This window comes from Pseudomonas sp. Irchel 3H3 (assembly GCF_900187635.1).
In the GTDB taxonomy this organism is placed as follows: Bacteria; Pseudomonadota; Gammaproteobacteria; order Pseudomonadales; family Pseudomonadaceae; genus Aquipseudomonas.
On record NZ_FYEC01000030.1, the window covers coordinates 1 to 57,033 of the forward strand.

The window sequence follows — 57,033 nt, forward strand, 5'->3', positions numbered from 1 at the left end:
CGTGAACGGCCAACCGGCCTGACGACAACCCTGGGCTCCCACACGGCTGAAAGGCCGTTTCACTAATCAGGATCGTTGGGCATCGATTCTCATCGAGGCGCGGGGTAGCAGCCCCACTCAGACGCCGAATAGATGAAAGCAAGCCAAACACGACATCAAAAACAGTATTGCAGAAAAGGGGGTAACCATAGATGTGGGAGCGAGTCGGGCGGCGCTCCGTCTGCTAGCGATGAGCGCATGGCGCTCGCCTTTATACCGCCTCTTTAGTCGGCTCCTTGATCTTGTACCAGGCCACATACAGCGCCGGCAGGAACAGCAGCGTGAGCAGGGTGGCGACGATGATCCCGCCGATCATGGCGTAGGCCATCGGTCCCCAGAACACTTCCCGGGCAATCGGGATCATGCCCAGGCTCGCGGCGGCCGCCGTCAGCAGGATCGGTCGGCGGCGGTGCTCGGTGGCTTGCACCACTGCATCCCAGGGGGAACAACCGTCGCGCTCGAACGAGTCGATCTGGGTCACCAGGATCACCGAGTTACGAATGATGATGCCGATCAGCGCCAGGATCCCCAGGATCGCCACAAAGCCCATGGGCGTACCCGTCGGGATCAGCGCCAACACCACCCCTATCAGGCCCAGCGGCGCGACGCTCGCCACCAGGAACAACTTCTGCACACTGTGCAACTGGATCATCAGGAACGTCGCCATCAGGAACAGCATCAGTGGCACAACCTTGGCAATCGGCCCCTGGGCCTTGCCGCTCTCCTCCACCGTACCGCCCGTGGCAACCTTGTAGCCTACCGGCAACGCTGCGGCGAACTTCTCGATGTCCGGCTTCAGCAGCTTGACCAGATCCGTTGGCTGGATCTCATCGCGCACCGCCGCCTTGATGGTGATGGTCGGCTTGCGATCGCGACGCCACACCAAAGGTTGCTCGAGTTCGTAGCGCACGGTGGCAAAGGCCAGCAGCGGGATCGAGGTTCCGCTCGGGGTGAGTATCTGCAGGTTCTGCAGAGTCTTCGGCGAGCCCCGCTCGGCATCCACGGCGCGACCGACGACGTTGATCAGGTAGATGTCATCGTCGACCTGGGTCACCGTCGAGCCACTGACAATGCTGTTCATCAGGCTCGCCACGTCCTCGGACGACAGCCCGAGTTGCCGCGCCTTGTCCTGGGCAATGTCGATGCGCAGGACCTTGCCCGGCTCGTTCCAGTCGAAAATGATCTCGCCGATATGCGGGCTCTTGTCCAGCTCGCTGGCCAGGTCAATCGCGTGTTTGCGCACCTGATCGATGTCCTTGCCGCTGACCCGGTACTGGATCGGCCTGCCCACGGGCGGGCCCATCTCCAGCGCCTGCACATAACTGCCGACACCCACGAAGTCCTCGCGCAGACGCTCACGCAGGCGCTGGCTGAGGGCCGTGCGCGCTTCGAAGTCCTTGCTGACAATCACTAACTGGGCGTAGTACGGGTTCTGCAGTTGCTGGTCCAGTGGCAGGTAGAAACGAATCGCGCCCTGGCCGATGTAAGTGCTCCAGCGCACGATGTCAGGGTCGCCCTTGAGGGTGGCTTCGAGACGGTCGACCACCTTGCGGGTTTCATCCAGCGAGGCGTTCTGTGGCAGGTTGAGGTCGACCAGGATCTCTGGGCGATCCGATGACGGGAAGAACTGGTTCTGCACAAAACGCATGGAGAACACCGCCAGCACGAAGCACAGCACCGTGATGCCGATGGCCCACCAGCGATTGCGCATGCACCACAGCAGGCCACCGTTGAAGGCCCGGCCAACACGCCCAGGCTCGGTGGAATGCGGCTTCACCTTGCTGCTGAGGATGTGCACGCCAATCACCGGGGCAAACAGCACCGCGACAATCCAGGAGACGAGCATCGCCACCGCGATCACGGCGAACAGGGTGAAGGTGTATTCCCCGGCCGAGCTGCCGTTCAGGCCGATCGGCACAAAACCGGCGACGGTCACCAAGGTCCCGGTGAGCATCGGGAACGCGGTCGAGGTATAGGCGAACGTGGCCGCCTGCTCCTTGGTCTCGCCCATTTCCAGGCGCGTGACCATCATCTCCACCGTGATCATTGCATCGTCCACCAGCAGGCCCAGGGCGATGATCAACGCGCCGAGGGAGATCCGCTGCATGGTGATGCCGCTGTACTCCATGAACACAAAGACCATCGCCAGCACCAACGGAATCGAGCAGGCCACCACCAGCCCCGCGCGCACTCCCAGGCTGATGAAGCTGACCACCAGGACGATGATCACTGCCTCGAACAGCGCACTGGTAAAGCCACCGACGGCCTCCTCTACCACTTCGGCCTGATCGGAAACCTTGTGCACGCCGATGCCCACGGGCAGGTCGGCGGTGAGTTCGTCCATGCGCTGGTGCAGTGCCTTGCCGAACTCCTGAATGTTGCCACCCTTCTGCATCGCCACGGCCAGGCCAATGGCGGGCTGGCCGTTGAAACGGAACATCGGCGCGGCCGGGTCGACGTAGCCACGGGTAATCTCGGCGATGTCGGCCAGGCGGTAGAAACGATCGTTGAGACGCAGGTTGACCGTCGCCAGGTCTTTCTCCGAGGCGAACTGCCCCGAGGTCCGCACGGATATTCGCTCCGGTCCTGCCTCGATCACCCCGGCCGGAGTCACCGCGTTCTGGGTCTGCAGGCTCTGCACCACTTGCGCCTGGTCGATGCCCAACGCCGCCAGTTTGCGGGTGGAGAAATTCAGGTAGATGACTTCGTCCTGCTGGCCGACCATCTCGATCTTGCCCAGCCCCGGCACATCACGAATCTCCGCGCGGGCCTGCTCGACGTAGTCGCGCAACTGGCGCATCGACAGGCCATCGGCGGTGAAGGCGAACACCGAGCCGAACACATCACCGAACTCATCGTTGAACGAGGGGCCCTGGATGCCCCGCGGGAAGCTGCCGTGGATATCGCCGATTTTCTTCCGTACCTGGTACCAGATTTCCGGAATGTCCTTGGCGCTGGTGGTGTCGTGCAGGTACACATAGACCGTGGACTCACCCGGACGGGTGTAGCTTTTCACGTAGTCGAGCGAGTCGAGCTCTTCGAGTTTTTTCTCGATGCGATCAGTCACCTGCTTGAGGGTTTCCTCCTGGGTCGCACCCGGCCAGCGGGTCTGGATGACCATGGTCTTGATGGTGAACGAGGGATCTTCCTCGCGGCCCAGGTTGAGGTAGGAAAACACCCCCATCAATAAGGCGACGAACATCAGGTACCAGACAAACGACTGATGCTTGAGGGCCCATTCGGATAAGTTGAAACTCCCTTTCATCGCGGGCTTTCCTCATCGATTCTGACTTTTTGCCCCGGTTTGAGGCTGTTCACACCGGCACTGACCACACGCTCGCCATTCTTCACCCCGCCTCCCAGGATCACACTGTCGGCACCACGGCTGAGCAGGCTGACGTCCCGTGGGGAAACGGTCTGGTTCTGCGGGTCGATCACCCAGATCCGCGATTTGCCGTCGACGTCCTGCACGGCGGTGAGTGGCAACTCGATGCGCGGCTTGATGGCCGAGCTGAGGGTGACACTGATGGCCGTGCCCAGGCGCAAGCCCACTGGCGTCTCGGCCAGGGTCAGGCGCGCGCGGCGGGTGCGGGTCGCGCTTTGTGCCTGGGGTTCGATTTCGCGAATGATCGCCGTGGTATGGGTCGACGGATCCAGTTGCGCCGCCACCACAAACACCACATCGGCAGGCAACTGCTCGGCAAGGTCTGCAGGCAGGTCGATCACCGCTTCCTTGATATCCGGCCGGGCCAGCGTCACCACCTGCTGGCCGGCGGTCACGACCTGTCCAGCCTCGGCGTTCCAGGCCGTGACGACTGCGGCATGGTCGGTGCGCAACTCGGTGTAGGCCAACTGGTCCTGGGACTGCCTGACGGCGGCCCGAGCCTGGTCGAGTGACGCCTGGGTGGTTTTCAAGTCGGTCTGGGCCAAGTCCAGTTGGGCTTGCGCCCCCACGCCACGGTTGAACAGCTCCTGCTGGCGCCGTGCATTGGCCTGGGCGTTGATCAATTGCGCCTCGATCTTCGCCAGGTCGCCCTGGCTGGCGCGCAACTGGTTCTGTTGATCGGTGGGGTCGAGGGTCGCGAGCAAGGCGCCCTTCGCCACTTCGCTGCCGACATCGACGTTGCGGCTGGCAATGCGCCCTGGTACCCGGAACCCGGTATTGCTTTCATACCGCGCCTGGATACTCCCGGCAAAACGCCCGAGGTTTTCCTGGTCATAGGCGCGCACTTCGATCGACAGCACCGGGCGCACCGGCTCAGGCGGCGGCTCTTTATCGGAACAGGCGGCCAGCAGCAGGCCGGCCCCCAGCAACATCACCAGGCGCTTCATGGCTGGACTCCTGGCAATTGCGGTGCGCTTGCAGAGGGGGTAACGATTTCCACCCGCACATCGGGGTGCAACAACTGGCCGCCGGCGGTGACGACTTTCTCGCCGTCGCTCAGGCCGTCGCTGATGATCACCTTGCCGGAAAGGTAGCGACCGACCGTGACGGTCTTGAGCTGGGCCTTGCCCTGGCTGTCGACCAACCATACGGCCGGATCGCTGAGGTTCTTGGTCAATGCCGACCACGGCAGTTCGACCGCCGACTTGCCCGGCACATTGGCCGTGGCACTGACCACCGAGCCCAGGCGCATGCCTTCGGGCAACTCACTGAGGGTGACCTTGACCTGCACCGTACCGGTTTGCGCCGACACCGCCGGGGTGATTTCGCGCACCGTACCGGTGGTCTTGATCTTCGGATTGTCGAGCAGGCTGACCTCCACCGTTTTGTCTTCCGGCGGTTCAGTCAGCAGCGATTCGTAGATGTTGAACACCGCATCCCGCTCGCCGTCGCGGGCCAGGCTGAAAATCGGCACCGTGGCCTGCACCACCTGGCCGACTTCGGCCTGGCGTGCGGTGATGATCCCCGGTGCGTCGGCAATCAGCGCGGTGTAGCTCAGTTGCTCACGGGCGTTGGCCAACTGCGCCTGCGCCGCGGCCAATGCGCTCTGGCTGCTGCGCAGCGCGGCCTGGGCCGAATCATATTCACTTTGGCTGGTGTAGGCCTTGGGCAGGAGTTTTTGCTGGCGCACAAATGCCGCAGCGGTCTGCTTGACCCGCGCCTGTTCGGCGACCACCTGGGCCTGGGCCGAGTCGACATTGGTCTGCAGGTCCTTGGGGTCGAGCCGGGCGAGCACCTGCTTGGCCGTCACCCGGTCACCGACATCCACCGTGCGCTGGATGATCTTGCCCCCAACCCGAAATGACAGATCGGTCTGGACCCGTGCCTGCACGTCCCCGGTCAGGGTCACGGAAGCGGCGTAATCTGCCAGCTTGACCTCTTGCACGAACACCCTGGGGCGTTCCTTCTCGACCGCTGGCTTGTCGCCGCAGGCGGTCAGTAGCCCAAACACACTCAGGCCAACAATAATTTTCAATCCAGGACCAGCCATGCAGGCTCCTTTGCGTGTTGCGGGCGAATGTGCGGCGTACGACTCAAGAGCTTAGATCAGGGTGGCAACGACGCATCCAGTGGCGCAAATCAATTTGCGCCGCTTCCATGGACAGCTTGAAATCGGCGGGATTCAATCCGCTGCGCCACAGCGTGGGGCGCTAAATGGCTAATATCCTGACACACTGTGTGGATGGTTTCGTGTCGGATCTGTCACAACCCGGACAAGTCCTCGCTACAAAGGAGTTTGCGGATGCTCAAGACCCTCGCCGTGGCCAATTACCGCTCGATCAACAAACTGGTGATCCCGCTGGCACGGCTGAATCTGATTACCGGTCCCAATGGCAGCGGCAAATCCAACCTTTACCGCGCCCTGCGCCTGCTGGCCGAGACCGCCCAGGGTGGCGTGGTCAACGCTCTGGCGCGCGAAGGCGGGCTGGATTCAACCTTCTGGGCCGGCCCGGAGAACATCAGCCGGCGCATGCGCAACGGGGAAGTGCCGATCCAGGCGTCGCAACGCCAAGGACCTATGCGCCTGCGCCTGGGTTTCAGCGGTACCGACTTCAGTTATGCGATCGCCCTGGGGCTGCCCATGCCGCTGCCAGATGAGGTGTCGTATTTTTCCCTGGACCCGGAAATCAAGCGCGAGTGCATTTGGGCTGGTGCCCTGTATCGCCCTGCCAGCCTGCTGGTCAATCGCGCCGGCCCGATGATCCGCGCCCGCGAAGGGTCCACCTGGGAGGTGCTGGCCCAGCACACGCCGACCTTCGACAGCTTGTTCGACCAGGTCGGCAACCTGCGCTCCTCTCCCGAGGTGTTGCTGCTGCGCGAACAGATTCGCGGCTGGCGTTTTTATGATCACTTTCGCACGGACGCCGAAGCACCCGCGCGCCAGGTGCAGTTGGGAACACGCACTCCGGTGCTGCATCACGATGGCCGAGACCTGGCGGCAGCCCTGCAGACCATCCGCGAAATCGGCGATCCGCAGGCCCTGCAAACCGCCATCGGCGACGCCTTCCCGGGTGCGCGCCTGAACATCGCCCCGGTGCAGGGCGGGCGGTTTGCCATCGAGTTCTATCAGGAAGGTTTGTTGCGCCCGCTGTCCGCCGCCGAATTGTCGGACGGCACCTTGCGCTACCTGCTGCTGATCGCGGCGCTGCTGACGCCACGACCACCGACGCTGATGGTGCTCAACGAGCCGGAAACCAGCTTGCACCCGGACCTGCTGCCGGCACTTGCGCGGTTGATCATCCGCGCCTCACATGCGAGCCAGCTGTGGGTGGTGTCCCACGCCAGCCGCTTAATTGCTGCGCTGCAACAAGACCCTGAGTGCAACGCCATTGTGCTTGAGAAAAATTTCGGCCAGAGCGAAATGGTCGGCCAGGGCATGCTCGATGAACCGGCGTGGAACTGGCCGGATTGAGCCACTCGAAAAACCGCTTCGCTGACCCACCAGCGAAGCGCTCCCAAGGATCACTGCAGCGCTGAAGAATTCAGCCCTGCCACTTGCCGCCTTCGACAATCACGCTTTCAGGCTTGGTGTCGTCGCTGAGCTCTTTGCGCACATATTGGTCATAGAGCTTGAGCAGGTACTTTTCTTCACCCAGCTTCGCCAGCTCGGCATTGACCCAGTCACGCAGCTCGATGTTGCCCTTCTTCACAGCCGGGGCAATCGGTGCTTCGGCCCCCAGGGTTTCGTCGAGTACGCGGTAGCCCGGGTTCTGCTTGGCCCAGCTGAACAGCACCAGATTGTCCTGGGCATAAGCGTCGCCACGACCGTTGGCCAGGGCTTGCAGTGACTCGGAGTTTTTCTCGAACTTGAGCAGTTTCCAGTCCGGGTGGTTCTTGGTCAGCCAGATATCGGCGGTGGTGCCGGTGGTGACGATGGTCGTGCGGCTGGCCAGGTCTTGCAGGCTCTTCACGTCACTGGCCTGGGGCATCAGCGCCTGCACCGCCACCTTGAGGTTCGGGTTGGTGAACTCAACCGCTTCCTTGCGCTCGGGGGTCACGGTCATGTTGGCCAGGATCAGGTCGACCTTGTCGCTTTGCAGAAACGGGATCCGGCTGGCCGGCTCCACGGCGACAAACTCGACCTTGTTCTCGTCGCCCAGCAGGTCCTTGGCGAATTGCCGGCCGATGTCGGTATCAAACCCGACGTAGCGCCCCGCCTCATCGACAAAACCGAACGGTGGCTTGTCGGTGAAGACGCCGACAATCAGCTTGTCCCGTGCCTTGATTTTTTCCAGGTAGCTGGCCGGCGCGGTGCTTTCACTGGCGACTTTGGGCTTGGGCGGCTCTTCAGTCTTGTTGCAGCCGGCCAGCAGCGCAAGGCCGAACAAGGGGAGTAGCAGCAGGGAAGACTTGGCAGTTTTCATGAGGGTAACGGTTCCTTTTTTTGCGAATGAGCCGCAGCTGCCTGTTTCGGCAGAGCTTCGACGTAGGAGAACTTCTCCAGGAACTGCTGCGCGCGTGCGGTTTGCGGGTTCGTAAAGAAAATCTCGGGTGGGTTCTGTTCCAGGATGCGTCCGGCATCCATGAACACGATGCGGTCGGCCACCGCGCGGGCGAAGGCCATTTCGTGAGTCACGATCAGCAGCGTCATGCCCTCGCGCGCCAGGCCCTGGATCACTTCCAGCACCTCCTTGACCATCTCCGGGTCAAGGGCTGCGGTCACTTCATCGAACAGCATCACCTGAGGGTTCATGCACAGTGAGCGAATAATCGCGATGCGTTGCTGCTGGCCACCGGAGAGCTGACGGGCGAAGGCGTCGCGCTTGTCTGCCAGGCCTACCCGTTCGAGCAGGGCCAAGGCTTGTTCACGGGCTTCACGGGGGTCGCGCTTCTGCACCTTGAGCGGGCCGAGCAGCAGGTTGTCCAGCACGCTCATGTGCGGGAACAGGTGGTAGCTCTGGAACACCATGCCGATCTGCTGACGCACCTGGCGCCAGTCGGTGTTGCTGTCCAATAACTGGCGCCCGGCAAACAGCAACTCTCCGCTATGAGCGACTTCCAGGCCATTGAGGCAACGCAGCAAGGTACTTTTGCCGCAGCCGCTGGGACCAAGGATGACAATCACTTCACCGGCCTCGACACTCAGGTCGATGCCCTTGAGCACCTGCTGCTCAGCGAAGAATTTGTTGAAACCCTTGAACTCGATCAATGCGCTCATGCTTGCGTCCAACGCCGCTCCAGCACACGCGAGGCGGCCGAGAGCGGGTAGCAGATAAAAAAGAAAAACAGGAACAACGCGCCGTAGATCAGCACCGACTCGTAGGTGCGTTCGATGATCTGCTGCCCGACCTTGATCACATCCACCACGCCGATCAGCACCGCCAGCGAACTGGTCTTGATGATTCGCGTGTAGACGTTGATGGTCGGTGGCGTCATGCGCTTGAGCGCCTGGGGCAACAGCACATAACCGAACAGTTGCGGGCCGGACAGGCCAATCGACAAGCCCGCCTCACGCTGCCCACGTGGCAAGGAATGCAACGCCCCGCGCACCACTTCGCCGACTTCGCTGGCGCCCCACAACGACAGCACCAACACCGCGCACCAGAAGCTGGGCAGGCTCAGGCCAAAAAAGATCGGCAGGCCAAAAAACAGCAGGTACAGCCAGACCAGCACCGGGATCGCCCGGAACAGCTCCAGGTACACCCGCAAGACCACCTTCAGCCATTGCACATGGAGGTTGCACAGCACGCCGTAGAGCACTCCGCCCAAGGTGCTGATGGCGATGCTCAGGAAAGAGATCGACAGGGTTTGCGCAGCGCCCCTGGCCAGTTGCGGCAGAGACACCCAGAGCAACTCAAGACCCGAACTGGCCATGCTGGAGCCTCCTTTCCAGGCGGCTGAGCAGCAGCGACAGCGGCAAGAACAACAGCACGCAGATCAGCGTGAGCACGGCGAGCATTTCGTAGGTTTTGTAATACAGCGCGATGTAGCTCTTGGTGGTGTAGAGAATTTCCGGCACCGCCACCGCGGAGACCACCGTGGTCTCCTTGAGCAGGAAGATGAAGTTGGCAAACAGCGACGGCAGGCTGAGCAGCCCCGCTTGCGGCAGGATCACGTAGCGCAGCAATTGCCCGTTGGACAGGCCGATCGAGCGACCCGATTCCAGTTGCGCCGCCGGCACCGCCTCGACCCCGGCCCGCAGGACTTCCGTCAGGTACGCGCCACCGAGGAAGGTCATGGTGATGATCGCTGCCGCAAAGCCGGAGACCTTCACCCCCAGCGCGGGCAGGGCGAAGTAGACGAAGAACAGTTGGATCAGCAGCGGGGTATTGCGCGCCAGCTCGACGTACACCGCCACCAGGCGCTGCAAGTAGGGGGTACGCAGCACCAGCACGGTGGCGTTGAGCACGGCCACCAGCAACGAGGTGCCGATAGCGATCAAGCCCACCTGCAGGGTCACGCCTACGGCGCGCAGGAATGCCGGCAGGGTGCCAAGGATAAACGCGTAGTCAAAAGTCATGGGGAATCCTGGACGTCGCTGGGTAAACGACGGTGGTGCAGTCCATAAGGCTGTGGATAACAGCTCGGCAGGCACTGACTTTAAAGGCATAAAAAGAAAGATTTAAATACCGTTAAAGCATATTGATATCACGCAAAAACCTATGCCCCGGATTGGCGTAGGTGGCCAGGATCAATCCCCCGGGCATAAAAAAACGCCGACGCTGCAGCAGCCGTCGGCGTTCAAACCTTGAAGGGGTTTATCGCGTGATCAGAACGCCGGCAGGACCGCGCCGCTGTACTTCTTGGCAATGAATTCCTTCACCTCTGGGCTGGTCAAGGCCTTGGCCAGTTTCTGGATCGCGACGCTATCCTTGTTGTCTGGACGAGCCACCAGGAAGTTCACGTAAGGCGAATCCGCGCCTTCGATCACCAGTGCGTCTTTAGCTGGGTTGAGGCCAGCTTCCAGCGCGTAGTTGGTGTTGATCATGTCCAGGTCGACCTGATCCAGCACACGCGGGAGCATGGCCGATTCCAGTTCCTTGAACTTGAAGTTGTGCGGGTTCTTGGCAATGTCTTTTGGCGTAGCCAGGGCGTTTTTCGGATCTTTCAATTCGATCAGGCCGGCTTTCTGCAGCAGGATCAAAGCGCGACCGCTGTTGCTGCCCTCGTTCGGGATGGCGATGGTTGCGCCATCCTTGAGCTCAGCCAGGGTTTTGACTTTCTTCGAGTAACCGCCGAAAGGTTCGACGTGCACACCGATCACAGTCACCAGGTTCGTGCCTTTGCCTTCATTGAAGCTTTGCAGGTACGGCAGGGTCTGGAAGTAGTTGGCGTCCAGACGCTTCTGATCGACCTGTACGTTCGGTTGCACGTAATCGGTGAAGACTTTGATTTCCAGGTCCACGCCTTCTTTGGCGAGAGTTGGCTTGATCAACTCGAGAATCTCTGCGTGCGGTACCGGAGTGGCCGCGACCACCAGTTTCTCGCCGGCCTGGGCCAGGCCAGCCGTCAGGGCAGCCGCGAGTGCGGTAAACAACAGAACCTTTTTCATGCAGTGTCCTTATTTGTCGTTGTCGACAACGGCTTAAAAGTGAGGTGCCAGTGAAGTGCTATCGCTGGCGTGAGGCGGACAATACCCGGATTTTTTATGCCGTAAAAATACTTTTTATCGAAGTCTATATTCGATAAACGAATAACAAACTCGCAACCGTCATGCACCGCGAATTACACGTGCGCCAACAGCTGCTTCAGCCTGTCCAGGGGTTCACGGTTACCACTGCGGACCCATTGCTCCACCCAGCGCTCAATCAACTGCAACGGCTGCTCGGTGGCTGGCAGGTTCAAATGCTCCGGCGCAATCTCGTCACCGCTGCTGACCAGCAACGCAAAATGAATGACGTTCTCCAGCTCACGGGTGTTGCCCGGCCAACTGTGTTGCTCCAGCACCTGCTGCGCCGCGTCGCTGATAAAGGGCACCGGCAAGCCCAGGCGCTGGCTGTAGATGCCGAGGAAGTATTCGGCCAGCGATTGAATGTCACCCACCCGCTCGCGCAGCGCCGGCAATTGCAACTGGCCTTCGCTGAGGTAGTGGTAGAGCCGCTCGTGGAATTTGCCGGCCGCCACGGCCTGCGCCAGGTCGATGCTGGTGGCGGCCACCAGGCGCACATCGACCGGGCTCGGCTGCTGGGCGCCGACCCGGGTGACTTCGTGATTCTCCAGGGCCGCCAGCAACTTGATCTGGATCGGCAGCGGCAAGTCGCCGATCTCATCCAGGTACAGGGTCCCGCCGTTGGCCGAACCAAACCAGCCGGCACGGCTGCTGGCCGAGCCACTGAAACTGCCGCCGGCATAACCGAACAGCTCGGCATCGGCATAGGTCGGGCTGATGGCGCCGCAATTGACCGAGACGAACAAGCCACCGCGATCACTGGCCCGGTGAATGTGGCGTGCCAGCAATTCTTTACCACTGCCGGTTTCGCCGTGAATCAACACCGAAATCGCCCGCGGTGCCAGTTGCTCCAGCTCCTGGCGCAAGGTGCGCGAACGTGGGTCGACGAACACCAGCGCCTTGGCACGAATGCTCAGCGGACTTTTTTCTGCGTCGGGAAAGGTCAGCAATGGCTGACCGAAGGTTTCATGCAAACTCATGGCAGGCTCCCGCCCAAAACCGCCGGCGGACGGGGGCGTTTAATTGAAATGGACGATCAGGCGCGGCGCAGGGCGTGGTGTTCCATGCGGTTCTGCAGGCGATACAGGTAAGCGAACCCCTGTTCCCAACGATGGTGGCCGGACTTCACGTTGATGTGTCCAGCACCTGCCAGGACGCCTGCCTCGGCGCCCCAGTTGCGCGCCAGCTCGAGGGCGCGCGGGGCGCTCACGGCAGCGTCGTTGTCAGAGCTGACGACCTGGCTGGGAAACGGCAGCAGGTGCGTGGGAATCGGTGCGAAATTGCGCAACGCCGGCACGCACGCCGGGCGCTCGACATCGGCAGGCGCCACCAGCAGGGCCCCGCGCACCTGGCGCAGCGCCTGCAAGGGTGCAGTGGCCGCCCAATGGGCAACGGTGATGCAACCCAGGCTGTGGGCGATGAGGATCACCGGCGTACTGTCGGCAGCAATGGCCTCGGCCAGCGCGGCCACCCAGTCTTCACGACGAGGGGTGAGCCAATCGGCCTGCTCGACCCGTGCGCTGTTCGGCAGACTGTTCTGCCAGTGGGTCTGCCAATGATCGTCTGGCGATCCCTGCCAGCCCGGCACAATCAGGTAGCGAATTGATTCGTTGCGCATGGGGAGCTCTCCTGTGCGTGTCTGTTCCTGATCGAGTATAGGGATGAGATTTATATTCGTTAAGGAATAAGAAGCTATTTATTAAGACTCCAATGGAATATGAAAGTTTGAGAGGGTGAGGTGCGCTGGCCAGCCAGCACTTACGAGCGGGGGGATTGCGATAAATAAAAAAAGGGCCGCACCCTGCCAAGGAGACGGCCCTGGAAAACTGTGATGGATTAGCGCGCAGTAATCACCGAAAGCTTGGTAATACCCGCCCGTTCGATGGACGCCATGGCGCGCGCCACTTCGCCGTAGTTCACACCGTCATCGGCCTGCAACTGCACCCGCACCTCCGGGTCCTTGGCCTTGGCCGCCTGCAGGTTGAACTCCAGCAAGTCCGGTTGGATTTCATCCTTGTTGATGAACAGCTTGCCGGCGCCGTCGATGCTTACCACCAGTGGATCTTTCTGTTCCACCGGGGCGACCGCTTCGGTCTTGGGCAGGTTGATCGGAATCGCATTGGTCAGCAGCGGTGCAGTGACGATGAACACCACCAGCAACACCAGCATCACATCCACCAGCGGCGTGACGTTGATCTCGCTCAGTACCTCATCGCTGTCTTGGGTAGAGAAGGCCATATCAGGACGCCTCCTTCACTTTATGCACAGCGTTCTGGGCGGTGTTCTTTTGCGCCGTCGGGTGCAGCAGCACGCGGAACGAGCTCTTCTGCGCCAGGCTGTAGAAGTCGTGGGCAAAGTCATCCAGATCGGCGGCGGTGAGCTTCAGGCGACGCAGGAAATAGTTGTAGACCAGCACCGCTGGCACGGCGACCGCGATCCCCACACCCGTCGCCACCAACGCGGCACCAATCGGTCCGGCCACGGTTTCCAAGCTTGCCGAGCCGGCGGCGCTGATGCCCTTCAAGGCCTCCATGATGCCCCACACAGTGCCGAACAGACCGATGAACGGCGAGGTGCTGCCGATACTCGCGACCACGGCCAGGCCGGTTTCCAGCGAGCGCCGTTCACGTACGATTTGCTGGCGCAAGGCACGCTCCAGGCGGTCCTGGTGATTGATCGCCTGGCTCAGGTCCGCCGCCGGCGCTTCACCGACCTGGATCGCCGCGTAACCGGCCTGGGCCACACGGGCAGCAGCACCGGGATGGGTCTCGCTCAGTTCAGCCGCCGAATCGAGACTGGAGGCGGCCCAGAACTGTTTATGGAATTTGCGATCCTGGGCTTTCAGGCGCGCGAACTGCACACCCTTGAGCAACGCCAGGCCCCAGGTGGCGACGGAAAAGACCACCAGCAGCCAGATCACCGCGCTTTCGATGGATTCGAGTGGAGATGCCAGTAACGTCATGATGTGTTCCCTCTGTGTAAACACTTAGCGCGAATAAGTTGCGGTTCAATGAATCTTGAAATCGATGGGCACGCTGACCCAGCCGTCCTGGGCGACATCACCCTGCTTGGCCGGCACAAAGCTCCAACGTTTCACGGCACTTAATGCCGCATCGTCGAGCTGCTGGCGGCCACTGCTTTTCTGGATCTGGATCTCCCCCGGTTTACCGCTGGCCAGTACGTGCACCCGCAACAACACCGTGCCCTCCCAACCCCGACGCTGGGCCAGCGACGGATATTCCGGTGCCGGGTTCTTCAGGTACGCGGCGTTGGCCGAGGCCGGAGTCACCGGTGCCGGAGCCGGGGGTGCAGGCGGTGCTGGCGCCGCCACCGGGGCTGCCGGTTGCGGCGGCGCAGGCGGCTGCTGCACGGCTTTTGGCGCGGGCTTGGGCACCTGCTTGACCACCGGTTTGGGGATCGGCTTGGGTTTTGGCGGTGGCTTGACCGCCAGTTCATCCACCACCGGTGGCGGTGGCTCCACTACCGGCGGCGGTGCCGGTTGTGGCGGTGGCGGTTCGACCACTGGTGGCGCCGGACGCGAGAACTCGATGGTCATCGGCGGAATTTCCGGCGGCACGATCGGCAACGCCGGCGTGGGTTGTTGATTGACCCAATAAATCACTGCGCCATGCACCAGCACTGCCAGCACCGCCAGCACAATCGCCTCACGACGGCGCAAGCTGCTCTTGGGCGTCTTTTGCAGCCGCAACTGGCCCAGAGGCGTGCGATAAGCCCGGCCGAGATCGACCAACTCACCACTTGGCGCCTGGCGCCACAACACCTCATGTGCACTGGCGGCGGTCTGGACATTGCCCATTGAATGACTCCCTACGGTCTTTTGCGAATAACCCGACAGCAGCGCCTGATTCCCCCCGCGCTAATGCCTGGAGGTGAATGATTGGCGGCAGAGGCTTATCCCTTAAAGTAATTTTTAAGGCTTCACATAGAACCGTATGGAATATAAAAAACCGCGTCCAGGCGCAAAGCCGCACGGCTCAAGGGCTACAGAGGAGGCGCAAAAACCCCATGCCTTGCAGGCATTGAAAATATTCGCCAAAGGCATGTAAAACTGACGAGATACGACCAATTTTGTGTGCGAACAGGGCAGCGCTCAGTCGGCTCCCGATGAACCAGAGGAAAAAACAGACCGACTTCCAGGTTGCCGTGCTTTGGCTCTTGATCTTGATTCACCCGCCCCATCGGCAGCCTGAGCGAGGGGCCGTACGTCAGGGGCAAAGCGCTTGGGTGGGCCTGTCCCGTGACAACCGACGCCAAGAAGCGATACTTAAGTCGCTCTCTTGGAGGTTGCCCATGACCCTGCGCTCGATGCTCAAACACGGCCTGCTGGCCGCCGGATTACTGTTGGGGGGAATGCTGATGGCCAGCGATGACGCGCTGCTCAACGCCGTACGCGCCGGACAATTGCAACAGGTGCACGCCCTGCTCAAGCAAGGTGCCGAGGTCAATGTCCGGGGGGCCGATGGCAGCAGTGCGCTGCTGTTGGCCACCGCCGACAACCGGGTCGAGATCGCCCGTGCGCTGATCGAGGCCGGGGCCGACGTCAATCAACAGAACCTGATCCAGGACAGCCCTTATCTGCTGGCCGGCGCCAGCGGGCACAACCAAATCCTCGCCCTGACCCTGAGCCACGGCGCTGACCTGAAAAGCACCAACCGCTACGGCGGCACAGCGCTGATCCCCGCCTGCGAGCGTGGGCATGTCGACACCGTACGAATGTTGATCGCCGCCGGGGTCGACCTCAACCACGTCAACCGCCTGGGCTGGACCTGCCTGCTGGAAGCAATCGTGCTCGCCGAAGGCGGACCGGCGCACCAGCAGATCGTCGCACAACTGATCAGCGCCGGCGCCGACCTGAACCTGCCCGACCACGACGGCGTCAGCCCGCTGCAACATGCCGAACAACGCGGCCAGAGTACCATCGCCAGAATGCTGCGCGATGCCGGCGCGTCGTGAACAGCCAGGACTTGAGCCATGCATGACACCCCACCCGCCGGCCCGCTAACCTAATCACGCCTCAAGCACTTCGCCGGCTGGGCCTTGCTGGTGGCGCTGGGCTTGAACCTGCGGCCGATCCTCAGCTCCATCAGCCCCTGCTCAGCGACTGGCGCTGGCCTGCTGGACCGCCGGGGCCGGGACAATCACCGCCGTTTCCGAACGCGGCGTGCCCACCGGCACCCAGTCGTAACTCACCGGCAATGCGCGGTACACCCAGTTGCTCAGCGCGTCGCTGCCTGGCGCCTTGCCCAGGTAAGGGCTGACGTACTCCCAGACGTTCTCACCGCCTTGGGTTACCTGGAAAAAGCGCCCGTGCATGCCCTCGTCGATCAAGGTATTGCCGTTGGGCAAGCGCCGCGCGCTGCTGATGAACGAACTGTAGAACGCCCACCCCGGCTGCCTGGAATTGGCGGCGCTGTACTGCCAGACGATCTGTTGGCTGAGCGGATCGATTTCCAGCACCCGTGAGCCCGAGATCAGCCCCAGGGGCACCGAGGGATACCCCGCCGTACCCTGGTTGTCGAACACCAGCAGGTTGCCCGCCCCCGGCAATCCGGGGCCAATGATATGGGCGTCATGCTGGCCGACGAATTGATCCACGGCTCGCGGCACCTGCCCGGCGGTTTTCGGGTTGATCGGCGGCAGGTTCGGCCCCAGGTGCCAGACCACCTTGCCGCTGTTTTTGTCGATGATCGCGATGAAGTTGGCGTTGCGTGAGTCGATCAGCAGATTGTCCGGTGCAAAACGTTTGTCACCGGCGTCGAACCACTTGTTCGGCCCCACGACACTGAGGTTGTTGATGTGCAGGTAGTCCGGGTCCTTGCTGGCATGCACCAACTTCAATTGCGCGGGTGTGAAGCCAAACTCGGTGAGGTGCTCGGACGCCAGCCACTGCCATTTCACTTCACCTTGAGGGCTGACTTCATAGATCGCATCGTCGATCACCTCCGGCACCTTGAAACCCGGCACTGCATGCACCTTGTTCGCCAGCACCAGGGTGTTGCCATTTTTCAGCCGTCGTTGATCGTGGTGCTGTTGCGCCGCGCCACCGGGGGCCTGGTCGCCCCACTGCCAGACCACCTTGCCGTTCCAGTCCAGCTCGCCGACGCTCTGGTTGCCCAGGCCGTTACCTGCCGATCCGAGCTTGCCTGGGTCTTTGTCACTGAGTTGCAGCAACACTCGTCCGCGCTCGCCGCCCACCAGTTGCGGGTCGATGATCGCCGAAGGAAAACCGGCCTGTGGCCAGGTTTTCACGGCGTTGCCATTCATATCGATCAGGTGGGTCTGTTTGTCCGCGCCGCTGAAAATCACGTACTGGTTGTACGCCTTGGCCGGGTCGTAACGGGTGACGCCGGTGGGGTAGACACTCGGTGCGGCGAGTGCCGCCGAGGCCATCACGACGCTGGACAGCAGCACCGCCAGCGCGGTCTTGGTATGCAACATGGTGCAACTCCTGTTCAAGGGGGTTAGAAGTCGTAGCGGCCGGTGACACCCAGGGTTCGCGGCGTGCCGAGCAAGCCTTCGTAGGCGCCGTTGCCGCCGGTCCAGAGGGTGGTGTAGTAGGTCTTGTCGAAGGCGTTTTTCAGCCACAGCGAGACATCCCACTGCCCCTCATGGAAGTCGCCGCGAAAGCCGGTGGAGAGGTTGACCACGGCATAGCTGGGGATCTGCCCGTAGTCGGAATCCTCGACCGTACCGACCGCCTTGGAACGGAAGGCATAGCTGGCGGTGACGTACTCCTCGAGGCCGTTGTCCAGGTTCCACTTGTATTCACCGTTGGCGTTGCCGATCCACTTCGAAGCCCCGACCACCTGGTGGCCGCTGAGGTCACACGCCGCCGGCGCGCCCGGTGCCAGGCTGACTTCCGGCGGGCATGGGGCATCCTTGTAGGAGAGGTAACTGACGTCGTTGTACGAGCCGTTGAGGTTCAGAGTCAGGCCGCGCAACGGCACCAGGGTGCTCTCCACTTCCACGCCGCGCGAGCGCACGGAACCGGCGTTGGTCAGGTACTGCACACGATTGACGTCGTCATAGGCGTTGGTCTGGTAGCCGTTGACCTGGGTCCAGAACAGGTTGGCGTTAAGCTGCAGGCGGCGGTCCCAGAGCGTGCTCTTGAAGCCCAGTTCGGCGTTGTTGGCGCGCTCGGTACCCACCAGCAAGGAGTCGGCGCCGGCCACTGGTGCCGAACCTACCGTCAAGTTGACCCCACCGGATTTCTCGCCGTGGGACAGCGTGGCGTAACCCAGCAAGTCATCGGTAAAGCGATAGCTGAGGTTGAGCAAGCCTGACGGGCTGGTGCTGTACTGGTTCAGGTCCCCCGAGTCGTAGGCCCCGGTTCGACCGTTGCGCACGTTGGCCGCAGCGCCGGTCACGCCAGCGCCGCCAACGGGCGCATCACGACTGACCCAGGCGCTCTTCTCCTCGTAGGTACCGCGCAGGCCAGCGGTAAAGTCCAGGCGCTCGGTAAGGTGCCAGGTACCTTGGGCGAACAGCGCGAAGCTGTTGGTTTCGATATGGCCATCGCCAAGGCTCGTCACGTTGGCCAGGGCCCCGCGTGGCGTACCGTTCCAGATATCCGCCTGGGGCCCGTAGTAGGCGAAGGAGCGGTTATCCAGGTTCGAACCGAAGTAGTAGGCCCCGAGCACGTAGTCAAAGAAGCCGCCGGTGGGCGACGCCAGGCGAAATTCCTGGGAGTACTGCTTGTCTTCCACCGACACGCCGGCGTTGTAGGTGGCCGAGACATTCAAGCCATCGTCGTTGCGCGGGGTGAAATTCCACCAGCGATAGGAACTGATCGAGGTCAGGGTGAAGTCGTTCGGCAAGGTCCAGTTGGCCTCCAGGGAGGTACCGCCCTGGAACACCGTGACGTGCTGGTCGTTGTTCAGATTGACCTTGCGATGGCTGCCGTCGACCAACGTCGCCCCCGCCGCCGCAGCGCGCGCCTGGTAGACATTGACCCCATTGATGGTCGGCCCGGTGCTGTAGAGCACGCGGGTGCCGGCACTCGAGTCTTCTTCGTTGTAGTCGCCGATCCAGCGCAGGTTGAAGCTCTCGTTGGGCTTGTACAGCAGCTGCCCACGAAAACCCTCGCGTGAACCGCCGTTCAAGTCATGGCCGTCGTACTCGTTCTTGATGTCGCCGTCGCTGCGGGTCCGATAGGCCGAAAAACGCCCCGCCAGCTCGTCGTTGAGCGGCCCGGATATCGTGCCCTTGGTCTGGAAATAGCCGTCTTCGCCGACCGAGGTTTCGATGCTGCGCTCCGGGGTGAAGCTCGGTGCCCGGGTACTGATATTGATCACCCCGGCCGTGGTGTTCTTGCCGAACAAGGTGCCCTGGGGCCCGCGCAGAACCTCCAGTTGCTCGATGTCCATCAGGTCGAACACCGCCATCCCCGGGCGTCCCAGATAGACGTTATCGATGTACAGGCCGACGCTGCCTTCCAGGCCGTCGCTGGCCGGGTTGTTGCCCAGGCCACGGATCGACACGCTGGACTGGCGGGCATGCATGTAGGCCACGTTGACGCTGGGCACCAGTTGCTGCAGGTCCTGGATGCGATACACCCGCTGGCTCTCCAGGGCCTGGCCACCGATCACACTCATCGGGGTCGGCACGGCCTGCGCACTTTCTTCACGGCGTCGCGCGGTGACGGTCACGGTCTCCAACTGCCCGCCGCTGGCCTTGGTCTTGCCCGTGGCGGTAGCTGCCGGCGTGCCGGGTTCAGCGCCGGTGGTGTCGGCGGCATAGGCTTGGGTCCAGCTCGCACTGCCAGCCAGTAACAGGGCCAGCGGCAGGCGTTTGAGCCGTCGGGGCGCTAGGGGTGAGGCGAGTTTCGATGCACGCATGGGACGGCTCCTGGTCAAGAAATACACACCCTGTATATTCTTTTAAGTTATTTATTTATGTTTTTACAAAGATTTACTGCATAAGAGATTGCCTTTATAAGGAGTCGACCTAATGCATATCCAATGCATTTCCCCGATATTTTTTATGTGAAAAATGCATATCGATCTGCGCCAACTCAGGCACTTCATCGCCCTCGCCGATCAGCGCAGCTTCGTCGCGGGTGCCCAGGCGGTGAACCTGTCGCAGTCGGCGTTCAGCCGCAGCATCCAGGCGCTGGAGCACAGCGTCGGCTGCCAATTAGTGGACCGCGGGCGCAAGGACCTGGCGCCGACCAAACAGGGCCAGGTGCTGCTCGAACATGCGCGGCGACTGGTCAGCGGTGCGCAGCAAATGGCCAACGAGATCAGTCAGTTCAATGGCCTGGAAGCCGGAGAGCTGCGCTTCGGTTGCGGCCCCGCCCCGGCGGCCGGCCTGATTCCCCGGGCCATCGGCAGCTTCATCGGGCGCTATCCCAAGGCGCGGGTACAGTTCCAGGTGGACGACTGGCAAAGCCTGTGCAAACGCCTGCTCAGCGACGAGTTCGAATTTTTCGTCGCCGACACCCGCCAGTTCGAAGCCAACCCGGACTACCTGACCCAACGCCTGCGCCCGCGCAAATGGCATTTCTGCTGCCGTGCCGGGCATCCGTTGGCGGGTCTTGCCTCGGTCAGCGCGGCGCAGTTGATGAGCTACCCGATGGCGGTGACCATTCGCCCGCCGAACCTGCGCAAGGTCATCGTCGACCTCAGCGGCCGCCCGGACTTCACGCCCAACGTGGAATGCGAAAACAGCTACAGCCTGCTGGGCGTGGTGCTGCGCTCGGATGCCATCGGGATTGTCGGCGCCTACAGCGATGCGCTGCATCACGCCAAAGGCGACCTGGTGTGCCTGAAAGTCGAAGGCCTGGCCGACGACCTGGAGGAGCTGTACACCCGCTATGGGATCGTCAGCCGCGCGGGGTATCGGCTATCGCCGCTGGCCGAGGCGATGATCGAACAGATCAAGGCGATTGATGAGCGGGATGAGGACGTGTGTTCGCTGGAGTACGTCGCGGTCTAAGCGAATGTCATCGCGGGCAAGCCTTGCTGTTGCAGTCACTGCATCAAAACCATTCCCCGAATGCACTTGCCCCAACCCGCTGCCCAAGGCGAAATCCCTCACCTGTCTTTCGATCGGTGACGCCCATGTCCAATGCCCAACCCCCCGTGCGCAATGTGCTGTACATCATGTGCGACCAACTGCGCCGCGATTACCTGTCCTGCTACGGCCACCCCCATCTGCACACACCGAACATCGATCGCCTGGCCGCGGCCGGCGTGCGTTTCAGTCGCGCCTATACCCAGGGCACGATTTGTGGGCCGTCGCGGATGTCGGCCTACACCGGGCGCTATGTCAGCAGCCATCAAGTGGCGTGGAACGCCGTGCCCCTGCCCCTTGAAGAGCTGACCATCGGCGACTACCTGCGGCCCCACGGCATTCGCACCGCGCTGGTCGGCAAGACCCACGCCACGCCCAACCTGGACGCTCAGCAACGGCTGGCCATCGACCCGGCCAGTGCCGAGGCCGAGGTGTTGAACGAGGTCGGCTTCGAACCCTACTTTCGCCACGACGGGATTTTCCCCGACGACCCGCTGTTCGACGACAAACGCGAATCGGCGCCCTACACCCACTACCTGCGTGAACTCGGCTTCGGCGGCAACAACCCGTGGCACGAATGGGCCAATGCCGGTGCGGATGAGCAGGGTGAACTGCGCAGCGGTTGGAAGATGCGCAACGCTCACCTGCCCGCGCGGATTCCCGAGCAGCACTCGGAAACCGTGCACACCACCGACCGCGCCATCGACTTTATCCGCGAACAACAGGACCAACCCTGGTGCCTGCACCTGTCGTATATCAAGCCGCACTGGCCGTACATCGCACCCGCGCCGTACCACGCGCTGTACCGCGCAGACCAGGTGCTGCCCGCCGTGCGCGCGGCCGCGGGTGAGGAGAGCGACCACCCGGTGTATGCCGCCTTTCGCCAACACGAAGAGAGCCTGAACTTCTCCCGGGACGAGGTGCGCTTGAATGTGATCCCGACCTACATGGGCCTGATCAAGCAGGTGGACGATCAGCTCGGGCGGCTGTTCGACTTCCTCCAGAGCAACGGCCGCTGGGATGACACCTTGATCGTGTTCACCAGCGATCACGGTGACTTTCTCGGCGACCATTACCTGGGAGAAAAGGAGTTCCTGCTGGAGCCGGCGGTGGGTGTGCCATTGATCGTGCGCGACCCGCGAGCCGCTGCGCACGTCAGCCGTGGTTCGGTGGATGAGCGCCTGGTGGAAACCATCGATGCCTTGCCGACGTTCCTTCAGGCCTTGGGCTTGCCGACAGCTGAGCATCGCCTCGAAGGCCGCTCGCTGATCCCGCTGCTACATGGCGCACCAACTGACTGGCGCCGCTACGCCATCAGCGAATACGACTATGCGTTCCAGGCCCCGGCCCGCGAACGCCTGGCGCAACCGATCGACCGTTGCCGCATGACCATGGTGCGCAGCGAGCGCTGGAAATACCTGGCGTACGATGGTTTCCGGCCGCAGCTTTTTGATCTGCACAATGATCCGCAGGAGCTGCGCGATCTCGGTGCCGACCCGGTGTATGCGTCCGTGCGCGAAGAGCATGCGGGGTATCTGTTCGAATGGCTGCGAGGGCTGAAGCGCCGGACCACCATCAGCCATCCGGAAATTGATCTGCGCGGCCAGCGGTTTCGCTACGGTGAGCCACAGACTGAGAAAATGGTGCAGATTGGCGTGTGGTGAAAAAACATCGCGAACAGCCCGCAAGCGAGCGCCCGCTACCACAGGCCTTGCACCAATTCCTGTGGGAGCGAGCCTGCTCGCGATGAAGCCCTGTCAAACAACGCTAATCTCAGCACCCCGGATGGTCTGGCTACGCTGCCCCGCTACCCCCACCGGCACCTCGCCCCTGAGCGTCACGCGGCGCACGATACGCTCCTGGGTACCGTAGTCATCCACTGCGTAATGCTGAGTCGAGCGGTTGTCCCAGATCGCCACATCACCTGCCTGCCAGCGCCAGCGCACGGTGTTTTCCAGGCGCGTGACGTGGCTTTGCAGCAGGTTGAACAGGTGCGCCGAGTCGGCCTGGGAATAACCCTTGATGCGTTTGACAAAGTGCCCCAGCAACAAGCTCTTCTCGCCACTGATCGGGTGGACGCGCACCACCGGGTGCTCGGTCTCGAACACGGTTGAGGTAAAGATCTTGCGATAGCGCTCCAGCTTTTCCGCCGAGACATCCGGCTTGGCGCCCGCGTAGTCATATTCGTTGCTGTGCACCGCCCACAACTGATCGGCCAGCGCCCGCAGTTCCGGCGCCAGCTCGTCATAGGCGCTGGCAGTATTGGCCCAGACCGTGTCGCCACCGGAAGTAGGGGCGAGCACTGAACGCAGGATCGAAGCCTTCGGGTAGGCGTCGACGAAGGTCACGTCGGTGTGCCAGGAGTTGGCCCGCTGACCCTGGGCGCCGTCCAACTCGAGCAGGTAGCGGGTGCCGTCGCGCACCGGCACGGTGGGGTGCGCCACCGGCTCGCCGAGCAGATGGGCAAAGGCTTCCTGACGCTGATCGTCGAGGTGGGTCTGTTCGCGAAAGAAGATCACTTTGTACTGCAGCAGCGCCTGCTGGATCGCCTCGACAGTGGCGGCATCCAGCTCACCGGAGAGCTGCACACCTCGAATCTCGGCACCGATACGGCCAGCCACCGGATGGATTTCAAGCGCGTGGACTGCAGGTTTTACAGCGAAAGCGGCATTGCTCATGGGGACACCCTCGATCGGATTGCTGACGGTTTGCCGACGGCGAAACAACGCTCTATCTATATTCAATTTAGGTCTAATAGATATACACATGCTTCGTTGACGGAATAAGAGCTTGCATTTAAAACCTCAGGCAACCCTCGTCGCAAATGCCTTCGAGCTATTTTTAGGATGCCGGAAAAGCATATGGATCTTCGCCAGTTGCGTTACTTCATCGCCCTCAACGAGCACCGCAGTTTTGTCCGCGCCGCCGACGCCATGGGCATCACCCAGCCGGCCTTCAGCCGCAGTATCCAGGGCCTGGAGCAGGAGTTCGGTTGCGTGCTGGTGGACCGCGGCAACAAGGACCTGCGCCCCACCCCCGAGGGCCAGGTGGTGTTGCAACACGCCTTGACCCTGGTCCAGGGCGCGGCGTTGCTCAGCGCGCAAGTGACACAGATGACCAAGCTCGATGCCGGTGAAGTGCACTTTGGCTGTGGCCCGGCGCCGGCGGTGAAACTGGTGCCGGATGCCGTGGCGCAATTCGTCAACGCGCACCCGAAGGTGCGCACCTGTTTTCAAGTGGATAACTGGGAAAAACTCAGCCGTGCGCTGAGCCGTGAAGAGATCGAGTTTTTCATCGCCGACATCCGCCATTTCGAGGCCGACCCGAACTTCCAGACCCGCGCCCTGACCCCCAAGCGCGGGGTGTTTTTCTGCCGTCCGGGGCATCCGTTGCTGGCCAAGGAAAGCCTGTCGACCAACGACATGTTCGACTACCCGCTGGCAACCACACTGATCCCGCCGGGCATTCGCAAACTGTTGGCCAACCTCAGCGGCCGCACCGATTTTTCCCCGACCATCGAGACCGAGCATTTTCCGGCGCTGGTGAAGATCGTGCTGCAGTCCAACGCAATTGGCGTCGGCACCGAAGAAGCTTTTGTCGAAGACATCGCCCAGGGCTCGCTGGCGCTGTTGCACTGGCGCAACCTGCCGCAGAACATCGAGAGCATGAACGCCCGCTGCGGCATCGTCAGCCGCACCGGCTTTCGCTTGTCACCGGCGGCGCGGGCACTGATCGAAACCCTGGTGGCGGTAGATAAACAGGACATGGCCGTGGCTGTTTAATCGCGGCCTTACAATTTGGCCGCAGCCAACGGTGGCGCCACCCACTCACTGACCTTGAACGGCTTGCGAATCAGCTTCTGCTGCGCGGCCAGGTCGACGGCGTCCTGCAATTTGCCGAGGAACACCGGGTCCAGGGTCGAGGGGAAGACCTCACTGAGTTTCTGGTCCTTGAGGTCCTGCTGCAGAATCAGCGGCGGGTAGCTGGCCAGACCCGAGACCAGTTCGATGTAGGCGTCCTTGTTGCTGTCCTGGGTCAGCCATTGCACGGCGTGTTCCTGGGCCTTGAGTAGCTTGGCCACGGCTTCGGGATGCTCGTCGACAAACTTGCCGCTGCCCACCAGTACCGCCTGGATACTGCCCGCCCCACCCAGGTCCTTGGTGTTGAGCGGCAGTTCGGCCAGGCCCCGGGCCTGCAGCGCGGTCAGCCCGGAGCCGCCCCACGAGGCGTCGATCTGCTTGGCCGCGAGCGCCGCCACGGCCGCGTTGAAGTCCAGGTTGATGACCTTGAAGTCCTTCTCGCTCAGGCCCTGGCTGGCCAGTGCGGCATCGAATGACAGCTGGCTGGCGGTACCACGGAAGATCGCCACGCGCTTGCCCTTGAGGTCTTGCAGGGTCTTGACCCCCGAGCCCGGGACCACGCCCAGGTAGTGCTTGATCCCCCGCGCCGTGGCGCTGAGCAAGCGGGTATCGAGGCCGTTGGACTTGCCGATAATCGCTGCCAGGTCACCCAGGTACGCCAGGTCGACTTGCCCGTTGGCGAAGGCTTCATTGATCACCGGGCCCGCGCCCTTGAAGTAGTTCCACTGGATCTCGACCCCCTGTTCGGCGAAGGCTTTCTCGAAAATCTGCTGGGTGCGCAACACATCGGTCAGCCCGCCTCCACTGTGCTGGGTACCGGCACTGAGGTCGGGCACGGCGATACGGATTTGCGTGAGTTCGGCGGCGCTGACATTCAACGCCAGGCCAGCGAGCACGCCCGCGGCAAACAGATTGATGACGCGTTTGAAGGGAGTGTTCATAGGGTGCGGCTCCTGATTACGACGGGCGTTTAGGAGCCGAAAGTAGACACAGTCGGACTAAAGACTTAAATACTAAAAATTCACATTTTAATAACCAAAACGCATACACCAGCCAAAACGCTGCTCTCAGCGCGGTATGCAGCAACAGCATCAAAAATATTCTTCGAATGCATTGGATGCGTGGCAGGGACAGGCCTTAAATGGCCTCTCTTATCTCCCAATAGCATTGATTTTATTTTTAATAGATCAAATTCACATAAAAAGACTTTGCCCATCCCGACAACGGAGATCACCCATGGCCCGTGTTTCCCTGCTGACCCTGCCACTGGCCGCCCCGCCGTTGAACCCGCGCCGGCTGTGGCCGAACCTCAGCCAGCGCGTCCTGCCCTGGCTGCTGCCTCTGGGCCTGTTTGCCCTGTGGTGGCTGGCTAGCCGCAATCAGTGGATGAGCGAGCAGATCCTGCCACCGCCGACGCTGGTCTGGAGCAGCGCGGTGGAACTGGCGGGTGGTGAGTTGTGGAGTCATCTGGCGATCAGCCTGCAGCGCCTGTTCTGGGGCCTGCTGGCGGGGATCAGCGCGGGTGCCGTTCTGGGCGCCGCACTGGGTTTCAGCCGGCGCCTGGAGCGCCTGGTGTTCCCCACTTTCGCTGCCTTGGCGCAGGTGCCGACCTTGGCCTGGATCCCGCTGTTCATGGTGTTTTTCGGCATCGGTGAAGTGTTGAAACTGGTGGTCCTGATCAAGGCCATCGTAGTCCCCGTAACCCTGCACACCTTGGTCGGGGTGCGTGACGCGCAGCCGAAATTGCGTGAGGCCGCCGCCGTGTTGCGCCTGCCCCGTCACCTGTTGATCCGCCGCCTGGTCCTGCCGGCGGCCCTGCCGGCCTTCATGGCTGGGGTACGCCTGGCGCTGGCGGCCGGCTGGACCTCCTTGCTGGCGGTCGAGTTGCTGGCTTCGAGCGAAGGCATCGGTTACCTGATGGTCTGGGCGCGCCAACTGTTCATGCTCGACATCGTGTTCGTGTGCATCGTGGTGATCGGCGTGATTGGCGTGGCCATGGATCGCGGCATCGGCCTGCTGGACCGCAAGCTGGTGCACTGGCCACACCCACCCACCGCACAGATTACCCGGGGCCCGCGCTACCAGGGCTGGCAACGCCTGCAACCCTGGCTGCTGCCGCTGGCCTTGCTGGTGGTGTGGCAGGTGGCGACGGATCAGGCGTGGGTCGATGCCAATATCCTGGTCAGCCCCTGGACCGTGCTGCTCACCGCCGTGGGCGGCCTGGGCGATGGCACGCTGCTGGGGGGCATGGCCCTGAGCCTGAGCCGGACCCTCGGCGGATTGCTGCTGGGCGGGAGCCTGGGCTTTGCACTGGGCCTGTTGCTCGGCTTGTCATCGTTCAGTGAGCGCTTGCTCGGGCCGAGCCTGGCCGCCATCCGGCAGATCGCCATTTTCGCCTGGGTACCGCTGCTCACCGCCTGGTTCGGCCTGGGGGAAGCGGCCAAGTATGTGTTCGTTGCCCTCGCCGCGTTCTTTCCATTGTTCATCGCCACCCAGCGCAGCGTTGCCAATCTCTCGCCGCACCTCGATGAAGCGGCGCGGGTGTTGCGCCTGAACCTGCGCCAGCGTTTGCGGCGACTGATCCTGCCGGGGGCCGCCCCGGGGATCTTCGCCGGGCTGCGCCTGAGCCTGATCTATGCCTGGCTCGGGACCATCGGCGCTGAGTACTTCATGCCGTCCAACGGCGGCATCGGCAGCCAGATGATCGGCGCCCAGCAACTGCTGCGCATGGACCTGATCATGGCCGGCATGCTCCTGGTCGGCCTGACCGGTGCCCTGCTCAACCTGCTTGGCCAACTCCTTGAAACCCGCGCTACGCGCTGGAGGCACGCATGACCGCTCCGATTGTCAGCTTCAACCACGTGGGCAAGACCTTCGACGTCGATGGCGTCGAACTGGAAGCGATCCACGAATTCAACCTGGACATCGCCGAGGGCGAGTTTGTCGCGATTGTCGGCTCCAGCGGCTGCGGCAAGTCCACCCTGCTGCGCTTGCTGGTGGGACTGGACACGCAATTTCGCGGGCACATCAGCGTCGACGGCAAGGCCGTGACCGGGATCGGCGGCGAGCGCGGCATCGTGTTCCAGGAACACCGCCTGTTTCCCTGGCTGACGGTCGAGGAAAACATCGGCCTGGGCTTGGTCAACGAACCGTTGAGCGCGGCGCAACGGCAACGGCGGATCGCTGATTTCATAACCCTGGTCGGGCTCAGCGACTTCACCCGCGCCTACCCGCACCAGCTCTCGGGCGGCATGGCGCAACGGGTGGCGATCGCTCGCGGGCTGGTGGCCAGCCCACGGATCCTGTTGCTCGACGAACCCTTTGGCGCCCTTGACGCACTGACCCGCCAGCAGATGCAGGATGAGCTTCTGGCGATCCGCCGCCGGGCCAGGATCACCACGGTGCTGGTCACCCACGATGTCGAGGAAGCGATCTTCCTCGCCGACCGGGTGGTGGTCATGGAGCCGCGCCCCGGGCGCATCAAGCAGGTGGTCAACATCAGCCTGCCCCACCCGCGCCAGCGCAGCAGTTTCGACTTCCATCAACTGCGCGAAGAGTTGCTGCACGAATTGACCAGCGACGACCACTACCAACCGCCCGTCCCCGAGCAGATCCGCAACCTGCCGCTGACGTTCATTGCTTGCTAACGAGGAGTCCCTGATGCCGCAACGTCCCAATTTCCTGGTAATCCTGGCCGACGACCTGGGGTTCTCCGACCTCGGCGCCTTCGGCGGTGAAATCGCCACGCCGAACCTCGACGCCCTGGCGAACAACGGCTTGCGCCTGACCGATTTTCATACCGCACCAACCTGCTCGCCGACCCGCTCGATGCTGCTCACCGGCACCGACCACCACATCGCCGGTATCGGCACCATGGCCGAAGCGCTGACGCCCGAGTTGATCGGCAAGCCGGGCTACGAAGGCTACCTCAACGACCGTGTGGTGGCCTTGCCCGAACTGCTGCGCGAGGCTGGCTACCAGACGCTGATGAGCGGCAAATGGCACCTGGGCCTGACCGCCGAACTGGCGCCCCATGCCCGTGGTTTCGAGCGTTCGTTCTCGTTGCTGCCAGGGGCGGCCAACCACTACGGTTTTGAACCGACCTACGATGAGCAGACCCCCGGCCTGTTGAAATCGACGCCAGCGCTGTACATCGAAGACGATCGATTCATCGACCAGTTGCCCAAGGATTTCTATTCTTCCGATGCCTTCGGCGACAAGTTGCTGCAGTACCTCAAGGAGCGTGACCAGAGCCGGCCGTTCTTCGCCTACCTGCCGTTTTCCGCGCCACACTGGCCGTTGCAGGCACCGGCCGAGGTGGTGGAGAAATACCGTGGCCGCTATGACGCCGGCCCCGAAGTGCTGCGCCAGGAACGCCTGGAAAAGCTCAAGGCCCTGGGCCTGATCGACGCCGATGTCGAACCGCATCCAGTGCTCGCGCTCAGCGCCCAATGGGAAGCCCTGAGCGACGAACAGCGGCAGGTATCCGCGCGGGCCATGGAGGTCTACGCGGCGATGGTCGAACGCATGGACTGGAACATCGGCCGGGTGGTCGACTACCTGCGCAACCAGGGCCAGCTGGACAACACCTTTATCCTGTTCATGTCCGACAACGGAGCCGAAGGCGCGTTGCTCGAAGCGTTTCCCAAGTTCGGCCCGGAGCTGCTGACCTACCTCAACCAGCATTACGACAACAGCCTGGACAACATTGGCCGCGCCAACTCCTACGTCTGGTATGGGCCGAACTGGGCGCAGACTGCCACCGCGCCATCACGCCTGTTCAAGGCCTTCACCACCGAAGGCGGGATCCGCGTGCCGGCGCTGGTGCACTACCCGGCGCTTGCGCTCAAGGGGCGGATCAGCCATGGATTTTCCACGGTGATGGATATCACCCCGACCATTCTCGACCTGGCCGGCGTACGCCATCCGGGTAAAGTCTGGCGCGGCAAGCAGGTGGCCGAGTTGCGCGGTAAATCGTGGCTGGGGTTCCTGTCTGGCGAGACCACCCAGGTCCACGACGAGCACACGGTGACTGGCTGGGAACTGTTCGGTCGGCGGGCGATTCGCCAGGGACAATGGAAGGCGGTGTACATCCCCGGGCCCGTCGGGCCGGCAACCTGGCAGCTGTATGACCTGGGCAGCGACCCGGGGGAAATCCACGACCTGGCAGCGAGCCAGCCCGACAAGCTCAGCGCGCTGATCGGGCATTGGCAGAGGTATGTGGAGGAGACCGGGGTGATCCTCAGCGCTTCACCGTTCCAGCCGGACTGAAGTGGCCTGACACACCGCCATCGCGGGCGAGCCCGCTCCCACAATGGTTGTTGGGGCTAGCTTTTTTGCATACACCCCCTCCATTTGTGGGAGCGGGCTTGCCCGCGATGGAGCCATTACAGACAACCCATCAAGCCCGCACGGTACGCACTTCTTCCCCCGCCACCTGCTCCTTGCGGGTAAACCGGTTGGCGCGGCCGAAGGTCCCGAAATCATTGAACCGCACCCCCATCTCACGCATCACCTTATGTGCCACCGGCACAGTCAACTGGCGGATGTAGAACGGCTCCTTGACCACAAAATGGTGAATGCCGTGGCTGCTGCCGAAGTTGCAGCAGAACGCTTGCATCGGCCACATCCACCACGGGTTGAGCACCTGGGTCTGCTGGATCACGTTACCGGCCTCGATATCGCCGTAATAGTGCATGTTCGAACTGACGAAGTGCAGGCAGAAGGTGCGCAGCACGTTGGGACCAATGATCACCACCACGGCGATATCGATCACCTGCATCACCGCCAGGGTGCTCGCTGACCACTCCACCGCAGTGCCCATCAGCCAGGCGATGCCGTTGATCCCATGAAAGCCGAGGAACACGTACCAGGCGCCCCAATGCAGCAGTGCCAGCGGCGCATAGACCTTGAGGCTGCGCTGGACAATGCTCAGCTTGTGCGCCCAGGTCTTGGCTCGCAGCATGCGGATAAAGGCCGACATCAGGTTATCGCCGACCATCAGCAACCGAGCGATGCCCCATGGCTCACCGTTGGTGATGGCGCGCTCTTCCATGTCGCTCTCGGTGCCGGATACCTTGTGGTGATTGAGGTGCAGGTGACGGCGGATCCACGGGTTGATGGTGCTCGGGCGTGCCAGCCAGACCAGTCCCATCATCAGGTTGTGCGGCAGCCGCTGCTTGCGAAAGTACATGCTGTGGATCAGGTCGTGCTCCAGCTCATGGGTCAGCGAGGCAAAAAAAGCGTTGAGCAGCAGGCACACCCACCAGGCCATGTGCCCGCTGATGTACAGCGCCGCCGAACCGACCATCCCGGCCAGGGCAAAGGCCAGGATGCCGGCGCCAAGCGCATCCTGATGCAGCAGGAGCGGGTAACGCTGGCGCAGCTCGACGCCCTTGGCGAGCACCACTTCACGAATATGCGCCGATCGTTGTTGTGCATTCAGGCGTTCGGGACTTGCAGAAGTACCGTGCATGCTTCCATCCTCTGGTTATTGATGTTCGCATCCTGCCCTGTGCGGTCGCGTTGGGCGCTAGCTGTGAACGCCAACCTGTTGACCGGAAGCGCCAATCATCATGATTGAACCCACCTCACTCGCCAGCTGGACCCGCGCCCTGCGCAAACAACTCGATGCCCTGGGCTTCGACAGCGATGTGCTGTGCCGGCAAGCCGGGCTCGACCCACAATTGATGGACGACCCCAACGCGCGGTATCCACTCTCGGCCACCACGCGCCTGTGGGAACTGGCCGTCCAGGCCAGTGGCGACCCGGCGATCGGCCTACGGGTCTCGCGGTTCGTCAGCCCGACCACTTTTCACGCACTGGGCTATGCGCTGGTGGCGAGTGGCAGCCTGCGCGAAGTGTTCGAGCGCATCGTGCGTTATCACCAGGTCGTCAGTGATGCCCTCGAACTGCACTTGAGCCGGGCTGAGGACCGCTACTGCTTCACCCTCAAAGTCCCCGCCGACAGCCCGGCGCCGGCTCCAGAAGCCCTCGATGCCTTCGCCGCGATCTATGTGCGCACCTGCCGCAACCGCCTGGGCCGCGAATACGCGCCACTGGCGGTGTACTTGCGGCGTGCGGAGCCGGCCGACCCCCATCCCTGGCACAAGGTGTTCCGCGCACCGGTGTACTTCGCCGCAGAAGAGGATCGCCTGGAGTTTTCCCTGGAGGATTTCGACAGTCACCTGGACGACGCCAACCCGGAACTGGCCGAGCACAACGAGACCGTGCTCAAGCGCACCCTGGCGCAACTCAAGCCACTGACCTGGGAGCGCAAGGTTCGCGACGCCATCGAGGAGCAACTGCCCGAAGGCGAACCCAGCGCCGAACGCATCGCCCAGGCCCTGCACCTGAGCCTGCGCAGCCTGCAACGGCACCTGGCGGACGAGGGCTGTCGCTTCGACACCCTGCTCAACGAAAGCCGCGAGAACCTGGCCCTGCTGCACCTGCGCGACCCGCAGTGCTCGTTGAGCGAAATCAGTTATCTGTTGGGATTCGCCGACACCAGCAGCTTCAGCCGCGCATTCAAGCGCTGGACCGGGATGACACCGGGGCAGTTTCGCGATGGGTTGCGCTGAAGACTGTCAGCGCCCGCGATCGCGGCGCAACAACTTGCGTACCCGCGCCACCAACTCGCTGTGGGTGAACGGCTTGAGCAGGTAGTCATCTTCATGCAGTTCCAGGCCACGCAAACGGTCCTCGATCCCGTCCTTGGTGGTCAGGAACAGTATCGGTGTCGCACCGAGCTGGCGGATCTGTTGCAACAGTTGCCAGCCGTTCAGGCCCGGCAGCATCACGTCGAGAATGATCAGGTCATATTCAACGGTCTCGATGAAACGCCGACCGGCCATGCCGTTGTCGGCCACATCCACCGTGTAGCTGGCTTCGCTCAGGCCCTGGGCCAGCGCCTTGGCGATTTCCGGCTCGTCTTCCACTAACAGCAATCGCATGGCACACCTCGAATATTCGTCGCTACAGGCTAGGCGCCTTGGCGGCCAAAGCCCATCACTAACGCTTATTTCGGATCAACCGAGCACGTCACGGCTGCACCAGCGCGCGCAACCGCTGGGCATCGAGGATCTCGATTGCACCGTAACCCAGGCTGAGAATGCCTTGGCTTTCCAGGTCCCGCAGGATCTGGTTGGTGGTCTGGCGCGACAATGACAGTAGCAACGCCAGTTGCTCCTGAGGCAGTTGCAGGACTCGCCGCGCCGGCTCGATCTCGCCATAGCCATCGGCGATCATCAGCAGTCGGTGCGCCACCCGGGCCGGGGCCGCCAGCAGGGTCAATTGTTCGAGGTTGATGAAGGTCAGGCGCAGTTTGTGGCTCATCAGCAGCGCCAGTTGCCGCCAGTGCTGCGGTTGCTGATCGAGATAGGCCAGCAATGCGGCCTGTGGCAGCTGCAACAAGGTGCAGGGCCCCACCGCGTAGGCATCATGGGTGCGTGGCTGGCCGTCGAACAGGCAGATTTCACCGAACCAGTGCGGCGCTTCGATCAGGCTCAACAACGCCTCCTTGCCCTGCTCGCTCACCGCCCCCACCCGCACCGCGCCCTCCAGTACGGCGTACAGGCCACAGGGTGCATCGCCGCGACCGAACAGGCGCTGCCCCGCGGACAAGTGCCGCACGCGCGCCAGGGACAGCAAGCTATCCTGAAGACAGGATGGCAGGTGGCTGAACCACTGCCCCTGCATCAGGCATGCACGCCAGGCCGGTATTTGCATGAAGACTCCACAGTGATTGTCGTCTGGCTGACAGAGCAACGACGGGCCTCCGGGCATGATCAACATCCCTACAGGAGGAATAACAATGAAAAGCCTGGTTGACCACCTCAGTCAATACGCCGCTTACCACCGTGACCCGCGCAATATCGCCAGCCACTTTATCGGGATTCCGTTGATTGTGGTGGCCGTCGCGGTGCTGCTGTCACGGCCGTCCTGGTCGGTGGCCGGGCTCTGGCTGTCGCCGGCAGTGCTCGTGGCCCTGGCCTCGGCGTGGTTCTACCTGCGCCTGGAAGTGCGCCTGGGCGTGCTCATGACGGCGCTGCTCGGCCTGTCCGTGTGGCTGGGCCAGGTCGTCGCGGTGCAAAGCACCGGGGTGTGGCTGGGCAGCGGCATCGGGCTGTTTGTGCTGGGTTGGGTGATCCAGTTTGTCGGGCATTACTACGAAGGACGCAAACCGGCGTTTGTCGATGATGTCAGCGGGTTGATCGTCGGGCCGCTGTTCGTGGTGGCCGAACTGGCATTCCTGCTGGGCCTGCGCCATGACCTCAAGGAGCAGATCGAGCAACGGGCAGGCCCGGTGCGCAGCATGACCCACGGCCGCGCCTGAGGCGGCGCAGTTCAACGGGCCATTCGAGCATCCAGGCAGGCCTTGAGGCTGTCACGCAAGACCGCCGCGTCGAGGGGTTTTTGCAAGACCCGGAAATTGCTCGCTGCGGTCTCTTGCTGGCACGCCTGTGAAGTGTCACCGGTAATGATGATCGCCGGCACGGCTTGATCGAGGTACTGCCGGGCGCGGCGGATCGCCTCCAGGCCGCTCATGCCGCTCAGGCGGTAGTCACTGAGGATCAGGTCCACCGTCGCCCGCCCCGTCTCGCTCGCTGCGCCATGCTGCTCACAGGCCTGCGCCACCGAGGCGCCCGCGTAGACCCTGTGACCCCAGACTTCCAGCAAATCGCGCAGGGCCTCCAGCACGCTGGGTTCATCGTCGATGATCAGAATGCCCAGGGCATTGTCCGAGCGTTGCAGCTGCGGCGCGATGGCTGGCCTGCTCGCCGGCGCCGCAAGCGGGACCCGAATCGAGAACATCGAACCACGCCCTGGCACCGAGACCAGGCGTGTTGCATGCCCCAGCAGGCGCGCGGTATGACGCACGATCGCCAGGCCCAGGCCGAGCCCTTGGCTGCGGTCGCGCTCGGGGTTATGCAACTGGACGAACTCTTCGAAAATCTGCCCGCGATACTCCGCTGCAATGCCCGGCCCGGTATCGAAGACCTGGATCTCCAACTGCCCGCCCCGTCGCCGACAGCCCAGCAGGACGCCGCCGCCATCGGTGTAGCGAAAAGCGTTGGACAGCAGGTTATCGAGGATGCGCTTGAGCAACACCGGGTCGGTGTCGACCCAATGGTGGTTGGGGTGGATTCGCCAGTGCAACTGGCGGGTGCGGGCGATGGCCTCGAATTCGTCGCCCAGGTCGATGAACAAGCGTTCCAGCGATACTGCTTCGCGCTTCACCACCACCACGCCAGCGTCCAGCCGCGAGATGTCCAGCAAGCCGTTGAGCAGGCTACCGAGATTGCCGATCACCGCGCCCAGGCGAGCCGCTACCTCACGCGCCTTGTCGGCCCGCACAGCGCCGCGCTCAGCCAGCGCCGCCAGGCCCGCGACAAACAGGCCCAGGGCATGGATAGGTTGGCGCAAGTCATGACTGGCAGCCGCCAGGAAACGCGATTTGGCTTGATCGGCAGCCTGCGCGCGATCACGCTCCTGCTCCAGGCGGCCAACCAGTTCGACGTTTTCCAGGCGCAAGCGGATGGTCTCGCACAGCGTGCGGTAGGTGACCCGGCTGTAATACAGATTGACCCCGGCCAGGCAGGCGAGAAAGAACAGGTAGATGGTGTAGGTTTCCCCCGAATGCAGCAGGCACTGCAGGGTGACGGGCAGCAGCATGGCCACCAGCGAACCGGCGTAGGCCGGCGGGAACGCCGACAGTGAGGGCACCGCTCCACACACCAGGCCGGTCAGCACCACGCAGGTGAACGCCAGCAACTGTGGATCGCCGGCGGCAAAGCCGACCCAGCCGAGCACACCCCAGAGCAGGCTCGACATCCACGACAGCGCCGATGCCCGCCAGGCCCACTGTTGCGCCTGGTGGTGGTCGATCCGTGGGGATTGGCTAAAGTAAGTTCGCGAGAGCAGCAGCCGGATAGCCGTCAGGCCGTACATCGCCAGGATCCAGCCAATGATCCAGCTCAAGGGCACGGCATGCCTGAACACATACGCCACCGGCAAGGGTATGACGAAGTTGGCAAACAGCACCGCGTAGGATTGTCGAAACAGCAGATCGACGAAATACTTGCGCTGGATAATCTCGGGCATGGCCAATCCCAATAAAAAGAGCGACTGAAAATGGAAGTGAAGCGCCTGAACGTCCTGATTGCCGATGACCATAGCATCGTGCGCGACGGCCTGAGATTTCTCCTGTCCACCCGCGATGATCTGCAGGTGGTCGGCGAGGCCGCCCACAGCGATGCGATCCTCAGCGTCCTGGCCCAACACCAGGTCGACCTGCTGCTCCTGGACCTGGGTATGCCGGGGGTCAACCGCCTGCAATTCATTCGCCAACTGCGCGCCGATTACCCGCGGTTGAAAATCCTCGTGCTGACCGCCAACGTCGAGTTGAGCACCATTCGCGGCGTGCTCGAAGCGGGCGTGCAGGGCTACGTCACCAAGGCCGACGAAAGCCATGAGCTGTTCGACGCCATCGATGCCATTCGCCTGAACCAGCGCTACCTGGCCGTGGCCGTGCGCTTCGCGGTGGAGGGCCATGGCAGCAGCACCCCCGACGCCCACCTGATAACCAGTGGCGGTGGGCTGACCCGCCGCGAGCAGCAGATCCTCGGTCTGGTCGCTTCGGGGCAGTCCGCGCACGACATTGCCGACGCCCTGCACATCAGCCCGTTGACCGTGCGCAAACACCGGGAAAACCTGATGCGCAAACTCGACCTGCACAACACCGCCGAACTGGCGGTGTACGCCGTCCGCCTCGGGCTGGCTGTGGGCTGAAGCATGCTGCGTTGCCCCGCGGGATAAAATACGACAACTGCCGTATTTCACCGCCTTTCCCCCCGCCCTAACCTTGCGACTCTGGTACTTCGCTGCTCGCACGACCTGCCCGGCCTTTCCCTCCAGCGTCTTCCAGAACCTGCCCGAAGGCATCACTCACTGGAAGAGCACCACCATGTCCCTGCATCTCTGGATTCCCTTCGCCACCGCCACCCTGGCCTTCGCCTGCATGCCAGGGCCGGCCATTCTGTACATGACCAGCCAGACCCTCGCCCACGGCCGGCGCGCCGGACTCAAGGCGGCGCTGGGTATTCACCTGGGTTGCTATGCGCACATTGCGGCAGCCACCTTCGGTTTGTCGGCGCTGCTGCATGCCGCGCCGATGGCGTTCGACGTGATCCGCCTGGCGGGCGCCGGCTATCTGATCTGGCTGGGGGGATCGATGATCGTCAAGAGTCGACAGGCCGCCACGACCGACACCCCGAAAGAGCCCGGGGTGCTGCGAGACAGTGTGGTGGTGGAAGTGCTCAACCCGAAAACCGCGCTGTTTTTCCTGACCTTCCTGCCGCAATTTGTCGACGTCACTGCCTCGGCACCGGTCTGGCTGCAGTTCCTGCTGCTGGGCAGCTTCGTCAATCTGGTGTTTTCCCTCGCCGACGTGGGCGCGGTGCTGGGCGCATCGCTGTTGCTCGGCCCCTTGTCCACGGCCGGCTGCCAGCGATTCGTGCCGCGTTTCAGCGGCACGATCCTGATCGGTCTGGGGTGTGTGCTGGTGCTGCAAAGCGGCTTGAAATGAACGTTGTGTAGCAGCTGTTACGGGCTGCTACAAGTTGGAGACTTTTTGCCAGACCTTGGGTTTGAAGAACAGGGTCTCGCCCTTGGCCAGGCCGGTCAGGCTGTCGTGGTCCTTGACCACTTCGGCCTCGATCAACTCACTCTGGCCTTCCACCTTCAAGGTCACCCGGGTGGTGGCGCCCAGGGGGCGAATGTCGCGGACTTCGGCGGCGTGATGGTCTTCCAGTTCATGGCGCGACAGTGACACTTCGTGGGGACGGAACAGCACGTGGTTGTCTTCACCCAGGTGCAGGCGGTTCGAGTCGCCGAGGAAGTGATAGACAAAATCGCTGGCCGGATTTTCGTAGACCTCACCCGGTGAGCCGATCTGCTCGATCACGCCCTTGTTCATCACCACGATTCGATCAGCGACTTCCATCGCCTCTTCCTGGTCGTGGGTAACGAATACCGAGGTCAGGTTGATGTCTTCGTGCAAGCGGGCCAGCCAGCGCCGAAGCTCCTTGCGGACCTTGGCATCCAGGGCCCCGAACGGCTCGTCGAGCAACAGCACCTTGGGTTCCACCGCCAAAGCGCGAGCCAGGGCGATCCGTTGGCGTTGCCCACCGGACAACTGCTCCGGATAGCGATCCGACAGCCAATCCAGTTGCACCATGTTCAACAGTTCATGGACCTTGGCGGCGATCTGGCTTTCGCTCGGGCGCTGGTTCTTCGGTTTCATCCGCAGGCCGAAAGCGACGTTGTCGAACACCGTCATGTGGCGAAACAGCGCGTAGTGCTGGAACACAAAACCGACGTTGCGATCGCGCACATCATGGCCGGAGACGTCTTCGCCGTGGAACACGATGTTGCCCTGGTCCGGGGTTTCCAGCCCGGCGATGATCCGCAGCAGGGTGGTCTTGCCACAGCCGGACGGGCCGAGCAAAGCCACCAGCTCGCCGCTCTGAATGTCCAGGCTGATATTGTCCAGCGCCTTGAACGCGTTGAAATTCTTGCTGACGTTACGCACTTCGATCGACATGAATTATTCCTCCGCGGCGCTGGCGCGCAGGCGGTTAATACGGTTTTCGCTCCACTGCTTGAGCAGCAGGATGAAGAGCGCCAGGATCAGCAACAGGCTCGCAACGGCAAACGCGGCGACGTGGTTGTACTCGTTGTAGAGGATCTCGACGTGCAACGGCAAGGTGTTGGTCACCCCGCGAATGTGCCCGGAAACCACCGACACCGCACCGAACTCGCCCATCGCCCGCGCGGTACACAGCACCACGCCGTAGATCAGGCCCCACTTGGTGTTCGGCACGGTGACATGCCAGAACATCTGCCAGCCGTTGGCGCCCAGCAAGCGCGCGGCTTCCTCTTCCTGCGTGCCCTGCTCCTGCATCAGCGGGATCAGCTCACGCGCGACAAAGGGCACGGTGACGAAGATTGTCGCCAGCACGATGCCCGGCAAGGCAAAGACGATCTGGATGTCATGGTCCTGCAGCCACGGCCCGAACAGGCCCTGGGCGCCAAACATCAGCACATAGACCAGGCCGGCGATCACTGGCGACACCGAGAACGGCAAGTCGATCAGGGTCACCAGCATGCTCTTGCCACGGAACGAATACTTGCTCACGCACCAGGCGGCACTGACGCCGAACACCAGGTTCAACGGCACCGAGATCAGTACTGCGATCACCGTGAGTTTCAGGGCGGACAAGGCGTCGGGCTCGAAGATCGCAGCGAAGAACGCGCCCAGGCCAAGTTTCAGGCCCTGGGACACCACGATGAACAGGGGCAGCAACAGGAACAGGGCGAAGATCAGCCAGCCGAGGACGATCAGGATCCGTCGTGAGCTGGCGCTGCCACGACGGGCAGCGTTGGCCGAGGAAGCGGCGCTAATAGACGATTGGGACATGGTTCGCGCCTCCTTATGGGGTTTCGATGCGCCGCTGCAACAGGTTGATCAGCAGCAACAGGACAAAGGAAACCACCAGCATCAACACGCCAATGGAGGTGGCGCCGGTGTAATCGTACTGGTCGAGCTTGACCATGATCAGCAGCGGCAGGATTTCGGTTTTCATCGGCATGTTACCGGCAATGAAAATCACCGAGCCGTACTCCCCGACACCCCGGGCAAATGCCAGGGCGAAACCGGTCAACCAGGCGGGCAACAAGGCCGGCAGCAGGATGTAGCGGAATACTTGCAAGGGTTTAGCCCCCAGGCATGCTGCCGCTTCTTCGATCTCACGCGGGATATCGGCCAATACCGGTTGTACTGTACGTACCACGAATGGAAGGGTCACGAACGTCAGGGCAAGGGTGATGCCCAGGGGGGTATAGGCAATCTTGAATCCCATGTCCGCTGCAAACTGACCCACCAAGCCATTGGGTGCGTACAGCGCCGTGAGCGCGATACCGGCCACCGCAGTGGGCAAGGCGAAGGGCAGGTCGATCATCGCATCGATGATTTTGCGTCCCGGGAAGGTGTAACGCACCAGCACCCAGGCCAGCAGCGTGCCGATGATGCCGTTGATGATCGCGGCACACAGCGCCGTGCCAAAGCTCAGTTGCAACGCCGCCAGCACCCGCGGTGCGGTGATGATGGTCCAGAACTGCTCCCAGGTAAGTTGAGCGGCGTGGACGAACATCGCCGCCAGGGGTATGAGCACAATCAGGCTGAGGTACACCAAGGTGTAGCCCAGCGTCAGCCCGAAGCCGGGTATGACGGGGGAGATACGACGCGACATAAAAGTCCTTGGTCAAGAACACAACAAAGCCCCGAAGGTAAATCCGGGGCTCGTTGATAGCAATTTAAGATTACTGTGCCTGGTAAATCTGGTCGAACACACCGCCATCATTGAAGAACTTCGGCTGGGCGGTTTTCCAGCCACCGAAGTCCTTGTCGATGGTTACCAGCTCCAGGGTCGGGAACTGCTTGGCGTACTTGGCAGACACGTCCTTGTCACGTGGACGATAGAAGTTCTTCGCCGCTATTTCCTGGCCTGCCGGGCTGTACAGGTGCTTGAGGTAGGCTTCGGCGATCTGCTCGTTGCCTTTTTTCTCGGCGTTCTTGTCGACCACCGCGACCGGCGGTTCGGCGAGGATCGACAGCGAAGGCACGACGATTTCGAACTTGTCTGCGCCGCCATCTTCCTTGAGCGCCAGGAAGGCTTCGTTTTCCCAGGCCAGCAACACGTCACCCTGACCGTTGTTGACGAAGGTGATGGTCGAGCCGCGAGCACCGGTATCGAGCACCGGCACGTGCTTGAACAGGGTCTGTACGTATTCCTTGGCCTTGGCTTCGTCGCCACCATTGGCCTTGAGACCGTAGGCCCAGGCTGCCAGGAAGTTCCAGCGGGCGCCGCCAGAGGTTTTGGGATTCGGGGTGATGACTTCAACACCGTTCTTGGTCAGGTCGCCCCAGTCCTTGATGCCTTTGGGGTTGCCCTTGCGCACCAGGAACACGATGGTCGAGGTGTAGGGAGTGCTGGCCTCGGGCAGACGCTTCTGCCAGTCAACAGGCAGGGTCTTGCCCAACTTGGCGATTTCGTCGATGTCACCGGCCAGCGCCAGGGTCACCACGTCGGCCCGCAGGCCATCGATCACCGCCCGCCCTTGCTTGCCGGAGCCACCATGGGACTGCTGGATCTTGACGTTGTCGCCGGCATGCTCCTTCTTCCAGAAGTTGATGAACTCTGCGTTGTAGTCCTGATACAGCTCACGCGTCGGGTCGTACGAAACGTTCAGCAACTCGTAATCCTTGGCAACCGCGGAACCGGCAAAAATGGCACTGGCCAGAGCGGCCAAAGCGTAACGGCGAATCGACGACATGGTGGAGCTCCTGAAATTTTTGGTGTTGGCTGTTCTTATGGATTTCTGGAAACGGGTTGCCAGCGACGCCTCAGCTCGGCTTGTTGCTCGGGTTCTGCAGGCGGAATTTTTCCTTGCGCTCGATCTGAACCACTTGGGCGTTGTGCACGGTGATCTCTACCGCACCAAAGCGCAGATCGCGCAGGGCGCTCTGGATCTCGCGCAAGATGGTGGCTTCGTCATGGCCGTCAACGCTACGTAGGGATGCGCTCATGGTGCTGCTCCTGAAATGAGAAGTGCCTCGCAGTGGCGGCACTGCTTGTGGCGTGAGAGCAATAGTAGATAGCCGTGGATATTCTTAAAAATACTATTTAAGAATGTTTATATAACTGAAAAGTATTTTTCGCCCAGACAAGGGCTTGCGTGGACTTCACGGTTTTGCCTGCCGTGTAATGGACCGCTGGCGCGGATACTTGATCACGCTGGGCTGCAGCGCAGCCCTTGGATGAAGCACCACCGCCTTAGCGGATCAGTGGTGCCCGCGCCCAATCCAGTTCATCTGCCGGCATGGGTCGCCCATACCAGTAGCCCTGGCCCAGGTCACAGCCGTGGTCGAGTAAAAACGCCGCCTGTTCGACGTGCTCGATGCCTTCGGCGTGCACCTGCATGCCCATGCTTTGCGCCAGGGCGATGATCACCCGCACGATAGCGGCATCGTCATCATCCCAGGGCAGTCCGGCGACAAAACCCTGGTCGATCTTGAGCTTCTGCACCGGCAGGCGCTTGAGCCGCAGCAGCGACGAATAGCCGGTCCCGAAGTCGTCGATGGCCAGGCGCACCCCCAACTCGCGTAGCCGGTGCATCTGCTCCAGGGCCACCTCCGGGTCGCCCATCACCGCGCTTTCCGTCACTTCCAGCTCCAGGCAGGCCGGATCCAACCCGGTGTCATGCAGCACTTGGGCGACGCGCTGATACAGCTCGCGTCGGGCGAACAGGCGGCTCGACACGTTCACCGCAATGAATGACAACACCACGCCAGCTTGCTGCCACGCGCACATCTGCTGACACGCCTGACGCATCACCCAGGCGTCGATGTCCGCGATCAGCCCGGTGCGCTCGGCAATCGGGATGAACTCGCTCGGCGGCACCAGGCCACGCTGCGGGTGCTGCCAGCGCACCAGCGCCTCGACGCCGATCAAGCGACTGCTCTGCAGGTCGTGCACGGGCTGGTAGTAGACCCGCAGCTCCTGCTGCTCCAGCGCCCGGCGCAGCTCGAAGGCGGTCTCGACCCGATGCTGGGCATGGGCCGTCAATTCCTCGGTGTACAAGGCATAATCGTTACGCCCGGCGCTCTTGGCCTTGAACAATGCCGAATCGGCATTGCGCAGCAACTGCTCGGCGCTCTGCGCGTCGCTGGGGAACAGGCTGATGCCGACACTGGCATTGATGAACAACTGATCGGCGTCGATCACGAAGGGCTCTTTCAGGCCGTCGATGATCCGTTGCGCCAGCGCCGCGGCCTGGACCAGTTGCCCACAGCTCTCCACCAGCACAGCAAACTCGTCGCCCCCCAGGCGCGCGAGGGTCACGCCGGGACCGAACATCTCGCGCAAGCGCGAAGCCACCGCCTTGAGCAGGCGATCGCCGACGTTGTGCCCCAGGCTGTCGTTGATCATCTTGAAATGATCGAGGTCGATCATCAGCAAGGCACAGCCGCGCTTGTGGATTTGCGCCGACGCCAGCGCCTGTTCGACACGATCGCCGAACAGCAGGCGATTGGGCAGGTCGGTCAGCGGGTCGTGATGCGCCAGGTGCTTGAGCTCGTGCTCGGAATCCTTGATCGCGCTGATATCGGAAAACACCGCCACGTAGTGGCTGAGCTGACCGCAGTCGTCACGGATCACCCGGATGGTTTGCCACTGGGGGAAAATCTCGCCGCTTTTGCGCCGGTTCCAGATCTCACCGCTCCACTGACCACCACGCCCGAGATCCTGAAACATCTTCTTATAAAAATCCGGCGGGTGATGACCGGACTTGAACAGGCTGGGCGTACGCCCCAGCACCTCGTCGGGCTGGTAACCGGTGATTTCCATGAAGGCGCGATTGACGTGGACAATCTTGCGCTGGCGATCGGTCACCAACACGCCTTCATGGGTGCAATCGAACACCGCCTGCGCCTGGCGCAATTGCGCACGGTCCTCAGTGCCCCGGCCCAACGCGGCTCCCCGACCGAGAAAACCCGGCCAGCGCCCACGCACCAGGACAATCAAGCCGGCACTGAGCAGCACCCAGACGTAACCGTTGATCAGTTGCCAGCGGGCTAGATGAGCGGAATCATCGAACAAATTGTTCAATAAACAACCAGTAATCCCCAACCACACGCAGGAAATCACCAGGTAAAGCAGCGCTGCACGCAATGCATCGCGATAAAAGGCAGGCATCCGGCCGTCCATGTCCCTACAAAAGTTCGGAATTATAGAATAAAGAAACATCCCGCCACTCTTATCTGAAAGGGTGACTGGTTTTATCTGTGTCCTGAGTGATAATGCGCGAGCTATTTTTTTCTTTATCGAGGGCCATATAGCCTATGTGGTACGAAGGTTTACTCGGCTTGTCGGCCTGGCAACTGGTGGCAGTCACCCTGTTAATGACCCACATCACCATCGTGGGTGTCACGGTTTACCTGCATCGTTACTCGGCCCATCGCTCTCTTGAGCTGAATGCCGGCCTGAAACACTTCTTCCGCTTCTGGCTGTGGCTGACCACGGCGCAGAACACCCGCGAGTGGACCGCTATCCACCGCAAGCACCACGCCAAGTGCGAAACCGTCGATGATCCCCACAGTCCGGTCATCAAGGGCCTGTCCACGGTCCTGCGCAAAGGTGCCGAGCTGTACCGCGCCGAAGCCGAGAACCCCGAGACCCTGCGCATCTACGGCAAGAACTGCCCCGAAGACTGGATCGAACGCAACCTGTACAGCCGCTACCCGTTGCTGGGTGTGGCACTCATGGGAGTGATCGACCTGCTGCTGTTCGGCACCATCGGCATCACCATCTGGGCGATCCAGATGATGTGGATCCCGTTCTGGGCCGCCGGCGTGATCAACGGCCTGGGCCATGCGATCGGCTACCGCAACTTCGAATGTCGCGACGCGGCGACCAACCTGGTGCCATGGGGCATCCTGGTGGGCGGCGAAGAGCTGCACAACAACCACCACACCTACCCCAACTCGGCCAAGTTGTCGGTGAAAAAGTGGGAGTTCGACCTCGGCTGGGCCTGGATCCAGCTGTTCAGCTTCCTGCGCCTGGCCAAGGTGCAGCGCGTTGCGCCCATTGCCCACCGCGTCGAAGGCAAGGGCAACCTGGACATGGACACCGCCATGGCGATTCTCAACAATCGTTTCCAGATAATGGCCCAGTACCGCAAGCTGGTGATCGGCCCGCTGGTCAAGCAAGAGCTGGAAAAGGTCGACCATTCGGTACGCCACCAATTCCATCGCGCCAAGCGCCTGCTCTCGCGGGAAACCAGCCTGCTGGATGAAAAGCATCACCTGCGCATCCAGACCATGCTCGAGCACAGCCAGGCACTGAAGGTCATCTACGAAAAACGCCTAGCCCTGCAGCAGATCTGGGTCAAGACCAGCTCCAACGGCCACGACATGCTGGCGGCCATCAAGGACTGGATCCACGAAGCAGAGGCCAGCGGGATTCAATCCCTGCGCGACTTCGCCCACCAGCTCAAGACCTACTCCCTGCGTCCGGCGTAAAGCCCCAAACCATAGATGTGGGAGCGCCGCCCGGCCCGCTCCCACAGGGCCTGCGCCAGATCAGGTCTTGCGCAGGCGCATCAGTTCCGGCAAACCGATCTTGAGCAAGCGTGCCGTTCGGCTTTTCGCCAGCTCCTCGACGCCCTCATGCTCCGTCAGGCGGGCCAACTGGGCGGCCATGTTCATCACCAGGGCTTCCCTGGAGTAAACCCCACCACCAAGCCGATAGACCGCGGCAATCAGCTCTCGCAGCTCCAGCGGCAGCCGCCAGCGGGTGCGCAGCGCCGAACCGTAGGCCGCTGCAAACGTCACCAGCGCCTCACCCACCTCCTGCTCGTCATCCAACTCGCCACCGGCCTGCTTCCACTCCTGCAGGCAGCGCAACAACGCCAGGTCGCCCAGGCAATGGAGCATGCCGGCGCAATAGCAGCGTTCCTGATCCAGATCGAGCAACCGCGCGAGCGTGCGGCCGTACTCAGCAGTGTGCAGCGACAGCTCCCAGTAGCGCTCGGCGTAGTCGGCCAGGCACGGGTCGCTCAACTTCGCACTGCGCTTGAGAGCAAGGCCCAGCACCAGGTTCATGCTTTGCCCGGTGCCAAGACGATGCAGGGCCTGGGACAGGGTCTGCACTCCCTCGCCCAGGTGCTGTGCAGCGCTGTTGGCCGCGGCGATCAGTACGGCGGTGATCTGCGGGTCCGTGCGCACCTCTTCTTCCAGCAACCTCAAGTCGAGGCCATTGGGATTCAGGCTGCGCTTGACCGCCAGTTGCACATCGGTCAGCAAGGGCGCGCCGTCTGCCAACTCGCGCCGACGCTCCAGGAAGGTCGCCAGGGTCATACCTGGGGCCAGCGCCGGCACATCGCAGGAGACCGTCTGCCCGGCGCTCAGCAACAGGCCCTGCAGGCGAAGCGTCAGGCCCTGCATGTTCAGCGGCTTGGTCAGGTACGCCGTGGGCGCCAGCGGGATCGCCTCGCGCACGCTGGCACTGTCGTTGCGGTGACTCATCAGAATAAACGGCAACGGCGGATGACGGCGGCGCTGGCGCACACTGCGCAACAAACCCAGGCCATCGACTCCCGGCAGCTCGCCATCGGCAATTACCAGGTCGTAGGGTTGCTCGGCCAGCAGTTGCAGGGCCTGCTGGCCGTCGGCACACAGGTCCAGCCGTGCGTCGCAGCGCACGTTCAACAACACCTGTTTGAGCAGGTCCCGCGACCAGGGATCGGCTTCGGCAATCAGCACGCGCGGCACGGCAGGTAAATCAACAGCGCTCATCAGGACACTCCGGGGCAATCCTTGCACCTTAGACAATGCTGCTGATTCGATACAGGCCAAAAGCCAGCGATGTGTAGGCAAAGATAAAAAAAACCCGCCGAGGCGGGTTTTTTGTGGACCAGGTCACACTCGGTGATCAGAGCTCAGAGAAGCACTCTTCGATGATCGCCAGGCCTTTGTCCAGTTGCTCGTCCGGCGAAGTCAGCGGTACCAGCACGCGCAGTACGTTGCCGTAGGTGCCGCAGGACAGCAGGATCAGGCCCTTGTCGCGCGCCTTGGCCACGACCGCAGCAACGGCAGCGGCGTTAGGCTTGTGGGTGTCGCCGTCGTCGAACAGCTCGACCGCGATCATCGCGCCCAGGGCACGCACTTCACCGATCACCGGGTACTTGGCCTGGATGGCCTTGAGGCCAGTCACCAGACGCTCGCCGACTGCCTTGCAGCGGTCCAGCAGGTGCTCTTCTTCGAACACTTCCATCACGGCCAGGGCCGCGGCGCAAGAGATCGGGCTACCGGCGTAGGTGCCGCCCAGGCCGCCTGGCGCGATGGCATCCATGTATTCGGCCTTGCCGCACACACCGGCCAGCGGGAAGCCGCCAGCAATGGATTTGGCGAAGGTGGTCAGGTCGGCAGCAACGCCCATCTGTTCCATGGCGAAGAAGGTGCCGGTACGGCCAGCGCCGGTTTGCACTTCATCAGCGATCAGCAGGATGCCGTGCTTGTCGCACAGCTCGCGCAGACGAGCCATGAATGCTTTTGGCGCGACGTAGAAACCGCCTTCGCCCTGCACTGGCTCGATGATGATGGCAGCGATGTCACGCGGCTCGGCATCGTTCTTGAAAATGCGTTCGATGCTGGCGATCGAGTCGTCGATGCTCACACCGTGCAGTTCGTTCGGGTACAGGGCGCGGAACACGCCGCCTGGCATCAGGCCCATGCCGGCCGAGTAAGGCACGACCTTACCGGTCAGGCCCAGGGTCATCATGGTGCGGCCGTGGTACGCGCCGGTGAAGGCGATCACGCCAGCACGGCCGGTGGCGGCACGGGCGATTTTCACGGCGTTTTCCACCGCTTCGGAACCGGTGGTGACCAGCAGGGTTTTCTTGGCGAAATCGCCTGGAACCTTGGCGTTCACTTTTTCGCACACTTCAACGTACGGTTCGTAGGCCAGTACCTGGAAGCAGGTGTGAGTCAGTTTGTTCAGTTGCTCGGTCACTGCCGCGATGATTTTCGGGTGCACGTGACCGGTGTTCAGCACGGCGATACCGCCGGCGAAGTCGATGAACTCGCGACCTTCAACGTCGGTCACGGTAGCGTTCTTCGCGGACTCGGCGAAGATCGGGTGAATCTGGCCAACGCCGCGTGGTACAGCGGATTCGCGGCGTTTCATCAAAGAAGCGTTGGTCTTGCTCATAGTGTCCTCATTCACCGCTCATCGGGCGGCGTGGTTCAAGGAAAATGCGGCGGGGAGGCAACTGGGCAGCATGCGATGATCGACTGCCGCAGCTTTCCCGGCCACAGAGAAAATTGCGTGTGTTGCACGCAAAGGGACAGCGCTCTCGTGCCCTTTGCGTTTCAAGCAATGCCTTGCCGGGCTTAGCTCTTGGAGCTTAGATGCCCAGGCAGAGGTATTTGATTTCCAGGTAGTCTTCGATGCCGTACTTGGAGCCTTCACGGCCCAGGCCCGAGGCCTTGATGCCGCCAAATGGCGCGACTTCGTTGGAGATCAGCCCGGTGTTGACGCCGACCATACCGTATTCCAGGGCTTCAGCCACACGGAACACACGACCCAGGTCGCGAGCATAGAAGTACGAGGCCAGGCCGAACTCGGTGTCATTGGACATCGCGATCACTTCGGCTTCGTCTTTGAAGCGGAACAGCGGCGCCAATGGACCGAAGGTTTCTTCCTTGGCCACGGCAGCGTTCTTCGGCACGTTGGTCAGGATGGTCGGCTCGAAGAAGTTGCCTTCCATGACCTTGCCACCGGCCAGGACTGTGGCGCCTTTGGCGATCGCGTCAGCAATGTGCTCCTGGACCTTGGCCACGGCCTTGCCATCGATCAGCGGACCCGTGGTGGTGCCTTCTTCCAGACCGTTGCCGATCTTGAGCTTGGCCACGGCCACTTTCAGCTTCTCGGCGAACGCGTCGTAGACCGAATCCTGAATGTACAGGCGGTTGGCGCAGACGCAGGTCTGGCCATTGTTGCGGTACTTGGAAATGATCGCGCCTTCGACGGCCTTATCCAGGTCCGCGTCGTCGAACACGATGAACGGTGCGTTGCCGCCCAGTTCCAGGGACACTTTCTTGATGTCCTTGGCGCACTCAGCCATCAACTGGCGACCGATTTCGGTCGAGCCCGTGAAGGACAGTTTGCGCACGATCGGGTTGCTGGTCAGTTCGCTGCCGATATCGCCGGCGCTGCCGGAAACCACGCTGAACACACCGGCAGGAATGCCGGCACGCTGGGCCAGTTCAGCCAGGGCGAATGCCGAGAAAGGCGTTTGCGAAGCTGGCTTGAGCACCATGGTGCAACCAGCAGCCAGTGCCGGGCCAGCTTTGCGGGTGATCATCGCGGCCGGGAAGTTCCACGGGGTAATGGCAGCGGTCACGCCGATTGGCTGCTTGATCACGATCAAGCGCTTGTCTGGCTGGTGGCCTGGAATCACGTCACCGTAGATGCGCTTGGCTTCTTCGGCGAACCATTCGATGAAAGAGGCGGCGTAGACGATTTCGCCCTTGGCTTCGGCCAATGGCTTGCCCTGCTCGAGGGTCATCAGGCGAGCCAGGTCGTCCTGGTTTTCGATAATCAGTTCAAACCAGCGACGCAGCTTGTTCGCGCGGTCCTTGGCGGTCAGTGCACGCCAGGCCGGCAGCGCTTTGTCTGCAGCTTCAATCGCACGACGAGTTTCGGCCGCGCCCATTTTCGGCACGGTGCCCAGAATTTCGCCCGTTGCCGGGTTGTTGACGTTGATCGTCTGACCATTGTCCGCATCAACCCAAGCGCCATCAATGAAGGCTTGCTGGCGGAACAACAGGGTGTCTTTAAGCTGCATGTCGGCTTTCCTTAACAGCACCGCGCGCGCGCGGAGCGAATTATGATTGTAGAAAGGCGCCTTGAGGGCTGCCGTCAGGGAAATCATTCACCGGGCTGAAGCACATAAATAACGCACTGATTGAAACTCGTGCGGTTCAGCACCCAGACAAGAGCGTTTGAAATCTCAAACGAATCCTAGGATCAAAGGGGGTAAAGGACAATAGGTTGTTCGAAAAAAAGAACGAAAAGCCCGTTTAACCCAAGGTTTTCTGATCAACGTCGCGAACACCCTCTTAACCGGCAGAAAACATCAGGCTATTCAGCAGCATGGACGCACGCTGTGCTTATGAGTATTATGGCGCCCGCATTGCACCAGTAGCTCAGCTGGATAGAGTACTGCCCTCCGAAGGCAGGGGTCGTGGGTTCGAATCCCGCCTGGTGCACCATATAAAACGAAAGGCCCGGGTGAAAACCCGGGCCTTTCGTTGTTTCAGGCATCCACTTCGTCGCCAGGGCTCGGCGCCCCATACCTGGAGTTGTGCACCAGTTGTTCGACGAAGAACTCCACGTGCCCGCCAGGGTGAGCCGGCAGAGGCCAGGCGTTGATCTTTTGCGCAATGTCGCGAAAGGCGTTGGCAAACCGGGAACGTGGATACGCTTCGACCACCACCTGTCGCTTGCGTACGGCCCTGGGCACTGACTCGTCGTTCGGCACCGCGCCCAGGTAGTGCAACTGCACATCGAGAAGCCGATCGGTGACCTTTTCCAGCTCGGCAAACAGCTTGCGCCCTTCCCGTGCATTTGCCGACTTATTGGCCAGCACGCGAAAGCGGTGAATGCCGTATTGCTGATGAAGCAATTGAATCAGGTTACAAGTGCCACGAATCGCCGCGGGCTCATCACACGCCACCACTATCACTTCCTGGGCGGCACGCAGAAAACTCATCACCGTCTCACCGATACCGGCCGCCGTATCGATGACCAGGACATCCAGTTCGTCGCCAATACTGCTGAAGGCATGGATCAGCGCATGAAATTGTGCCGGTTGCAGGTGGGCCAGGTCCGGCGAACCGGAACTTGCCGCAGCGATACGGATGCCTCCTGGGCCCCGTACCAGCGCATCCGCCAGCTCGCAACGCCCGGCAAGGACATCCGCCAGACGGTACCTGGGTGTCAGCCCCAGCAAGGCATCGATGCTGGCCAGCCCGAGGTCGGCATCCAGCAATACCACCCGCCGACCGGCTCTCGCCAACGCCAGGGACAGATTGACCGCCACCGTGGTCTTGCCAACGCCACCCTTGCCGCCACTCACGGCAATAACGCGCACACGATGCACACTATTCATCTATTTTTCTCTTGCACACGCCTTGTGCACCCGCCCGTCAAAAAACAGTGCCTGACACGCGCAGGCCAAAAAACCTGGCCAACGCGGCCCTACGCCGAAGGTTATGAATGCTTAGTATCAGTATGTTGGTAACCATCTACTGAACTGCCGAAGTACGCCGTGAGAAACCGACGGTTAAAAAACGGCGAAACTTGCGCGGTGCAGTTAATGCCATGACGCAACACTACCTGACGAGAGAGATCACTCGAATACTGCGCCAATCAGTTAGGCAGAAGTACAGCGCTACAGGCTCATTACTCGCCTGTTAGTCCGCACAGCGCCGTCCACCTCCGACACCCAAACAGCTGCGTCGGTCAGCACCGGGCAGAAAATAAAACAACGCGTCGAAGCGACCTCAATCGTACAGGCTCCCGTCACATGAAAAGTTTCTTACTTAGACCAAATTATAGTTATTACTAAAGCATTAGCCTATGCTGATTTCATCCGAAAGGATGATCACCCCAGCCCTCTTACTATCCGACTAATACAATGATAATAAGATGTGCGCTGCATTATAACGCCAGCCCAAGAAGCCTTTTCCAGAGCCAAAAATTCGAGCGGGCAAAGCCATGATATTTTTTTCCCGGCAAAGTAGAAAAAGTTCATCAGTTGAATTAGAGTCCCTAGTGAGCTTTGGCGCTGCCTGCTAAAGCCTTATCTTTTATCGGGAATTGGAGAGCCGACCGCTACAGCAGTAATAGCGGCGGAAGAGAAGGATCGCAAATGCATAAGAAAACCGCGCGCCTAACTATACTGATTGATCTTCCGACTAAAAAGAAATTAGAGGATCTCTCTGAGACTGTCGATCTAACCGTGTCGCAGATTCTCAGAAAATTAATCAAGAACCACCTGAGCGAGTTCGACCAACCGATCAGCTTTTCGCCGGAAGAAATAACCCGCGACGACGCTTTTCCGCTCAACTAGAACGAAAGTACCGGTATCCGTGTGACGTAGTTCACATTCGCGTCACTTATTACACCGCCGCTCTTGCCGGACGCGGGAAAACTGCATGGATTCAGTTGGGTTCGATTATCGAACACAATAATGCTAGCCCCCCCAGAATTCTGTCTTCATCTGACGTTGACAATGGATTTTCTTATGTCTTTGAAACAGCAATTACTCGCCTGTTACAACTTTTTTAAAGCACAGACAGTAGAGCCCATCAGCAGCACTGACGCGCCGACGACGTGCACCTTGTTTTTTTCCCTCAGCAACGGCACACAACGGGCACGGGTATTCCACAACAGCGCCGACACCTTCGAGGCTGCGTGGAATCACGCACTCCTGAACTTCCCACCACTACCGGTTGCGTCCCAACAAGATCATCCGACCGAGCGGCTCTGGCTGCGGGTTGAGCGTGCTACCCACCTGACGACGCTGTCGTGGGCACAATTGCAGGAGCGCCTGCAGCGCCACAAACGCAATTACTTTCGCTTCGGCATCGCCTTCGACCCGCAACTGAAGACCGCCCTGACCGAACAGGAAATCAACGCCAACGCAATCCTCTACGGCGGTTCGACAGTGCCGCTGGCCCGCTTTAACCCGGGCAATTTTTCGGTGTATGTGAAAAAACGCTTTGCCGATTCAGCAGCGCTGGAGGCCGCCCAGAAGGCCCAAGCCGACCCGCAGACCCCGGTCTACCTGTTCCAGACCCAAGGCGTTTTTTGTGCCGAAGACGGTATCGCCCACGCCCTCAACAGCAGTGGCCCGGATGTCGGGCGCCGCAAGACCTCGGTGCTGGACGCGGGCGAGATCCGCGACAAAGTCGTCAGCGCCTCGGACTTTCTCGCCTGCCAGGTCAAGGACAGCGGGGAATTTGTCTACGGCCAGTTCCCCTGTTTTGACCGCACCATCCAGAACTACAACGCCCTGCGCCACGCCAGCACGACCTATTCGATGATCGAAGCCTGGGCGCTGACCCGAGACGACGCCCTCCTGGCCTCGATCCAACGCGCCCTCGACCACCTCACCCTTACGCTGATCAGGCCCTACATCCTGCCCGACGGCAGCGCCGCCGCGTACCTGGTGGATGTCGGCGACGAAATCAAACTGGGCGGTAACGCGGTCTGCCTGTTGGCCCTGGTGAAATACAGCGAAGTCACCGGTAATCGCGACTATCTGCCACTGCTGGCGGCGCTAGCCAATGGCATCGCCTGGATGCAGGACCCGCAGACAGGTGGCTTCAACCATGTCCTGCATGCCCACGACCTGAGCGTCAAAGCGCCGTTCCGGATTATCTACTACGACGGTGAAGCTGCCTTCGGGCTGATGCGCCTCTATGGTTTGAGTGGCGACGAACGCTGGTTACACGTCGTCGAGAAAGCCTTCGACTATTTCATCGCCAAGGAACACTGGCGCGAGCACGACCACTGGCTGAGCTATTGCGTCAATGAGCTGACCCGCTATCGGCCCGAGGAAAAATACTTCCGCTTCGGCCTGAACAACTTCGTCGATTACCTGGGGTTTGTGCAGCAACGCATCACCACCTTCCCCACCCTGCTGGAGTTGATGATGGCCGCGCAGCAAATGCTGCAGCGTATCTCGCAACTGCCGCAACTGCGCCATCTGCTCAACGAGGTCGACTTGCAGGCGTTCTATCGCGCCTTGCACCACCGCGCCGGGCACTTGCTCAACGGCTACTTCTGGCCGGAAATGGCAATGTTCTTTGGTCATCCTGCGCGCATCGTCGGCTCGTTCTTTATCCGCCATCACGCCTTTCGCGTGCGCATTGACGATGTCGAACACTACCTCTCGGGGCTGATTGCCTATCACCGCTACCTGCTCGACGGCGCACCGCAGGTCCGCGCCGCCCAGCCAGACGTACAGCAAGATGGCGCCGGCTGGCAGTGGGATGCGGCCAAAGTGCTGCAAGCCACCGGTGGCACCTGGGCGGTCGCACCCGAGGCGGATTGGACAGCCAGCGGGCTGGCTCCGTCCATGGCCTACTTCAAACCGCAACGCATGTTGAGCCGCCACCCGAGCAAGGTCGGCGCCAATGAGGCCCGGCTTGCACGCCTGTGGGCCAAGGCCGAGCCGCAGCTGCGTCCCTCAGCCATGGTCTGCGTCGACCCCACGCCTTACCTCGGCAGCGGCCTGCCGGTACTGCAAGTTCCGGACACGGCAGATGCCATGCTGCAACTGGGGCGGTACGCCCGCAAAGCCTTCGCAGGCCAGGTGTTCGGGGTCACCGGCAGCGCCGGCAAGACCACGGTTTGCGCGATGCTGACCCATGCCCTGGCGCAACTGGGCAGCGTGGCGCAAACCGAGGGCAATGCCAACCTGCCCCATGGGATTGCCTGGAACCTGGCTTGCATGACCGATCCTGCGCGGTTCTGGGTCTTGGAAATGGCCGTCGGCAGGATGCCTATCAACTCCGAACTGGTGCGCCCCCATATTGCGGTCGTCACCAGCCTGGCCCCGGCACACCTGGAGTACCACGGCACCCTGGAGAACCTCGCGCGCAAGAAAAGCGCGATCTTCCGGTCCATGGCACCCGGCGGGCATGCGGTGCTGAACCATGACATGCCGTACTTCCAAGTGTTCGCCAATGCCGCCCAGCGCGCGCAATTGACGGTACTCAGCTACGGCGAGCACGAACTGGCTGATCTGCGACTGCTGGACTGCTGCACGACCCCGTCCCACTTGCAGGTCAATGCCAGCCTGCGCGGCACGCCCGTGCACTTCAAGTTGCGCGCCCGCGGCCACCATATGGTGCTCAACGCCCTGTCGGTGCTGGCTTCGCTGGTGTGCGCCGGCTTGCCCACGGCCCAAGCCCTGGCCGCACTGGAGACATTCGCCGCGGTGGATGGCCGCGGTAATACGCTGACCATCCCCTGCGGCGACGGTGACTACCAACTGATCAACGACGCCTACAACGCCAATCCGGGCTCGATGGGGGCGTCGCTGAAAATGCTCGCCGAACTGCCCGGCCGGGCCGATCAGCGCGTTGCCGTACTGGGGGATATGCTCGAGTTGGGCCCCGACACCCAGCGCTATCACCTGGAACTGGCCGCGTCCCTGCTGGCCGCAGCCCCACGCCAGACCCTGCTCTGCGGACCACTGATGCACGGGTTGTATGTGCAACTGCGCGATCAGTTACCCATCGAGTGGTTCGAGGACGTCAAGGCCCTGCAGGAGCAACTGCCACGGCACGCCGCGCGCTGGTTCCAACCAGGTGATTGGGTACTGGTGAAGAGTTCTGGCGGCACTGGGCTGTCCCAGGTGGTCGACTCACTGATGGCCGCCGAACCGGCCGTCGCGGCGCTCTGACACCCTCCGTGACCACGACTCGCTGACTCCAGCGAGTCGTGCCTTCAAGGTTGTGCGCACTGCGCCGCCGTCTTCAGCCCGATATCGTTGCGCAACTGATGAAACGCCGGTGCAGTTGCCGGTGCTTCGATCAGTTGCGCCGGCAATCCGGCATCGCGCAGTGCCTGGTAGAACTGCTCCTGCAACACAAAGGGGGCGACCTGGTCGTTGCGATTGCCCAGCACAAACAACTGCCGATCGGGCACCTGGGCAATGCCGGCGACATGCTCCAGCGGATCGTACGGATGCAACAGGCCATTGGTGTCGCGCCCCTCGCGGGACGGCAGGCCTTTGCTGCGACGAATCATCTGCGCCCGTTCGAGCAAGGCAAAGGCTCCCGAAGTCATGACCGCGCACTGCACATCTTCGCGCCCCAGTGTCAGCAAGGCCGCCACCACCGTCGCCCCGCCACTGTGCCCGAGCAACACAAAACGGCCGATGCCATAGCGCTCGCGCAACTGGTCGAGTGCCGCGCCCAGCGCTTGGAACTCGGCGGGCTGGCGCCGCTGGCCATGGTTGCCGCTGGAGCCGTAGGTCCCCGGACGCGCAACAATCACCACCGGCACCCCGGCCCGCCGACTCAGGGCCGCCGCTTGCCGATCCTTGGCGCGCAGGGTATTGCCGGCAATGGTTGCGGGCGCGCGGTGCATTTCGATATTGCGGTCACCATGAAACATCACGATCACCACCGGCGCGTGCGCAAGCGGCACGGCACTGAAGTAGCGGATGCAGGCCTGGCCGTTGGCGTACTCGACCCACAGGGCCGAGTCCTGTTCGGTGCAAGTGGCCGGGTCTGCCGGGGCATTCCACGCCAGTGGCAGGTCTTCCGTGCCCCGGGCCCACAGCGGCGCACTGACCAGCAGCACCACACACGCCAGCCACCTGGCGACGCTCATTGAGCGCATGCCTAGCGCTCGCGCAAGGCTTCGCGCGCCCGGTTCATGGGCTTGATCAGGTAATCGAGCACGGTCTTCTGGCCGGTCTTGATGTCCGCCGCCGCGATCATCCCCGGCACAATGGAAAACGCCTTGCCGGCCTTGTTGTGCAGCTCATTGTCATTGGTGCGAATGAACACGCGGTAGTAGAAGACCTCGGGTTTGACTTCATCCTGGATGGTGTCCGGGGAAATGGTCACCACCTTGCCATCCATGCTGCCGTAGATGGAGTAGTCATAGGCCGTGATCTTGACCTTGGCGTCCTGGTCGGGATGGATGAAGGCAATGTCCCGCGGGGAAATGCGCGCCTCGATCAACAACTGGTCGTCCATCGGCACGATCTGCATCAAGCGGCCATTGGGGGGAATGATCCCTCCGATGGTGGTGACCTCGATGTCCTTGACGATCCCCCGTACCGGCGAGCGCAACGTCAGGCGCGTGACCGAGTCGGAACGGCCCTTGAGCACCGAGGACAGGGTCTGCACATCGGAGTTGGCCTTGGCCAGTTCTTCGCCGGCCCGTACCATGTATTCGGAGCGCGACTGGGTGAGTTTCAGCTCCAGCTCGGACTTCTGGCGCTTCAGGCGCAAGACCTCGACGTTACTCGCGGCGCCGACCCGGGCCAGGTTCTCGGTGATTTCCAGCTCGCTGCGCACCAGCCCCAGGGAGGCCCGCACCCCCGCCTGCGACTCTTCCAGCCCTTTGCGCCGGGTCTGGTACAGGTCGGTTTCAGCGCTCATCAGCGCCGGGTAGGCCTTGAGCTCCGCCGGGAAGGCCAGCGGGGTGCCGTTCACTTCCGCCTGCAGCCGCGCAACGCTGGCCAGGGAGGCGCGGTACTTGGCGGCACTCTCGCCGAAGTTGGATTCGGTCTTGGTCGGGTCGAGCTTGGCGAGGATTTCCCCCTGCTTGACGATATCCCCCTCGGCCACATTCAGTTCGGCGACGATGCCGCCCTCCAGCGACTGGATC

The 57,033-nt window shown here is 61.9% G+C and carries 48 protein-coding genes and 1 tRNA gene (1 of these 49 only partly in view); 16 read left to right on the forward strand and 33 right to left on the reverse strand.

Annotated elements, in window-relative coordinates:
* Positions 1-250: 250 nt before the first annotated feature.
* From CKW24_RS23395 to CKW24_RS23405, 3 genes are read right to left on the reverse strand one after another with little or no spacing between them, the layout of a single operon-like run.
* Positions 251-3,304: an efflux RND transporter permease subunit gene (locus CKW24_RS23395; protein WP_095170619.1), complete on the reverse strand. Its 3,054-nt coding sequence runs from the start codon at positions 3,302-3,304 to the stop codon at positions 251-253.
* A complete protein-coding gene (locus tag CKW24_RS23400; protein WP_095170621.1) occupies positions 3,301-4,371 on the reverse strand; it encodes an efflux RND transporter periplasmic adaptor subunit in 1,071 nt (356 codons plus the stop codon). The genes CKW24_RS23395 and CKW24_RS23400 overlap by 4 nt, the downstream gene beginning before the upstream one ends.
* The gene (locus CKW24_RS23405; RefSeq protein WP_095170623.1) at positions 4,368-5,474 is read right to left on the reverse strand and encodes an efflux RND transporter periplasmic adaptor subunit; all 1,107 of its coding nucleotides are present in this window, start codon (positions 5,472-5,474) and stop codon (positions 4,368-4,370) included. Before CKW24_RS23405 ends, CKW24_RS23400 begins: the two co-directional genes overlap by 4 nt.
* A gap of 252 nt (positions 5,475-5,726) precedes the next feature.
* On the opposite strand from CKW24_RS23405, the gene CKW24_RS23410 reads away from it, so the two are divergent.
* A complete protein-coding gene (locus tag CKW24_RS23410) occupies positions 5,727-6,896 on the forward strand; it encodes an AAA family ATPase (RefSeq protein ID WP_095170625.1) in 1,170 nt (389 codons plus the stop codon).
* Between the two features lie 70 nt (positions 6,897-6,966).
* Here CKW24_RS23410 and CKW24_RS23415 read toward each other — a convergent pair whose 3' ends face one another.
* From CKW24_RS23415 to CKW24_RS23460, 10 genes are all read right to left on the reverse strand, one after another.
* Positions 6,967-7,848 carry a transporter substrate-binding domain-containing protein gene (locus CKW24_RS23415; RefSeq protein WP_095170627.1) on the reverse strand — a complete coding sequence of 294 codons (882 nt, stop codon included), beginning with the start codon at positions 7,846-7,848 and terminating at the stop codon, positions 6,967-6,969.
* Positions 7,845-8,642 carry an amino acid ABC transporter ATP-binding protein gene (locus tag CKW24_RS23420; RefSeq protein WP_095170629.1) on the reverse strand — a complete coding sequence of 266 codons (798 nt, stop codon included), beginning with the start codon at positions 8,640-8,642 and terminating at the stop codon, positions 7,845-7,847. The genes CKW24_RS23415 and CKW24_RS23420 overlap by 4 nt, the downstream gene beginning before the upstream one ends.
* Entirely contained in the window at positions 8,639-9,298 is a 660-nt protein-coding gene (locus tag CKW24_RS23425; protein WP_095170631.1) for an amino acid ABC transporter permease, read from the reverse strand. Before CKW24_RS23425 ends, CKW24_RS23420 begins: the two co-directional genes overlap by 4 nt.
* The gene (locus tag CKW24_RS23430) at positions 9,279-9,944 is read right to left on the reverse strand and encodes an amino acid ABC transporter permease (protein ID WP_095170633.1); all 666 of its coding nucleotides are present in this window, start codon (positions 9,942-9,944) and stop codon (positions 9,279-9,281) included. The genes CKW24_RS23425 and CKW24_RS23430 overlap by 20 nt, the downstream gene beginning before the upstream one ends.
* Before the next feature lie 249 nt (positions 9,945-10,193).
* The gene (locus CKW24_RS23435) at positions 10,194-10,976 is read right to left on the reverse strand and encodes a MetQ/NlpA family ABC transporter substrate-binding protein (protein ID WP_095170635.1); all 783 of its coding nucleotides are present in this window, start codon (positions 10,974-10,976) and stop codon (positions 10,194-10,196) included.
* Between the two features lie 173 nt (positions 10,977-11,149).
* Positions 11,150-12,073, reverse strand: a complete 924-nt coding sequence (locus tag CKW24_RS23440) for a sigma 54-interacting transcriptional regulator (protein ID WP_095170637.1) — start codon at positions 12,071-12,073, stop codon at positions 11,150-11,152.
* A gap of 56 nt (positions 12,074-12,129) precedes the next feature.
* Positions 12,130-12,711, reverse strand: coding sequence for an alpha/beta hydrolase (locus CKW24_RS23445; protein WP_095170639.1), 582 nt, complete (start codon positions 12,709-12,711; stop codon positions 12,130-12,132).
* 218 nt (positions 12,712-12,929) lie between these two features.
* A complete protein-coding gene (locus CKW24_RS23450; RefSeq protein ID WP_034148436.1) occupies positions 12,930-13,331 on the reverse strand; it encodes a biopolymer transporter ExbD in 402 nt (133 codons plus the stop codon).
* Between the two features lies 1 nt (position 13,332).
* On the reverse strand, positions 13,333-14,055 hold the full coding sequence (locus CKW24_RS23455) for a MotA/TolQ/ExbB proton channel family protein (protein WP_095170640.1): 723 nt from the start codon (positions 14,053-14,055) through the stop codon (positions 13,333-13,335).
* A gap of 45 nt (positions 14,056-14,100) precedes the next feature.
* Positions 14,101-14,910 (reverse strand): energy transducer TonB, encoded by an 810-nt coding sequence (locus CKW24_RS23460; RefSeq protein ID WP_095170642.1) that lies wholly within the window; start codon positions 14,908-14,910, stop codon positions 14,101-14,103.
* Between the two features lie 494 nt (positions 14,911-15,404).
* On the opposite strand from CKW24_RS23460, the gene CKW24_RS23465 reads away from it, so the two are divergent.
* Positions 15,405-16,067, forward strand: coding sequence for an ankyrin repeat domain-containing protein (locus tag CKW24_RS23465; RefSeq protein WP_095170644.1), 663 nt, complete (start codon positions 15,405-15,407; stop codon positions 16,065-16,067).
* Positions 16,068-16,208: 141 nt separating this feature from the next.
* On the opposite strand, the gene CKW24_RS23470 is transcribed toward CKW24_RS23465, so the two are convergent.
* Positions 16,209-17,552, reverse strand: a complete 1,344-nt coding sequence (locus tag CKW24_RS23470; RefSeq protein ID WP_095170645.1) for an aryl-sulfate sulfotransferase — start codon at positions 17,550-17,552, stop codon at positions 16,209-16,211.
* A 23-nt stretch (positions 17,553-17,575) separates the two neighbouring features.
* Positions 17,576-19,951, reverse strand: coding sequence for a TonB-dependent receptor (locus CKW24_RS23475; RefSeq protein WP_095170647.1), 2,376 nt, complete (start codon positions 19,949-19,951; stop codon positions 17,576-17,578).
* A gap of 154 nt (positions 19,952-20,105) precedes the next feature.
* On the opposite strand from CKW24_RS23475, the gene CKW24_RS23480 reads away from it, so the two are divergent.
* Both CKW24_RS23480 and CKW24_RS23485 read left to right on the forward strand, forming a co-directional pair.
* Positions 20,106-21,050 (forward strand): LysR family transcriptional regulator, encoded by a 945-nt coding sequence (locus CKW24_RS23480; RefSeq protein ID WP_095170648.1) that lies wholly within the window; start codon positions 20,106-20,108, stop codon positions 21,048-21,050.
* A 125-nt stretch (positions 21,051-21,175) separates the two neighbouring features.
* Complete coding sequence (locus CKW24_RS23485) at positions 21,176-22,792, forward strand: alkaline phosphatase family protein (RefSeq protein WP_095170650.1); 1,617 nt, start codon at positions 21,176-21,178, stop codon at positions 22,790-22,792.
* A gap of 93 nt (positions 22,793-22,885) precedes the next feature.
* Here CKW24_RS23485 and CKW24_RS23490 read toward each other — a convergent pair whose 3' ends face one another.
* Positions 22,886-23,806: a TauD/TfdA family dioxygenase gene (locus CKW24_RS23490; protein WP_095170704.1), complete on the reverse strand. Its 921-nt coding sequence runs from the start codon at positions 23,804-23,806 to the stop codon at positions 22,886-22,888.
* A gap of 183 nt (positions 23,807-23,989) precedes the next feature.
* Between CKW24_RS23490 and CKW24_RS23495 the strand changes: the two genes are divergently transcribed.
* On the forward strand, positions 23,990-24,910 hold the full coding sequence (locus CKW24_RS23495; RefSeq protein WP_095170652.1) for a LysR family transcriptional regulator: 921 nt from the start codon (positions 23,990-23,992) through the stop codon (positions 24,908-24,910).
* Between the two features lie 8 nt (positions 24,911-24,918).
* Here the strand turns inward: CKW24_RS23495 and CKW24_RS23500 are convergent, their stop codons facing one another.
* Entirely contained in the window at positions 24,919-25,929 is a 1,011-nt protein-coding gene (locus CKW24_RS23500; protein ID WP_095170654.1) for an ABC transporter substrate-binding protein, read from the reverse strand.
* A gap of 295 nt (positions 25,930-26,224) precedes the next feature.
* On the opposite strand from CKW24_RS23500, the gene CKW24_RS23505 reads away from it, so the two are divergent.
* Genes CKW24_RS23505 through CKW24_RS23515 form a run of 3 tightly spaced genes read left to right on the forward strand, consistent with a single transcriptional unit; the run spans position 26,225 to position 30,259 of the window.
* On the forward strand, positions 26,225-27,823 hold the full coding sequence (locus CKW24_RS23505; protein WP_095170656.1) for an ABC transporter permease: 1,599 nt from the start codon (positions 26,225-26,227) through the stop codon (positions 27,821-27,823).
* Positions 27,820-28,635, forward strand: coding sequence for an ABC transporter ATP-binding protein (locus tag CKW24_RS23510; RefSeq protein WP_095170657.1), 816 nt, complete (start codon positions 27,820-27,822; stop codon positions 28,633-28,635). Before CKW24_RS23505 ends, CKW24_RS23510 begins: the two co-directional genes overlap by 4 nt.
* A 13-nt stretch (positions 28,636-28,648) precedes the next feature.
* Positions 28,649-30,259 carry an arylsulfatase gene (locus tag CKW24_RS23515; RefSeq protein WP_095170659.1) on the forward strand — a complete coding sequence of 537 codons (1,611 nt, stop codon included), beginning with the start codon at positions 28,649-28,651 and terminating at the stop codon, positions 30,257-30,259.
* 130 nt (positions 30,260-30,389) lie between these two features.
* On the opposite strand, the gene CKW24_RS23520 is transcribed toward CKW24_RS23515, so the two are convergent.
* Positions 30,390-31,463: a fatty acid desaturase gene (locus CKW24_RS23520; RefSeq protein ID WP_095170661.1), complete on the reverse strand. Its 1,074-nt coding sequence runs from the start codon at positions 31,461-31,463 to the stop codon at positions 30,390-30,392.
* A gap of 100 nt (positions 31,464-31,563) precedes the next feature.
* Between CKW24_RS23520 and CKW24_RS23525 the strand changes: the two genes are divergently transcribed.
* On the forward strand, positions 31,564-32,568 hold the full coding sequence (locus tag CKW24_RS23525; RefSeq protein ID WP_095170662.1) for an AraC family transcriptional regulator: 1,005 nt from the start codon (positions 31,564-31,566) through the stop codon (positions 32,566-32,568).
* Positions 32,569-32,574: 6 nt separating this feature from the next.
* Here CKW24_RS23525 and CKW24_RS23530 read toward each other — a convergent pair whose 3' ends face one another.
* Both CKW24_RS23530 and CKW24_RS23535 read right to left on the reverse strand, forming a co-directional pair.
* The gene (locus CKW24_RS23530) at positions 32,575-32,940 is read right to left on the reverse strand and encodes a response regulator (RefSeq protein WP_095170664.1); all 366 of its coding nucleotides are present in this window, start codon (positions 32,938-32,940) and stop codon (positions 32,575-32,577) included.
* A gap of 88 nt (positions 32,941-33,028) precedes the next feature.
* Positions 33,029-33,715, reverse strand: a complete 687-nt coding sequence (locus CKW24_RS23535) for a Crp/Fnr family transcriptional regulator (RefSeq protein WP_095170666.1) — start codon at positions 33,713-33,715, stop codon at positions 33,029-33,031.
* Positions 33,716-33,800: 85 nt separating this feature from the next.
* Here CKW24_RS23535 and CKW24_RS23540 point away from each other — a divergent pair, with 85 nt between their 5' ends.
* Positions 33,801-34,322 (forward strand): DUF962 domain-containing protein, encoded by a 522-nt coding sequence (locus tag CKW24_RS23540; RefSeq protein ID WP_095170667.1) that lies wholly within the window; start codon positions 33,801-33,803, stop codon positions 34,320-34,322.
* 11 nt (positions 34,323-34,333) lie between these two features.
* On the opposite strand, the gene CKW24_RS23545 is transcribed toward CKW24_RS23540, so the two are convergent.
* On the reverse strand, positions 34,334-36,091 hold the full coding sequence (locus tag CKW24_RS23545; protein ID WP_095170705.1) for a hybrid sensor histidine kinase/response regulator: 1,758 nt from the start codon (positions 36,089-36,091) through the stop codon (positions 34,334-34,336).
* Positions 36,092-36,121: 30 nt separating this feature from the next.
* Between CKW24_RS23545 and CKW24_RS23550 the strand changes: the two genes are divergently transcribed.
* Positions 36,122-36,778 (forward strand): response regulator transcription factor, encoded by a 657-nt coding sequence (locus tag CKW24_RS23550; protein ID WP_095170669.1) that lies wholly within the window; start codon positions 36,122-36,124, stop codon positions 36,776-36,778.
* 175 nt (positions 36,779-36,953) lie between these two features.
* Entirely contained in the window at positions 36,954-37,574 is a 621-nt protein-coding gene (locus tag CKW24_RS23555; protein ID WP_095170671.1) for a LysE family translocator, read from the forward strand.
* Positions 37,575-37,601: 27 nt separating this feature from the next.
* Here the strand turns inward: CKW24_RS23555 and CKW24_RS23560 are convergent, their stop codons facing one another.
* The 6 genes from CKW24_RS23560 to dibA form a co-directional block, all read right to left on the reverse strand.
* Positions 37,602-38,591 carry a sulfate/molybdate ABC transporter ATP-binding protein gene (locus tag CKW24_RS23560; RefSeq protein ID WP_095170673.1) on the reverse strand — a complete coding sequence of 330 codons (990 nt, stop codon included), beginning with the start codon at positions 38,589-38,591 and terminating at the stop codon, positions 37,602-37,604.
* A 3-nt stretch (positions 38,592-38,594) separates the two neighbouring features.
* A complete protein-coding gene (gene cysW / locus CKW24_RS23565; protein ID WP_095170675.1) occupies positions 38,595-39,467 on the reverse strand; it encodes a sulfate ABC transporter permease subunit CysW in 873 nt (290 codons plus the stop codon).
* 13 nt (positions 39,468-39,480) lie between these two features.
* Positions 39,481-40,299, reverse strand: a complete 819-nt coding sequence (cysT, locus tag CKW24_RS23570) for a sulfate ABC transporter permease subunit CysT (protein ID WP_095170677.1) — start codon at positions 40,297-40,299, stop codon at positions 39,481-39,483.
* Between the two features lie 70 nt (positions 40,300-40,369).
* Complete coding sequence (locus CKW24_RS23575; RefSeq protein WP_095170679.1) at positions 40,370-41,383, reverse strand: sulfate ABC transporter substrate-binding protein; 1,014 nt, start codon at positions 41,381-41,383, stop codon at positions 40,370-40,372.
* Positions 41,384-41,453: 70 nt separating this feature from the next.
* On the reverse strand, positions 41,454-41,636 hold the full coding sequence (gene oscA, locus CKW24_RS23580; RefSeq protein ID WP_095170681.1) for a sulfur starvation response protein OscA: 183 nt from the start codon (positions 41,634-41,636) through the stop codon (positions 41,454-41,456).
* Between the two features lie 247 nt (positions 41,637-41,883).
* A complete protein-coding gene (gene dibA / locus CKW24_RS23585; protein WP_095170683.1) occupies positions 41,884-43,803 on the reverse strand; it encodes a phosphodiesterase DibA in 1,920 nt (639 codons plus the stop codon).
* Positions 43,804-43,949: 146 nt separating this feature from the next.
* Here dibA and desA point away from each other — a divergent pair, with 146 nt between their 5' ends.
* A complete protein-coding gene (gene desA / locus CKW24_RS23590) occupies positions 43,950-45,128 on the forward strand; it encodes a delta-9 fatty acid desaturase DesA (protein ID WP_095170685.1) in 1,179 nt (392 codons plus the stop codon).
* 60 nt (positions 45,129-45,188) lie between these two features.
* Here desA and CKW24_RS23595 read toward each other — a convergent pair whose 3' ends face one another.
* The 3 genes from CKW24_RS23595 to gabD form a co-directional block, all read right to left on the reverse strand.
* Positions 45,189-46,403 carry a response regulator gene (locus CKW24_RS23595; protein WP_095170687.1) on the reverse strand — a complete coding sequence of 405 codons (1,215 nt, stop codon included), beginning with the start codon at positions 46,401-46,403 and terminating at the stop codon, positions 45,189-45,191.
* 136 nt (positions 46,404-46,539) lie between these two features.
* Entirely contained in the window at positions 46,540-47,817 is a 1,278-nt protein-coding gene (gene gabT / locus CKW24_RS23600; protein ID WP_095170689.1) for a 4-aminobutyrate--2-oxoglutarate transaminase, read from the reverse strand.
* A gap of 196 nt (positions 47,818-48,013) precedes the next feature.
* Positions 48,014-49,456 carry an NADP-dependent succinate-semialdehyde dehydrogenase gene (gene gabD / locus CKW24_RS23605; protein WP_095170691.1) on the reverse strand — a complete coding sequence of 481 codons (1,443 nt, stop codon included), beginning with the start codon at positions 49,454-49,456 and terminating at the stop codon, positions 48,014-48,016.
* Positions 49,457-49,806: 350 nt separating this feature from the next.
* Here gabD and CKW24_RS23610 point away from each other — a divergent pair.
* Positions 49,807-49,883: transfer RNA gene (locus tag CKW24_RS23610), tRNA-Arg, on the forward strand.
* Between the two features lie 44 nt (positions 49,884-49,927).
* On the opposite strand, the gene CKW24_RS23615 is transcribed toward CKW24_RS23610, so the two are convergent.
* Entirely contained in the window at positions 49,928-50,782 is an 855-nt protein-coding gene (locus CKW24_RS23615; RefSeq protein ID WP_095170692.1) for a MinD/ParA family protein, read from the reverse strand.
* A 762-nt stretch (positions 50,783-51,544) separates the two neighbouring features.
* Here CKW24_RS23615 and CKW24_RS23620 point away from each other — a divergent pair.
* Together CKW24_RS23620 and CKW24_RS23625 are read left to right on the forward strand one after the other, a co-directional pair.
* Positions 51,545-51,745: a hypothetical protein gene (locus tag CKW24_RS23620; protein WP_095170694.1), complete on the forward strand. Its 201-nt coding sequence runs from the start codon at positions 51,545-51,547 to the stop codon at positions 51,743-51,745.
* Between the two features lie 270 nt (positions 51,746-52,015).
* Positions 52,016-55,090: a Mur ligase family protein gene (locus CKW24_RS23625; RefSeq protein ID WP_256585531.1), complete on the forward strand. Its 3,075-nt coding sequence runs from the start codon at positions 52,016-52,018 to the stop codon at positions 55,088-55,090.
* A gap of 44 nt (positions 55,091-55,134) precedes the next feature.
* Here CKW24_RS23625 and CKW24_RS23630 read toward each other — a convergent pair whose 3' ends face one another.
* Both CKW24_RS23630 and CKW24_RS23635 read right to left on the reverse strand, forming a co-directional pair.
* Positions 55,135-56,025, reverse strand: a complete 891-nt coding sequence (locus tag CKW24_RS23630) for a S9 family peptidase (protein ID WP_095170707.1) — start codon at positions 56,023-56,025, stop codon at positions 55,135-55,137.
* Positions 56,026-56,036: 11 nt separating this feature from the next.
* Positions 56,037-57,033: the 3' portion of an HlyD family type I secretion periplasmic adaptor subunit gene (locus tag CKW24_RS23635; RefSeq protein ID WP_095170698.1), read on the reverse strand. It continues 254 nt past the right edge of the window; only the last 997 of its 1,251 coding nucleotides appear in the window; the start codon falls outside the window, past its right edge; it ends in the stop codon at positions 56,037-56,039.

Bases quoted from the DNA above. Each gene is read 5' to 3' on its own strand.
- desA (WP_095170685.1), top strand. From the start codon at position 43,950: ATGTGGTACGAAGGTTTACTCGGCTTGTCGGCCTGGCAACTGGTGGCA.
- CKW24_RS23435 (WP_095170635.1), bottom strand. From the start codon at position 10,976: ATGAAAAAGGTTCTGTTGTTTACCGCACTCGCGGCTGCCCTGACGGCT.
- CKW24_RS23515 (WP_095170659.1), top strand. From the start codon at position 28,649: ATGCCGCAACGTCCCAATTTCCTGGTAATCCTGGCCGACGACCTGGGG.
- CKW24_RS23575 (WP_095170679.1), bottom strand. From the start codon at position 41,383: ATGTCGTCGATTCGCCGTTACGCTTTGGCCGCTCTGGCCAGTGCCATT.
- CKW24_RS23545 (WP_095170705.1), bottom strand. From the start codon at position 36,091: ATGCCCGAGATTATCCAGCGCAAGTATTTCGTCGATCTGCTGTTTCGA.
- CKW24_RS23540 (WP_095170667.1), top strand. From the start codon at position 33,801: ATGAAAAGCCTGGTTGACCACCTCAGTCAATACGCCGCTTACCACCGT.
- CKW24_RS23460 (WP_095170642.1), bottom strand. From the start codon at position 14,910: ATGGGCAATGTCCAGACCGCCGCCAGTGCACATGAGGTGTTGTGGCGC.
- CKW24_RS23455 (WP_095170640.1), bottom strand. From the start codon at position 14,055: ATGACGTTACTGGCATCTCCACTCGAATCCATCGAAAGCGCGGTGATC.
- CKW24_RS23495 (WP_095170652.1), top strand. From the start codon at position 23,990: ATGGATCTTCGCCAGTTGCGTTACTTCATCGCCCTCAACGAGCACCGC.
- CKW24_RS23425 (WP_095170631.1), bottom strand. From the start codon at position 9,298: ATGGCCAGTTCGGGTCTTGAGTTGCTCTGGGTGTCTCTGCCGCAACTG.
- CKW24_RS23630 (WP_095170707.1), bottom strand. From the start codon at position 56,025: ATGAGCGTCGCCAGGTGGCTGGCGTGTGTGGTGCTGCTGGTCAGTGCG.
- CKW24_RS23470 (WP_095170645.1), bottom strand. From the start codon at position 17,552: ATGTTGCATACCAAGACCGCGCTGGCGGTGCTGCTGTCCAGCGTCGTG.
- gabD (WP_095170691.1), bottom strand. From the start codon at position 49,456: ATGCAGCTTAAAGACACCCTGTTGTTCCGCCAGCAAGCCTTCATTGAT.
- CKW24_RS23490 (WP_095170704.1), bottom strand. From the start codon at position 23,806: ATGAGCAATGCCGCTTTCGCTGTAAAACCTGCAGTCCACGCGCTTGAA.
- CKW24_RS23535 (WP_095170666.1), bottom strand. From the start codon at position 33,715: ATGCAAATACCGGCCTGGCGTGCATGCCTGATGCAGGGGCAGTGGTTC.
- CKW24_RS23560 (WP_095170673.1), bottom strand. From the start codon at position 38,591: ATGTCGATCGAAGTGCGTAACGTCAGCAAGAATTTCAACGCGTTCAAG.
- CKW24_RS23620 (WP_095170694.1), top strand. From the start codon at position 51,545: ATGCATAAGAAAACCGCGCGCCTAACTATACTGATTGATCTTCCGACT.
- CKW24_RS23520 (WP_095170661.1), bottom strand. From the start codon at position 31,463: ATGCACGGTACTTCTGCAAGTCCCGAACGCCTGAATGCACAACAACGA.
- dibA (WP_095170683.1), bottom strand. From the start codon at position 43,803: ATGCCTGCCTTTTATCGCGATGCATTGCGTGCAGCGCTGCTTTACCTG.
- CKW24_RS23450 (WP_034148436.1), bottom strand. From the start codon at position 13,331: ATGGCCTTCTCTACCCAAGACAGCGATGAGGTACTGAGCGAGATCAAC.
- cysT (WP_095170677.1), bottom strand. From the start codon at position 40,299: ATGTCGCGTCGTATCTCCCCCGTCATACCCGGCTTCGGGCTGACGCTG.
- cysW (WP_095170675.1), bottom strand. From the start codon at position 39,467: ATGTCCCAATCGTCTATTAGCGCCGCTTCCTCGGCCAACGCTGCCCGT.
- CKW24_RS23615 (WP_095170692.1), bottom strand. From the start codon at position 50,782: ATGAATAGTGTGCATCGTGTGCGCGTTATTGCCGTGAGTGGCGGCAAG.
- CKW24_RS23420 (WP_095170629.1), bottom strand. From the start codon at position 8,642: ATGAGCGCATTGATCGAGTTCAAGGGTTTCAACAAATTCTTCGCTGAG.
- CKW24_RS23415 (WP_095170627.1), bottom strand. From the start codon at position 7,848: ATGAAAACTGCCAAGTCTTCCCTGCTGCTACTCCCCTTGTTCGGCCTT.
- CKW24_RS23555 (WP_095170671.1), top strand. From the start codon at position 36,954: ATGTCCCTGCATCTCTGGATTCCCTTCGCCACCGCCACCCTGGCCTTC.
- CKW24_RS23465 (WP_095170644.1), top strand. From the start codon at position 15,405: ATGACCCTGCGCTCGATGCTCAAACACGGCCTGCTGGCCGCCGGATTA.
- CKW24_RS23505 (WP_095170656.1), top strand. From the start codon at position 26,225: ATGGCCCGTGTTTCCCTGCTGACCCTGCCACTGGCCGCCCCGCCGTTG.
- CKW24_RS23445 (WP_095170639.1), bottom strand. From the start codon at position 12,711: ATGCGCAACGAATCAATTCGCTACCTGATTGTGCCGGGCTGGCAGGGA.
- oscA (WP_095170681.1), bottom strand. From the start codon at position 41,636: ATGAGCGCATCCCTACGTAGCGTTGACGGCCATGACGAAGCCACCATC.
- CKW24_RS23530 (WP_095170664.1), bottom strand. From the start codon at position 32,940: ATGCGATTGCTGTTAGTGGAAGACGAGCCGGAAATCGCCAAGGCGCTG.
- gabT (WP_095170689.1), bottom strand. From the start codon at position 47,817: ATGAGCAAGACCAACGCTTCTTTGATGAAACGCCGCGAATCCGCTGTA.
- CKW24_RS23440 (WP_095170637.1), bottom strand. From the start codon at position 12,073: ATGAGTTTGCATGAAACCTTCGGTCAGCCATTGCTGACCTTTCCCGAC.
- CKW24_RS23475 (WP_095170647.1), bottom strand. From the start codon at position 19,951: ATGCGTGCATCGAAACTCGCCTCACCCCTAGCGCCCCGACGGCTCAAA.
- CKW24_RS23395 (WP_095170619.1), bottom strand. From the start codon at position 3,304: ATGAAAGGGAGTTTCAACTTATCCGAATGGGCCCTCAAGCATCAGTCG.
- CKW24_RS23405 (WP_095170623.1), bottom strand. From the start codon at position 5,474: ATGGCTGGTCCTGGATTGAAAATTATTGTTGGCCTGAGTGTGTTTGGG.
- CKW24_RS23480 (WP_095170648.1), top strand. From the start codon at position 20,106: ATGCATATCGATCTGCGCCAACTCAGGCACTTCATCGCCCTCGCCGAT.
- CKW24_RS23525 (WP_095170662.1), top strand. From the start codon at position 31,564: ATGATTGAACCCACCTCACTCGCCAGCTGGACCCGCGCCCTGCGCAAA.
- CKW24_RS23500 (WP_095170654.1), bottom strand. From the start codon at position 25,929: ATGAACACTCCCTTCAAACGCGTCATCAATCTGTTTGCCGCGGGCGTG.
- CKW24_RS23550 (WP_095170669.1), top strand. From the start codon at position 36,122: ATGGAAGTGAAGCGCCTGAACGTCCTGATTGCCGATGACCATAGCATC.
- CKW24_RS23410 (WP_095170625.1), top strand. From the start codon at position 5,727: ATGCTCAAGACCCTCGCCGTGGCCAATTACCGCTCGATCAACAAACTG.
- CKW24_RS23510 (WP_095170657.1), top strand. From the start codon at position 27,820: ATGACCGCTCCGATTGTCAGCTTCAACCACGTGGGCAAGACCTTCGAC.
- CKW24_RS23430 (WP_095170633.1), bottom strand. From the start codon at position 9,944: ATGACTTTTGACTACGCGTTTATCCTTGGCACCCTGCCGGCATTCCTG.
- CKW24_RS23485 (WP_095170650.1), top strand. From the start codon at position 21,176: ATGTCCAATGCCCAACCCCCCGTGCGCAATGTGCTGTACATCATGTGC.
- CKW24_RS23400 (WP_095170621.1), bottom strand. From the start codon at position 4,371: ATGAAGCGCCTGGTGATGTTGCTGGGGGCCGGCCTGCTGCTGGCCGCC.
- CKW24_RS23595 (WP_095170687.1), bottom strand. From the start codon at position 46,403: ATGAGCGCTGTTGATTTACCTGCCGTGCCGCGCGTGCTGATTGCCGAA.